49 protein-coding genes, 3 tRNA genes and 1 riboswitch (1 of these 53 only partly in view) are annotated in these 57671 nt (G+C 52.2%); of the genes, 36 read left to right on the forward strand and 16 right to left on the reverse strand.

Translation table 11 applies throughout. The features are described from left to right. On the reverse strand, positions 1-368 hold the 5' portion of the coding sequence (locus tag PGX44_RS01535; RefSeq protein WP_498853981.1) for a M20 metallopeptidase family protein. It extends 823 nt beyond the left edge of the window; the window shows 368 of its 1191 coding nt (coding positions 1-368); it begins with the start codon at positions 366-368; its stop codon lies beyond the left edge, outside the window. 188 nt (positions 369-556) lie between these two features. On the opposite strand from PGX44_RS01535, the gene PGX44_RS01540 reads away from it, so the two are divergent. Then, the gene (locus PGX44_RS01540) at positions 557-1006 is read left to right on the forward strand and encodes a flavodoxin family protein (RefSeq protein WP_498853982.1); all 450 of its coding nucleotides are present in this window, start codon (positions 557-559) and stop codon (positions 1004-1006) included. Positions 1007-1445: 439 nt separating this feature from the next. Further along, the gene (locus PGX44_RS01545) at positions 1446-2786 is read left to right on the forward strand and encodes an MFS transporter (RefSeq protein ID WP_498853983.1); all 1341 of its coding nucleotides are present in this window, start codon (positions 1446-1448) and stop codon (positions 2784-2786) included. Between the two features lie 70 nt (positions 2787-2856). On the opposite strand, the gene PGX44_RS01550 is transcribed toward PGX44_RS01545, so the two are convergent. Genes PGX44_RS01550 through PGX44_RS01560 form a run of 3 tightly spaced genes read right to left on the reverse strand, consistent with a single transcriptional unit; the run spans position 2857 to position 7211 of the window. Beyond that, on the reverse strand, positions 2857-5958 hold the full coding sequence (locus tag PGX44_RS01550; RefSeq protein WP_498853984.1) for an efflux RND transporter permease subunit: 3102 nt from the start codon (positions 5956-5958) through the stop codon (positions 2857-2859). 6 nt (positions 5959-5964) lie between these two features. Then, on the reverse strand, positions 5965-6996 hold the full coding sequence (locus PGX44_RS01555; protein ID WP_498853985.1) for an efflux RND transporter periplasmic adaptor subunit: 1032 nt from the start codon (positions 6994-6996) through the stop codon (positions 5965-5967). A gap of 44 nt (positions 6997-7040) precedes the next feature. Next, positions 7041-7211, reverse strand: coding sequence for a hypothetical protein (locus PGX44_RS01560; protein WP_498853986.1), 171 nt, complete (start codon positions 7209-7211; stop codon positions 7041-7043). Between the two features lie 314 nt (positions 7212-7525). Here PGX44_RS01560 and PGX44_RS01565 point away from each other — a divergent pair, with 314 nt between their 5' ends. The 8 genes from PGX44_RS01565 (at position 7526) to PGX44_RS01600 (ending at position 17668) form a co-directional block, all read left to right on the forward strand. Next, on the forward strand, positions 7526-9097 hold the full coding sequence (locus PGX44_RS01565) for a ClC family H(+)/Cl(-) exchange transporter (protein WP_498853987.1): 1572 nt from the start codon (positions 7526-7528) through the stop codon (positions 9095-9097). A 203-nt stretch (positions 9098-9300) separates the two neighbouring features. Next, positions 9301-9879, forward strand: a complete 579-nt coding sequence (locus PGX44_RS01570) for a peptidoglycan-binding protein (RefSeq protein WP_289001852.1) — start codon at positions 9301-9303, stop codon at positions 9877-9879. 181 nt (positions 9880-10060) lie between these two features. Beyond that, positions 10061-11434, forward strand: coding sequence for a bifunctional UDP-N-acetylglucosamine diphosphorylase/glucosamine-1-phosphate N-acetyltransferase GlmU (gene glmU / locus PGX44_RS01575; protein ID WP_498853988.1), 1374 nt, complete (start codon positions 10061-10063; stop codon positions 11432-11434). Between the two features lie 63 nt (positions 11435-11497). Then, the gene (locus PGX44_RS01580; RefSeq protein ID WP_186502931.1) at positions 11498-12463 is read left to right on the forward strand and encodes a ribose-phosphate diphosphokinase; all 966 of its coding nucleotides are present in this window, start codon (positions 11498-11500) and stop codon (positions 12461-12463) included. Between the two features lie 17 nt (positions 12464-12480). After that, entirely contained in the window at positions 12481-13053 is a 573-nt protein-coding gene (pth, locus tag PGX44_RS01585) for an aminoacyl-tRNA hydrolase (protein WP_498854095.1), read from the forward strand. Between the two features lie 198 nt (positions 13054-13251). Continuing rightward, the gene (locus tag PGX44_RS01590) at positions 13252-14208 is read left to right on the forward strand and encodes an MBL fold metallo-hydrolase (protein ID WP_498853989.1); all 957 of its coding nucleotides are present in this window, start codon (positions 13252-13254) and stop codon (positions 14206-14208) included. A gap of 388 nt (positions 14209-14596) precedes the next feature. Continuing rightward, positions 14597-15796: a methionine gamma-lyase gene (gene megL / locus PGX44_RS01595; RefSeq protein WP_498853990.1), complete on the forward strand. Its 1200-nt coding sequence runs from the start codon at positions 14597-14599 to the stop codon at positions 15794-15796. 435 nt (positions 15797-16231) lie between these two features. Further along, positions 16232-17668 (forward strand): Na+/H+ antiporter NhaC family protein, encoded by a 1437-nt coding sequence (locus tag PGX44_RS01600; protein WP_498853991.1) that lies wholly within the window; start codon positions 16232-16234, stop codon positions 17666-17668. Between the two features lie 120 nt (positions 17669-17788). Here PGX44_RS01600 and PGX44_RS01605 read toward each other — a convergent pair whose 3' ends face one another. Together PGX44_RS01605 and PGX44_RS01610 are read right to left on the reverse strand one after the other, a co-directional pair. Beyond that, positions 17789-18730, reverse strand: coding sequence for a LysR family transcriptional regulator (locus tag PGX44_RS01605; protein WP_498853992.1), 942 nt, complete (start codon positions 18728-18730; stop codon positions 17789-17791). A gap of 345 nt (positions 18731-19075) precedes the next feature. Then, complete coding sequence (locus PGX44_RS01610) at positions 19076-19603, reverse strand: cob(I)yrinic acid a,c-diamide adenosyltransferase (RefSeq protein ID WP_498853993.1); 528 nt, start codon at positions 19601-19603, stop codon at positions 19076-19078. Positions 19604-20131: 528 nt separating this feature from the next. On the opposite strand from PGX44_RS01610, the gene PGX44_RS01615 reads away from it, so the two are divergent. The 7 genes from PGX44_RS01615 to trpA are packed head-to-tail and all read left to right on the forward strand — an operon-like array spanning position 20132 to position 26569. Continuing rightward, positions 20132-21601: an anthranilate synthase component I family protein gene (locus PGX44_RS01615; protein ID WP_498853994.1), complete on the forward strand. Its 1470-nt coding sequence runs from the start codon at positions 20132-20134 to the stop codon at positions 21599-21601. Next, complete coding sequence (locus tag PGX44_RS01620; protein ID WP_498853995.1) at positions 21598-22167, forward strand: anthranilate synthase component II; 570 nt, start codon at positions 21598-21600, stop codon at positions 22165-22167. The genes PGX44_RS01615 and PGX44_RS01620 overlap by 4 nt, the downstream gene beginning before the upstream one ends. Before the next feature lie 40 nt (positions 22168-22207). Further along, on the forward strand, positions 22208-23221 hold the full coding sequence (gene trpD / locus PGX44_RS01625; protein WP_498853996.1) for an anthranilate phosphoribosyltransferase: 1014 nt from the start codon (positions 22208-22210) through the stop codon (positions 23219-23221). 4 nt (positions 23222-23225) lie between these two features. Beyond that, positions 23226-24011, forward strand: coding sequence for an indole-3-glycerol phosphate synthase TrpC (trpC, locus tag PGX44_RS01630; RefSeq protein WP_498853997.1), 786 nt, complete (start codon positions 23226-23228; stop codon positions 24009-24011). Then, entirely contained in the window at positions 24008-24613 is a 606-nt protein-coding gene (locus tag PGX44_RS01635; RefSeq protein WP_498853998.1) for a phosphoribosylanthranilate isomerase, read from the forward strand. The genes trpC and PGX44_RS01635 overlap by 4 nt, the downstream gene beginning before the upstream one ends. Continuing rightward, on the forward strand, positions 24610-25794 hold the full coding sequence (gene trpB / locus PGX44_RS01640) for a tryptophan synthase subunit beta (protein WP_186502943.1): 1185 nt from the start codon (positions 24610-24612) through the stop codon (positions 25792-25794). Before PGX44_RS01635 ends, trpB begins: the two co-directional genes overlap by 4 nt. Next, positions 25787-26569 (forward strand): tryptophan synthase subunit alpha, encoded by a 783-nt coding sequence (gene trpA, locus PGX44_RS01645; RefSeq protein WP_498853999.1) that lies wholly within the window; start codon positions 25787-25789, stop codon positions 26567-26569. The genes trpB and trpA overlap by 8 nt, the downstream gene beginning before the upstream one ends. 379 nt (positions 26570-26948) lie before the next feature. Here the strand turns inward: trpA and PGX44_RS01650 are convergent, their stop codons facing one another. The 4 genes from PGX44_RS01650 to PGX44_RS01665 form a co-directional block, all read right to left on the reverse strand. Next, positions 26949-27119: a hypothetical protein gene (locus PGX44_RS01650; protein ID WP_498854000.1), complete on the reverse strand. Its 171-nt coding sequence runs from the start codon at positions 27117-27119 to the stop codon at positions 26949-26951. Positions 27120-27278: 159 nt separating this feature from the next. After that, positions 27279-28130: an AmmeMemoRadiSam system radical SAM enzyme gene (amrS, locus tag PGX44_RS01655; RefSeq protein ID WP_498854001.1), complete on the reverse strand. Its 852-nt coding sequence runs from the start codon at positions 28128-28130 to the stop codon at positions 27279-27281. Positions 28131-28142: 12 nt separating this feature from the next. Then, on the reverse strand, positions 28143-29504 hold the full coding sequence (amrA, locus tag PGX44_RS01660; RefSeq protein ID WP_498854002.1) for an AmmeMemoRadiSam system protein A: 1362 nt from the start codon (positions 29502-29504) through the stop codon (positions 28143-28145). A gap of 144 nt (positions 29505-29648) precedes the next feature. After that, positions 29649-31511, reverse strand: coding sequence for a phosphoethanolamine transferase (locus PGX44_RS01665; protein WP_498854003.1), 1863 nt, complete (start codon positions 31509-31511; stop codon positions 29649-29651). 370 nt (positions 31512-31881) lie between these two features. Here PGX44_RS01665 and PGX44_RS01670 point away from each other — a divergent pair. The 8 genes from PGX44_RS01670 to cytX all read left to right on the forward strand — a co-directional run bounded on the left by PGX44_RS01670 (position 31882) and on the right by cytX (position 36999). Continuing rightward, positions 31882-31958 (forward strand) — tRNA-Asp (locus tag PGX44_RS01670). Between the two features lie 7 nt (positions 31959-31965). Beyond that, positions 31966-32041 (forward strand) — tRNA-Phe (locus PGX44_RS01675). Positions 32042-32055: 14 nt separating this feature from the next. After that, a tRNA-Leu gene (locus PGX44_RS01680) sits at positions 32056-32141 on the forward strand. A gap of 161 nt (positions 32142-32302) precedes the next feature. Continuing rightward, positions 32303-34057 carry an N-6 DNA methylase gene (locus PGX44_RS01685; RefSeq protein ID WP_498854004.1) on the forward strand — a complete coding sequence of 585 codons (1755 nt, stop codon included), beginning with the start codon at positions 32303-32305 and terminating at the stop codon, positions 34055-34057. Between the two features lie 16 nt (positions 34058-34073). Beyond that, complete coding sequence (locus PGX44_RS01690; RefSeq protein WP_498854005.1) at positions 34074-34277, forward strand: hypothetical protein; 204 nt, start codon at positions 34074-34076, stop codon at positions 34275-34277. 224 nt (positions 34278-34501) lie between these two features. Continuing rightward, positions 34502-35335: a PfkB family carbohydrate kinase gene (locus PGX44_RS01695; protein ID WP_498854006.1), complete on the forward strand. Its 834-nt coding sequence runs from the start codon at positions 34502-34504 to the stop codon at positions 35333-35335. 61 nt (positions 35336-35396) lie between these two features. Next, positions 35397-35768: a DUF488 domain-containing protein gene (locus PGX44_RS01700; RefSeq protein WP_186502957.1), complete on the forward strand. Its 372-nt coding sequence runs from the start codon at positions 35397-35399 to the stop codon at positions 35766-35768. A 52-nt stretch (positions 35769-35820) separates the two neighbouring features. Beyond that, positions 35821-36999, forward strand: coding sequence for a putative hydroxymethylpyrimidine transporter CytX (gene cytX / locus PGX44_RS01705; RefSeq protein ID WP_498854007.1), 1179 nt, complete (start codon positions 35821-35823; stop codon positions 36997-36999). 92 nt (positions 37000-37091) lie between these two features. On the opposite strand, the gene PGX44_RS01710 is transcribed toward cytX, so the two are convergent. From PGX44_RS01710 to PGX44_RS01720, 3 genes are all read right to left on the reverse strand, one after another. Then, positions 37092-37523 carry an Hsp20/alpha crystallin family protein gene (locus tag PGX44_RS01710; RefSeq protein WP_186502959.1) on the reverse strand — a complete coding sequence of 144 codons (432 nt, stop codon included), beginning with the start codon at positions 37521-37523 and terminating at the stop codon, positions 37092-37094. 257 nt (positions 37524-37780) lie between these two features. Next, complete coding sequence (locus PGX44_RS01715; protein ID WP_498854008.1) at positions 37781-38695, reverse strand: NAD-dependent epimerase/dehydratase family protein; 915 nt, start codon at positions 38693-38695, stop codon at positions 37781-37783. Then, positions 38692-40176, reverse strand: coding sequence for an ArnT family glycosyltransferase (locus PGX44_RS01720; protein WP_498854009.1), 1485 nt, complete (start codon positions 40174-40176; stop codon positions 38692-38694). The genes PGX44_RS01715 and PGX44_RS01720 overlap by 4 nt, the downstream gene beginning before the upstream one ends. Positions 40177-40324: 148 nt before the next feature. On the opposite strand from PGX44_RS01720, the gene PGX44_RS01725 reads away from it, so the two are divergent. The 8 genes from PGX44_RS01725 (at position 40325) to PGX44_RS01760 (ending at position 47022) form a co-directional block, all read left to right on the forward strand. Then, positions 40325-41806 carry a sensor histidine kinase gene (locus tag PGX44_RS01725; RefSeq protein ID WP_498854010.1) on the forward strand — a complete coding sequence of 494 codons (1482 nt, stop codon included), beginning with the start codon at positions 40325-40327 and terminating at the stop codon, positions 41804-41806. Continuing rightward, positions 41799-42491 (forward strand): response regulator transcription factor, encoded by a 693-nt coding sequence (locus tag PGX44_RS01730; protein WP_186502961.1) that lies wholly within the window; start codon positions 41799-41801, stop codon positions 42489-42491. The genes PGX44_RS01725 and PGX44_RS01730 overlap by 8 nt, the downstream gene beginning before the upstream one ends. A gap of 55 nt (positions 42492-42546) precedes the next feature. After that, positions 42547-43587, forward strand: a complete 1041-nt coding sequence (locus tag PGX44_RS01735; protein ID WP_498854011.1) for a 3-deoxy-7-phosphoheptulonate synthase — start codon at positions 42547-42549, stop codon at positions 43585-43587. Positions 43588-43608: 21 nt separating this feature from the next. Further along, the gene (locus PGX44_RS01740; protein WP_186502963.1) at positions 43609-44022 is read left to right on the forward strand and encodes an ACT domain-containing protein; all 414 of its coding nucleotides are present in this window, start codon (positions 43609-43611) and stop codon (positions 44020-44022) included. Positions 44023-44037: 15 nt separating this feature from the next. Then, complete coding sequence (locus PGX44_RS01745) at positions 44038-44661, forward strand: flavodoxin (protein ID WP_498854012.1); 624 nt, start codon at positions 44038-44040, stop codon at positions 44659-44661. After that, complete coding sequence (locus PGX44_RS01750) at positions 44658-44927, forward strand: DUF1294 domain-containing protein (RefSeq protein WP_498854013.1); 270 nt, start codon at positions 44658-44660, stop codon at positions 44925-44927. Before PGX44_RS01745 ends, PGX44_RS01750 begins: the two co-directional genes overlap by 4 nt. 367 nt (positions 44928-45294) lie before the next feature. After that, on the forward strand, positions 45295-45534 hold the full coding sequence (locus PGX44_RS01755; RefSeq protein WP_186502969.1) for a DUF3311 domain-containing protein: 240 nt from the start codon (positions 45295-45297) through the stop codon (positions 45532-45534). Positions 45535-45558: 24 nt separating this feature from the next. Beyond that, positions 45559-47022: a sodium:solute symporter family protein gene (locus tag PGX44_RS01760; RefSeq protein WP_498854014.1), complete on the forward strand. Its 1464-nt coding sequence runs from the start codon at positions 45559-45561 to the stop codon at positions 47020-47022. Positions 47023-47204: 182 nt separating this feature from the next. Here the strand turns inward: PGX44_RS01760 and PGX44_RS01765 are convergent, their stop codons facing one another. Next, positions 47205-48452 (reverse strand): M20 metallopeptidase family protein, encoded by a 1248-nt coding sequence (locus PGX44_RS01765; protein ID WP_498854015.1) that lies wholly within the window; start codon positions 48450-48452, stop codon positions 47205-47207. Positions 48453-48680: 228 nt separating this feature from the next. Next, positions 48681-48836, forward strand: a riboswitch (M-box (ykoK) riboswitch). A 226-nt stretch (positions 48837-49062) separates the two neighbouring features. On the opposite strand from PGX44_RS01765, the gene mgtA reads away from it, so the two are divergent. Next, positions 49063-51813, forward strand: a complete 2751-nt coding sequence (gene mgtA, locus PGX44_RS01770; RefSeq protein WP_498854016.1) for a magnesium-translocating P-type ATPase — start codon at positions 49063-49065, stop codon at positions 51811-51813. Between the two features lie 193 nt (positions 51814-52006). Here mgtA and PGX44_RS01775 read toward each other — a convergent pair whose 3' ends face one another. Next, positions 52007-52912, reverse strand: a complete 906-nt coding sequence (locus PGX44_RS01775; protein WP_498854017.1) for a LysR family transcriptional regulator — start codon at positions 52910-52912, stop codon at positions 52007-52009. A gap of 565 nt (positions 52913-53477) precedes the next feature. Here PGX44_RS01775 and PGX44_RS01780 point away from each other — a divergent pair. After that, positions 53478-54938, forward strand: a complete 1461-nt coding sequence (locus PGX44_RS01780) for an alanine/glycine:cation symporter family protein (protein WP_498854018.1) — start codon at positions 53478-53480, stop codon at positions 54936-54938. Positions 54939-54985: 47 nt separating this feature from the next. Next, a complete protein-coding gene (locus PGX44_RS01785; protein ID WP_498854019.1) occupies positions 54986-56146 on the forward strand; it encodes a pyridoxal phosphate-dependent aminotransferase in 1161 nt (386 codons plus the stop codon). 104 nt (positions 56147-56250) lie between these two features. Here the strand turns inward: PGX44_RS01785 and PGX44_RS01790 are convergent, their stop codons facing one another. Further along, positions 56251-57594 carry a nucleobase:cation symporter-2 family protein gene (locus PGX44_RS01790; protein WP_498854020.1) on the reverse strand — a complete coding sequence of 448 codons (1344 nt, stop codon included), beginning with the start codon at positions 57592-57594 and terminating at the stop codon, positions 56251-56253. Between the last annotated feature and the right edge of the window lie 77 nt (positions 57595-57671).

Consider the following 57671-nt stretch of genomic DNA (forward strand, 5'->3'; position numbering starts at 1 on the left):
ATGCGGGCGACGCCGAGGAGATTGGCTGCATGGCCGTCGTGGCCGCAGGCGTGCATGACACCCGGCGTTTGCGAGCTGTACGGGCACTGGTATTGTTCCGTCAGGGGCAGGGCATCAATATCGGCGCGCAGGAGCAAAACCGGACCGGGCAGGGCACCGCGGATGAGGCCCGTTACGCCTGTTTCGGCAATGGTGCGCACGTCTTCAATACCGGCTTTATGCAGTTCTTCTACAATGCGCTGGCACGTGTGATATTCTTTGCCGCTTAATTCGGGATGGGCGTGGAAGTGTTCACGCATAGTCATCATATAGGGTAATTCCTGTTGGACAGCTTTTTCTATGGAAAAATCAGGCTGATACGGTTTCATGAGCAGGCCTCCTTAGGGTCACGTTAGGTTAGATATACGTTAAGCATAGACGGATAAAAGATACATGTCAACTAGAATACATGATGAGAAAATTTTTCAATACTGTTGCATTCGCAACAGACTAAATGATACAATAACAGTATAGTTTAGGTAGAAAAAAAGAGAATCCTATGAAAGGAGCGATTCATATGAAATCTATCGTCATTTATTCCTCGCAAACCGGACGTACCCGTAAGATTGCCGAAGCCATTGCAGCCGGATTGCCGCAAGGTACACCGTGCCTGCCTCTGAATGAAATGCCGGCGAATATAAAAGACTATGACTACGTGTTCTTTGGCCTTTGGGAAGACCGGCGCGGCCCGGATCCGGAAGCGCAGGCTGTCTTGAAGACGCTGGAAAATGAGCACATCGTCATCTTTGCAACGGTTCATGACGATGTATTCTCTGATAATGTATCGAAAACCTTGCGCAATATGATTGAATCCTTGCCGCCGCAGACGCGGGTCGATGGGACGTATGTCACCTGCACCGATGGCAGCCACGCCAAGGAACCGATCCGGGATAATGAAGATCTCCGTCTGAGCGATGCCCAGGATTTCGCTGAAAATACGCTCCGCCGCATTGAAGTCGTTGCTTGAATGCCTTCAAGATGTACGCTTCCCCAAAATATATCCTGCCATATGAGATAAAGACTCTGGACTATCAGTGCCCGGAGTCTTTTTTGCGTAAAAAACACAGCATAGATTCATTTTACTCATACAAAAGAAATGAAAAAGGTTAGAAATTCTGCTTTTTATGACGAATGGGAAAAAAATAAGCAGAAAAGGTCCTGGTTTCTTTACGTATTCCAGCGTATTTGCAGGATTCCATATGTCTATGTTGAATTATTCACCTAATATATAATTTGTCAAAAGGATATTCATTTTTATTTTAATTTCGATAATGGTATGATGTTTTCGTAAGATACGTATCGAAAATACACATACTCAATACGGCGTGCCGCGTGGCTGCGCGCTGGCAGGGAATGCCGCTTCAGGCAGCACTGCGAGGACAAACTATATATTGGAGGAATAAAAGATGGGTAATCTAAAAAAGAAAACAGGTTTCCGATGGTTTGTACTAGGATTAATCTTTTTTATCTATATGATCGCCGGCGCCGACCGGTCCAATATCGGCATGGTGGTACCGTATATCAAAGAAAGCTTTCAAATGAGTAATACGGACATTGGCGCTATGGCGGCTTTCTTCTATGTGGCCTATGCCATTGTCCAGATTCCGTCAGGCCATTTATATGGTAAACGGGGCGTGCGTCACATTTTTTCCGGCGCTGTCATCCTGACGTCTATTGCCACATTTATCATGGGTCTTTCCAACTCGGCAGCCCATCTGAAAGCTGCCCGGGCTATCCTGGGTTTTGCTGAAGGGCCGATCAATATTGGGTCCCTGACGACGATTAACCGCTGGTTTCCGACGAAGGAAAAGGGCATCGCAACAGGTGTCTTCATGGCTTCCATCAAATTTGCCCCGGCCTTTGTACCGCCTGTCTGTGCTTGGATCATCATGATGTATGGCTGGCGGGAAGTATTTTACATTTTCGCTATTCCCGGTACGTTCTTTGCAATCCTTTGGTGGTTCCTGGTCAAGGATAATCCGAAAGACAGCCGTTTTGTCAACGAAGCTGAACTGGAGTATATCAATCAGGCCGATGCAGGTACACCGGCCGTCAAAGACAAGAACGTGCCCGTCCGGAGAAATACACATACGACCCTGGATAAATTGATCCGTACGCGTATTGTCACACCTTTGGCGACGAATATGCAGGTGCTGCGCTCGTGGAACGTCTGGGCTTGCGCCCTTGGGTACTTCCTCCTCGTCGGTATTACATATACGATTATGACCTGGATTCCTACATACCTCGTTCACGTTAAGCATTTTTCCATCATCAAAGTCGGGCTTGTCGCCTCTGCTCCCTGGGTTGGCGCCGTCATTGGCAACCTCCTTGGCGGTATGGCGTCGGATAAGCTCTTTGGCAGCCGGCGTAAACCGACTATGCTCGTTACGACAGCCAGCACGGTCGTCCTCATGTATGCCCTTTTGTATGCGCCGAGCGACCCGACTGCGTTAGGACTCTTGCTCCTTACGGCAGGTATTTTCCTTAACTTCGGCTATTCCATGTTCCTGGCCTATCCCATGGGCATTACAACGAAGGAAAAATGTCCCTTTGCAGCGTCCATCGTCAACACAGCCGGCTCCTTAGGCGGTGCATTTGCTCCCTTTATCGTCGGTGTTATTCTGGATACGTTCAGCTGGGATTCCGTATTTATTTTCCTGGCAGGTATTTCTCTGGCAGCCTTCTTCCTCGTCGTGTCTATGATTGAACCGATTGCGAAAGAAACAATGACAGAAGAAGCAAAATAACATATATTAAAGATATATATATATAGGAAAAGGCACTGATACCGGATTTTGGTATACAGTGCCTTTTTTCTCAGTGAAATACGTGGACCAGCTTTTGGTACACTATATGGGCTACTTTGTGGTTTTCAAAGAAGAGGAAAATAATGGGGATAATGAGCAGCGTAAAGACTGTCGATGTGAGGAGACCGCCAATGACGACGACAGCCATGCTGGAACGTGTTTCCGAACCGGCCGAGAGGGAGAGGGCTGTAGGCAGCATGCCTACAACCATGGTGAGGGTCGTCATGAAAATCGGCCGCAAGCGGACGCGGCCTGCTTCGATAATGGCTTCCCGCGGTGGCAGGCCCCGTTCCATGAGGGTCAGGGTGTAATCCAAAAGGAGGGTGCCGTTCTTGGCGACGAGGCCGTCCATGACCAGGATACCGATGAGGGAATAGAGGTTCAGGGACTGGTTCGTCAGGAAGAGGAGGAAGAGGGAGCCAATGAGGCCCAGGGGCAGGGAAAACATGCGGATAAAAGGTGTCTTTACCGATTCGTACAGGATGGCCAGGATCATATATATAAGAATCAGAGAGAGAACCAGGGCTAAGCCTAAATCGCGGAAGGTGTCGCTCATCTGATCGGCCTGGCCGGTGAAGCGGTACGTAATGCCGTTTAGGTCCAGCTTGTCCAGGCGCTGGCTCAGATCCTTCATGGCTTCGTTCAGAGGCCGGTTATCGAGGGTACTGCCCAGGGTAATGCTCCGTTCCTTATCGGTCCGGCGGATCGTGACTGGTCCCGTTTCGGCTTTGACTGTCGCTACGTCGGACAGGTAGATGATATGTCCGTTGGCGCTCAAAGGAATCGTTTCCAGATCGGAAATGCGGTAGCCATCAGAGCCTTTGAGGCGTACGTAGATGTCCGTATCGTTGTTGTCGTTCTTGACGTCGTTTGCCAGGACGCCGGCCTTTTGGCCGCTAATGGCGTTGGCGAAGGTGTTGTTCAGGTCGCCAATGGACGTGCCGTAGTGCTTGAGTTTTTCCCGGTCTACGACGAGGCGGTATTCGGGCATGCCTTCTTCGTAGGAGCTGCTGATGTCGCGCAGGCCGGCGACGTCGTTTTTCATGATTTCTTCGATTTCATGGGATTTGGCGACGAGGTCGTCGTTGTTCTTGCCGCGCAGCTCTAAGCGCAGGTTGCCGGAGCCGCGGCCAAAGCCGCCGGAAACGCCGGAGACAGAGGCCTGGTTTTCCTGGACGCGGATCGTGCCGTCCCAAATGTGATCGGCGGCAAAGGCGCGGACCTGGTTGGTAATCTGCCAAATCGAGCGGGACCGGTCGAGGCGGTTTTTGAGCGTCACCTGAATGCTCGCTTCGTTGCTTTGGCGGCCGCCGACCATGGCCGTGCTGTACGTAACTTCCGGAATCGTAGCCAAATACGTTTCCAGCTGCTTGGTCACGGCGTCGGTCCGTTTCAGGTTGGCGTTGGTCGGCAGCTGGACGGTAATACGAAAGCCCGATTCATCGGTCTGGGGCATGAATTCCGAGCCGACGAGACCGGCCGGTACGAGGGCGACGGCGGCGATGAAGACGGCAAGAACTGCGAGGACTACCTTTTTGCTGTGGTCCAGGGTCCACGTCAGGATGTGCACGTAGTGCGTGCGGGCCCAGTCTTCGAGACGGTCCATTTTTTTCCAGAGGGGCCGCTGGGACTGGACGGCCAGGCCCTTTTTGAAGAAACGTGACGCCAGCATAGGCGTCAGCGTAAAGGAGACGAAGAGGGAAAAGAGCGTCGCAAAGACGATGGTCAGGCCGAACTGCTTGAAGTACTGGCCGACCATGCCGGTCATGAAGGCAATGGGCATGAAGACGACGACGTCGCAGAGCGTAATGGCAATGGCGGCCATGCCGATTTCCATACGTCCGTTCAGGGCGGCGTCGTGCGGTGACTCGCCTTGCATGAGATGGCGGTGAATATTTTCCAGGACGACGATGGAGTCGTCGACGAGGATACCTACGCACAGGGCCATGCCCATGAGGGACATCATGTTGAACGTAAAGCCTGCCAGGTACATGACGAAGAACGTCGAAATGAGGGACGTCGGAATGGCGATCATAACGGCTAAGGTCGAGCGCCAGCCGCGCAGGAAGAAGAAGAGGACCAGGCCCGTCGTAAAGAGGCCTTCAATGAGGGTCTGCAGCGTGTTGTGCAGGGAGTTGCGGATATACGAAGCCGATTCGTTGGTTACCGTAAAGGTATAGTCCGGGTTGTCTGCCCGCAGAGCGTCGAGCTTTTGCATGACGTTATCGACGGTGGAGACGACGTTGGCGTCGCTGTTTTTGTAGATGGCCATGATGACGGCGTCGCTGCCGTTGATGCGGGCGTAGCGCGTGACGCGCTGGTCCTTGCGGCGGATCGTCGCGACGGCTGTGAGGGGAATCTTGGCGCCTTTGATATTGGTGACCTGGATTTTTTCCAGCTCGTCCTCACTGAGGAACTGGGCCTTGACACGCACGTCTGTCGTCGTCGAATCCGTATAGACAGAGCCTGACGGCATGAGGACGTTTTCGGCCTTGATGGCGCTGACGATTTCGGCCAGGGTCATATCGTAGTGGACGAGTTTATTTTTATCGACTTCGACGGCAATTTCCTTGTCGCGGCCGCCGTTGAGTTCGATTTCCGAAACGCCGTCGGCCTGCTGGATGACGTTTTCAAAGTCATTTTCTGTTTTGGAATAAATGTCGTCTAAGGATTTATTCGATTGGACGGCGACGAACATGATAGGCGTCGCGTTAATATCACGCTTGATGACGACAGGCTCGTCGATACCGTCAGGGAGCTTACCGCGGATGGCGTTGACCTTTTTCGTCGCGTCGATGGCGGCGGCGTCAGCGTTGGCCGAGAAATCCAGCTCCAGTGTAATGCGGGCCTGGCCGTAGGAAGCCGTGGAATTCATGTGCTTTACGTTGGAGACGGACGAAAGGGTGTCTTCGATGGGCTTTACGACCTGCTGCTCTACGGAATCGGCGTTGGCACCGGGATAGCTGACGGTTACGGTGACGTACGGCGTGTTGAGGGACGGCAGGAGCTCTACGCCAATGCGGTAGAAGCTGAAGAGGCCTAAGACGACGAAGAAGGCTACGACCATGCAGATGCCAATGGGGTGATCGATAGAATATTTAGTGAGATTCACGGCGCATCACGTCTCCTTTTCTATGGTCACGTGGGAGCCGTCCTTCAGGCGGGCCGTGTTGGTGACGGCAATGCGGTCACCGACGGAGAGGCCGTCTAAGATTTCGACGTAGGCGTCGTTGCGCAGGCCTGTCTTTACCTGGCGGATTTGGATTGTATTGTCCGGCAGGATGACATAGGCGCTGCTCACGCCGTTCAGTTCGAGGAGAGCGTCTTTGGGGACGTAGAGTGTTTGCGCCCGCTGCAGGACGTCGACGCCTGATTGAGCGAACATGCCGCCCCTCAGGGCTCCGTCGGGCTGGGTCAGGGTGATGCGGACCATGTAGGTTTTGGTAGTCGGATCCATCGCCGGGCTGACGTAGGTAATGACACCGGCGTAGGTCTGGGCCAGGGATTCGATAGAAACGGTTACGTCCATGCCCATGTGGATCGCGGCGACGTCCGTTTCCGACAGGGGACAGTCGATGTAGATGCCGCTCGTATCGGTCACGGTGAGGACCTTCGTATTGGCCGGCACCATGGCGCCTACTTCAGCATTACGATAACTGATGACACCGGCCCGGGGAGCGCGGATGGTCAGGTCGCCCAGCTGCTGGGAAAGGCTGTCTACGACGTAGCCGGCTTTGGCCTGGGCGGCCTGCTTGGCGGCAATGGTGGCCGGTACGTCACCGAGGTTTTGTGATTCCAGATTTTGCAATGTTGATTGTGCAACAATGAGCGCTTGGTATACCGTATCGAGATCCTTCTGGGAAATGGCCCCTTCCGATTTCAGGATGACATAGCGGTTGTAGTTCATCTTGGCCGTTTCGTAATCAATGCGGGCCTTTTGCAGATCTGAAGAAAATTGGGCTTCGGCCGCTGTTGATTCGGCTTGGGCCTGCTGGAGCGCTGCCTGGTCCTGCTGCAGCGTCAGGCTCGTATCGGTCGGATCCTGCGTCAACAGGACTTGGCCCGGTTCGACGTAGTCACCGAGCTGTACGTCGACGGAGGCGATTTTTCCGGCATATTTTGTGGATAAATCGACTTGCGCAATAGGCACAGTCTCTCCAGACATAGAGACGTGGCGGTACATATCCTTGCGCGCTACCGTATAGGCCTGGACGGCCGCATCGGTCGTGGCCTGGGCGCCTTTTTTGCCGTATTCGAATGGCTCAGGGCGTAGATGCCGATACAGGCCAGGAGCAGGATACAGGCAAAGGCCAGCATTTTGCCACGCCGGCTGTGCAGTAAGGCAAGCCATTTAGTTTCTTTCATAGGAATCCTCCAGAGGTGATGGGCAGATGCATGACGGTTCTGTTTTCTTGCAGCTACACCGGTTATTTGAAAACGTATATAGTGTATATAATATATATACTATTATATAGCTTTGGAAAAGACAGATAAAGCCGCCTGTTCATGCAGTCTATTATAGCACGGTACAAGCCAGGCTGTATGTAAATTTTTTTCGTGTGGCTAGTGAATATATTTATCTTTTGGGCTGGCTCTTTTTTGTTGCCGTGGCAAAAGATTTTTTCCAATGGCCTCCTGTTCTATGATATACTGTAGACATTGTACAGGGAGGTTATAGCATGCAGGTAAAACTGGATATTATACCGGTTATCCGGAATCTGAACCATTGGCCCCGCTTTCGTCTCCGCCTCTTTGCGGAAGGCGCCTGGGTCGGTCTATTAAGCGGTATTATTATCAGCTTTTTTCGCTGGACCCTCGATGCGGGGACACAGCTCAGGGAATATATATATACAATCTTAGTGAATGCAGGGCCTGTAGAAAATGGCCTGTGGTTTTTATTGCTTCTCGCCGTGGCGGCCCTTTTGGCGTGGCTGAAAAAAATAGAACCGGAAGCCTCAGGGAGCGGCATTCCCCAGGTCAAGGGGATTATCCTGGGTGTCATCCGCCTGCGCTGGCTGCGCATTATCTGGGTCAAGCTCGTCGGCGGCATTCTCGGCATCGGCTTCGGCCTTTCCTTAGGCCGTGAAGGCCCGTCGATTCAGCTTGGCGCCATGACGGCACAGGGTATGAGCCGTGCCTTGGGCCGGACGCGCATGGAAGAACGCTATTTGATTACGGCCGGTGCCAGTGCCGGCCTGGCAGCGGCCTTTAATGCGCCCTTGGCCGGGGCGATTTTTGCCTTGGAAGAGCTGCACCGTAATTTTTCCAGCGTCGTCCTGGCACCGGCCATGGCAGCAGCCCTCGTTTCGACTATGACCTGCCGTCTCGTCTTTGGCCGGGAACCGATCTTTCATTTTGGCGGCCTGCCGCCCTTTCCCTTGCGTTACATGTGGCTGGCTGTCGTCCTGGGCGTAGTCATCGGCGTAGGTGGTTGCATTTTTAACAAGGGTCTCATCAATGTGCGCCATTTTTACAACCTGCCTGTATTTCGCAATGATTTTATGCGCATCGGCTTTGCCCTGGTCGTCGCCGGCATTTTGGGCTATGTGTTCCCTCAGGTTTTGGGCGGCGGCAACGATTTGATCAACAGTTTATATAAGTTACCCTTATCTTTAACGTTATTTCTCACGCTTCTCGTAGGGAAATTCCTCTTTACGCTCATCAGCTATGGCTGCGGCACGCCGGGCGGCTTCTTCCTGCCCATGCTGGTCTTAGGCGCCTTGTGCGGTGGCAGCGTCGGCATCGTCCTGGTCCAGACCGGCGTTATTCCGGACTATTATTTATCGAATATCGTTGTCATTTCAATGGCCGCCTTTTTTGCCGCTTCTGTCCACGCGCCCGTTACGGGGACGATCCTGATCATGGAAATGACCGGGTCGTATGAACACTTGCTGGTCCTTTGTACGGCCTCTATGATTGCCCTCGTTACGGCCCAATTGCTGGGCGGACAGCCTATTTATGATACACTGCTTAAACTGTCTCTTGCCAAAAGACATGGACCGCTTCCTTCGTCGCAGCGGCGCAACGTATTGGAATTTACCGTCGGCAGTGGCAGCCCTGTAGATGGGAAATATATCGGCCGGATCGAATGGCCGGACCACGTAGCATTAGTTGATATTAAGCGCGGTACGGAAGACATTGTACCCGATTATCACACCCGCTTGTGCGCCGGTGATTACATTTATGTATTGACCGATTCAATAGAATCGGCGGAAGCGACGCGAAACCTCGTAGAAAAGGAAAATGCATAATAATTATTGAAAATAGTACCAGGTACTAAAAAACTGCAATACAAGTGTTGAAAATACACGGATTACCCATTCCAATATCAATGAGAATAGAGAATAAAGTAGCAAAAATATACTCATAAAGATACATTTTTTTGACTTCCGAAATGATTTTTGCTATAATCTTGTCGATGTGTTTTTTTTGATATTAGCGAAGAGGTGGTTTTTTGAATAAACGAATCGTGATTTTACTGACCGTATTGTTTGTATTAGTATTTTCATCGATTGCATCCGCAAAGGTTGAAATGGGAATGACCGGCTCTGCTGTTCAGCGTGTACAATATATGCTCATTGCTACAGGATATTTATCAGATGGAGCCGATGGTGTGTTTGGCAGTGGTACACAAACTGCTGTGCGACGCTTTCAAGCAGATCATGGCTTAGATGCTGACGGTGTTGTCGGTTCGCAGACCATGCAGGCCCTTTCGAATGCCAGCGGCCAGCCGGCACCGGCTGAAGACAGCGGTTACCAGCGCAGCCTTGTTATGGAAGCAACGGCTTACACGGCCGATGATCCGGGTAACAGTGGGTATACTGCCGGTGGTCATCGCCTGACCCGTGGTTTGGTATCGGTTGATCCGAATGTCATTCCTTTGGGCACCCGTTTATATATTGAAGGGTACGGCGAAGCCGTAGCGGATGATACAGGTGGCGCCATTGTAGGCGACCGCATCGACCTGGGTATGGATGACCGGAGTGAAGCCTTGAATTTTGGCAGACGCAGTGTCGTCGTCCATATTTTGTAAGCAACATATAGCATGTGTGGGGAGAGGCAGAGGCCTCTCCTTTTTTCTATCCCTTTGCGGCATATTTAGCTTTCTCAATTTGCCGTAACTTTTTGTAAAATTACTATGTATTTTGCAAGTTATTTGTGTTATTCTTAAGAGACGTGATAAAGTTATTTCATACCAGGGAGGCAAATGCTGAATGGAAGACACGATTGCACTTATATTGGCAGCAGGCAAAGGAACGCGGATGAAGTCCAAGCTTCCGAAGGTTCTGCATAAAGTCGGCGGTGTGCCGATGGTAGAACAGGTCCTGCGTACCGTAAAAGCTGCAGGAACACAGCGGCAGATTGTCGTTGTCGGTTTCGGCGGGGAAGATGTACAGGCATATCTGGGCAATGAAGCAGAAACAGTATTGCAGGCAGAACAGCTGGGAACGGGGCATGCCGTATTGCAGGCTGAACCGCTGCTGGCCGGCGCGACAGGCACACTGCTCGTAACCTGTGGCGATACGCCTCTTGTAACGAAAGAAACCTTTGACGGCTTATTTGCCTGTCATGCAGAAAGTGGCGCAGCGGCGACGATTTTGACGGCCCATATGCCGGACCCGACAGGCTATGGCCGCATTATCCGCAATGAAGCTGGCCAGGTCGTGAAGATTGTCGAACAGAAGGATGGCACGCCGGAAGAATTGGCTGTCGACGAAGTCAATGCCGGTATTTATTGCTTTGATTTATCCCTGTTATGGCCCATGCTGCATCAGATCAGCAATGACAATGCGCAGGGCGAATATTATTTGACGGATATTATCGGCATGCTCGTCGCTGCCGGGAAGGTGGTCAGCGCCTTTGCTGTCCCCGCATATCAGGAAACACTGGGCGTAAATTCGCGCCTGCAGCTGGCTGAAGCCGAAAAGGTACTGCGCCAGCGCAAACTGGTAGAATTGATGGCCGCTGGAGTCTCTATCATCGATCCTGCCAACACCTATGTCGATACGACGGTCGTCATCGGCCGCGATACGGTACTCTATCCGGGGACGATCCTCGAAGGGCAGACGGTCATTGGCGAAAATTGCCAGATTGGGCCGTACGTCCGCATGACCAATGTCCGCATGGGCAATGACGACCATTTGCAGTTTACCTATGCCCATGATTGTGAAATCAAGGATGGCTGCGAGGTCGGCCCGTTCGTCCATTTCCGTCCCGGTACGGTCATTGGCAACCACGTAAAAGTCGGTAACTACATGGAAGTGAAAAACTCCCACGTTGGCGACGGCACAAAATTGCCGCATCTCAGTTATATTGGTGACAGCGACGTCGGCTGCGGCGTCAATATCGGCTGCGGTACGATTACCGTCAACTACGACGGCAAGATCAAGCACCGCACGGTTATTGGCGATCATGCCTTTGTCGGCTGCAACAGCAATCTCGTAGCGCCGGTAGCCATTGGCGAGTATGCCTATGTCGGTGCCGGTTCTACCATTACGAAAGATGTACCCGCCAAGGCCCTGGCTGTCGGTCGCGCCAAACAGCGCAATATCGAAGGCTGGGTCAAAGACGATACATATAAGAAATAACCAGTAAATTTTATTGTTTTTCCATTACTGTTGTTATATCAATATTCAATTAGGAGGCTCACAATGAGTTACGAAGACGGGAAAAAGCTGAAAATTTTTACAGGCAATGCCAACCCTGAGCTGGCGAAAGAAATTGCTGATTACCTTGGCCTGGAATTGGGCAAAGGCTTTGTCGGCAAGTTCAACAACGGTGAAATCCAGGTTATGATCGACGAAAGCGTTCGAGGCAAAGATGTATTTGTAATTCAGCCGACCTGTCAGCCTGCCAATGACACGCTGATGGAATTGCTGATTATGGCCGATGCGCTGAAACGCGCGTCTGCACGCCACATTACAGCAGTCGTACCGTACTATGGCTATGCCCGCCAGGACCGCAAGACACGCGGCCGTGAACCGATTACTTCTAAATTAGTAGCTGACCTGATGACGACAGCCGGTATTACCCGCGTCGTTACGATGGACCTGCACGCCGGCCAGATTCAGGGCTTCTTCGACATCCCTGTCGATCACCTCGGCTCGGCTGCCATCATTGCTAAATATATTAACCAGAAACAGGCCGCCAACGACATGGGCGACATCGTCGTCGTTTCGCCTGACCTTGGTGGCGTAACGCGTGCCCGCGATCTGGCTGACCGCGTCAATGCACCGATTGCCATCATCGAAAAACGCCGTCCCCGTCCGGGCGTAGCGGAAGTCATGAACGTCATTGGCGATATTAAAGGCAAGACCTGTATCCTCGTCGACGATATTGTCGATACAGCCGGCTCCCTCTGCGGCGGTGCCAAGGCCCTCAAAGAAATGGGCGCTGAACGCGTCTATGCAGCCTGTGCCCACGCTGTATTGACCGATCCCGCTGTAGAACGCATCAAAAATTCCGTCATCAGCGAGCTGATCATTACCAATACGATTCCCTTGCCGGAAGAAAAGAAGATCGACAAGATCCGCGTCCTTTCCGTTGCACCGCTCCTGGGTGAAGCCATCATGCGTATTTTCCATGATGTGTCCGTCAGCCGTCTCTTCGACAAATAATAGGGACCGTCGTGCATATGATAGTAGGCCTGGGCAATCCGGGCCGGGAATACGAAAAATCAAAACATAATACGGGCTTTCTCGTCGTCGACGAACTGGCAGAACGGTACAACGTAACGGTCTGGCAGAAACGCATGGACGCCCTTGTGGCCCAGACTGTCATCGATGGGGAAACGGTGCTCCTCGTCAAACCGCAGACGTTTATGAACAACAGCGGCCAGTCTGTAGGCCCGCTCATGCGCTGGTACAAGCTGGACCAGCAAAACGTCTATGTCATTTACGACGATATGGATCTGCCCGTAGGCCGTCTGCGTATCCGTACGAACGGCAGTGCCGGTGGCCATAACGGCATCAAGAGCCTCCTGGCTAATGGCTGCGACCAATTCATCCGCTTCCGCGTAGGGATTGGCCGGCCCTTGCCGCACCGCGACGTCATAGATCACGTTTTAACGCCTTTTCCGCCGGAGCTGGTACCCGACTATGAAAAGGGGATTAAAGACGCGGCAGACGCCATTGTAGGCTGTTTAAAGCTAGGTGTAGATGTGGGGATGAACCGTTTCAATCCGCATAAGAAAAAACGTAGCGAGTAAATACTACAATATAGAATATGATATAAATATATGTTATAAAAAACCTCTCTGCCGGACAGCTCCGGCGGGGAGGTTTTTTGCCGTACCTGGACGCTGGCTGCATCTGCGTGTATACTAGTTACGTGCAGTTTCTGTCTGCACAGGTAGGTATTGGAAGGAGCGCGTACTGTGATTGAAAAAATGTGGGACTCTCCCCTTATGTATCGAATAGAAGTACCCTTGCCGGATAACCCCTTGCGGTACTTGAATTCCTATGTCGTGTGCGGCAGCGACCGCTGGCTCGTCATCGACACGGGTTTTAACCGGGAAGAATGCCGGGAAGCTCTCTTTTCCGGTCTTTCCCAGCTGCAGGTCGACCTGGCGCGGACTGATTTGTTTTTGACCCATTTGCACGCCGATCATACAGGCCTCGTCGGCGATTTCGTAGGCAAGGGCTGCCAGGTCTACATGAACGGCGACGACCATCAATACCTCGTCGATTCGGCCTTAGACGGACGGACGTGGAAGTATACAGAACAGCTTTTCATGAAAGAAGGCATGCCGCCGGAGGATATTGAAAAGCAGTTCTCCAATCAGGCCCGCAAGTTTTCGCCAGACCCGAGCTTTTCCATCCACCCCGTAGGCGACGGCGATATCGTCACGTTGGCCGGTGTGGATTTCCAGGTTATCCATACGCCGGGCCACACGAAAGGCCTGTCCTGTCTCTGGCTGCCTAAGGAAGGTCTGCTCGTTTCGAGCGACCACGTCCTCTTTGATATTACGCCGAATATCCAGCGCTGGCAGAACCTGCCGGACGCCTTGGCGTGCTACCTGCACAGCCTCGACAAGGTACGCGATTTGCCGGCCCGTTTGGTCCTGCCGGGCCACCGCAAGGCGAGCAGTGCCTTAAAAGAACGGGTAGATGCCATAAAGGCCCATCACGCTAACCGCTTGCAGGAGCTTTGGCAGGCTGCCAAGGATCACCCCGGCGCGACGGCCTTTGAACTGGCACCGCACCTGACGTGGTCCATGCGGGGCAAGAAATGGCCGGAATTCCCGCCGACGCAGAAATGGTTTGCCATGGGGGAAACCTTATCGCACGTGGAATATCTGCTCCATCACGGCCGCTTGGAACAGGAAGAAAAGAACGGACTCTACATCTATTACGCCATTTAGAAACGAACAGGAAACAGCTTCTTCGCACGCCGGAGGGGCTGTTTTTTTTATGACTGAAATAATTGTTTTCCTGCAATACTATGCAAGGAAGACGGCAGGGTGCCCCTGCGGAGTGCATCGGGGCCGGCTCTGCTGCAGGCCGGATGTGCCAAAGTCAGGTCTGTGTATGCGATACCTCGCAACAGAAACGATATCTGCCAGTTTCATATTTTTATATAGTTATATACTATGTAAAATGAGAGAAAAAATGTATTATACAACGGGAATAGCCTGTGATACACTGTAGGCAATGAAGGGATACAGCGTATCCTAGGGAAAACAACTACTTTTTATGTCATGCATTATATATCTAATTTCTATATGATGCGCAGAAATGGAGGAGAGTAATATGGAAAAGGAATTACTGAAACAGATGGGATTTGCTACTAAGGCCATTCACGGTGGTGCTATGAAAAACGAATTTGGCGCCTTGACGAATCCGATCTATCAGTCGTCCACCTTTATTTTTGATTCGGCCGAACAGGGCGGCAACCGCTTTGCCTTGAAGGAACCGGGGTATATTTATTCGCGCTTGGGTAACCCGTCGGATACGCAGGTAGAAGAAAAGGTAGCCCTCCTCGAAGGCGCTGAAGCTGCTTGCTCCGCTGCGTCCGGTATGGGCGCTATCGCTTCTGCTTTGTGGACGCTGCTTCACGCAGGCGATCATGTCGTAGCCAGCGATACCTTATATGGCTGCACCTTTGCCCTCTTGAACCACGGTCTGAGCCGTTATGGCGTAGACGTATCCTTCGTCGATATTACGGACCTGGACGCCGTGAAACAGGCTATCAAACCGAATACACGCGTCGTCTATTTGGAAACGCCGGCCAACCCGACGCTGAAGATTTCCGATATTGAAGGCATCAGCAAGATTGCCCATGCCAATGGCGATATCAAGGTCGTCGTCGATAACACGTTCTGCTCGCCCTACATCCAGCAGCCCTTGTCCCTCGGTGCCGACATCGTCGTCCATTCGGCTACGAAATACCTCAACGGCCATGGTGACGTCATTGCCGGCTTCGTCGCAGGCTCGCAGGAATATATTAACAACGTCCGCCTCTTTGGCATTAAGGATATGACCGGTTCCGTCCTCAGCCCGTTTGATGCCTTCCTCATCGCCCGCGGCATGAAGACACTGGCTCTGCGCATGGAAAAACATTCGGCTAATGCTATGCAGGTAGCCGAATTCCTTGAAGGTCATCCGGCTGTAGAAAAAGTGTACTATCCCGGCCTGAAGAGCTTCCCTCAGTATGAACTGGCAAAGAAACAAATGCGCCTGCCTGGCGGCATGATTTCCTTTGAACTGAAGGGCGGCAAAGAAGAAGGCGCCGTCGTCATGAATAACGTCAAGCTGTGCAGCCTTGCCGTATCCCTGGGCGATGCCGAGACGCTGATCGAACACGCTGCCTCCATGACTCACTCCACGTATACGCCGGAAGAACTGAAAGCTGCCGGCATCAGTGAAGGTCTCGTTCGCCTGTCTGTCGGTCTCGAAAACGCAGAAGATATCATTGCCGACCTCAAACAGGCTCTGGACCTGATTCAATAAGCCTCCATATATACCATCGCCAATACAAACACAAAGGCCGCTCCTCCGGGAGCGGCCTTTGTGTATTCTGAGAGGAAAGAAAATACAAACCATTTGCCAGCCGCAATTTCGCTATGTAGTATATTCATAGTTATAAACTATGAATATACAGAGAAAACATGTATTATACAGTCATTATACAATATAGTAAAATAAACATATAAGTTGACGTATCGAAAAAATATAAAGTATAAACGGCGTGTTACTAAGTAATAACCGTTATAAAGAAGAGAAAAAAGCAAGGCATACCTTTAAAAATGAATATATGCTATAATAAAAGACTATTTTTCTGTCGAGAAAATATGAGGAAATGAGACACGGCGCCAATTGAAATTCCTTATATTGTGTACTCTAAATCAACAGTTTTTTTGTATTGTACGAAAGGAGAAAGAGAGAATGGACGAAGAAAAAGGAGTGAAACAGGAACCTGCCGCCAATACGCCCCAGGCAAGTCAGGTAGTAAAACCGAACGGACTGGCTTTGGTTCCGTTCCTGGTATTTGTCATAGTCTATTTGGGCAGCGGCATTATTTTAGATATGAGCGGTATGGAAATGGCCTTTTACCAGTTCCCGGCTCCTTTGGCGGCAGCCATTGGCGCCATAGCGGCCTTTATCCTCATTCGGGGATCTTTTGAAGAAAAGTTTGAAACCTTTGTACGCGGCTGTGGTGATTCCAATATCATCATCATGTGCGTCATTTACCTCTTAGCCGGCGGCTTTGCCGCTACGTGTAAGGCCATGGGCGGCATCGACTCGACGGTCAATCTGGGTCTTACGTATATTCCGCCTGAATATTTGGCAGCCGGCGTATTCGTCATTTCCGGCTTCATCGCTACGGCTACGGGCACCTCTGTAGGCAGTGCCGCAGCGGTTGGCCCCATTGCCATTGCCGTCGCCGAAAAGGCCGGTATTTCGATGCCCCTCATGATGGGCTGTGTCATGGGCGGTATCATGCTGGGCGATAATTTGTCCATCATTTCCGATACGACCATTGCTTCTACGCGCACGCAGGGCTGCGCTATGAAGGACAAGTTCCGCCTGAATTTCTGGCTGACCCTGGTCCCGGCTGTTTTGACGGTCGTCCTGTTGATTTTCTTTGGCGGTTCGGAAACGGCAGTCAGCACAGGGGAACATCCCTTTACACTGGTTAAGGTATTGCCCTACATCGTCGTCCTCGTCACGGCCGTAGCCGGCGCCAATGTCTTCCTCGTCCTCTTCGGCGGTATCCTCCTGGCCGGTGGTATCGGCATCGTCTATGGCGACTTGTCCATCCTGACCTTTGCCCAGGCTGTGTACCAGGGCTTCCTGGGGATGACGGATATTTTCTTCCTCTCCCTCATTACAGGCGGCCTGGCTGCCATGGTCAATAAGGCCGGCGGCATTTCCTTCCTCCTGGTCAATATCCAGAAGTTTATCAAAGGAAAGAATTCGGCCGAGCTGGGGATTTCTGCACTGGTTTCTATTACGGACCTGGCAACGGCTAATAACACGGTTTCGATCATCATCAACGGCGAAGTGGCCAAGCGCATTTGCTACACCTTCCACGTCGATCCCCGCCGCAGCGCAGCGCTTCTGAGTACCTTTTCGTCTATCTTCCAGGGCCTCATCCCCTATGGGGCACAGATGCTGATTTTGACCAGCTTTGCCAGCGGCCGCGTTTCGCCGCTCCAGGTATTGCCCTATTGCTGGTTTATCTATCTCTTAGGTATTTCGGCCATCGTTTCCGTCTTCATTCCCTTCTCAGACGGTTTTATCCGCAAAGATCCTTGGGATTACGATATGAAGCGGCCCAAGAGCCAGGCCATGGATGGCGATAGTATTCCCGAAATTTAGCATTACGTATAGAGAAAATCCCCTGCCCTGGTGGCGGGGGATTCGTTTTTTTTAGGCCGGACAAAAAGCAGGCCCGTCAGGACGCTCTGTCCCGGCGGGCCTTTTTGCATGAAAGAGGGATCACACATGGCCTGCATTGAGGCGATGTGCTGTCAAGGTCTTTTGCACTTGTTCGATATAATTGCGCGCTTCCGGCGAAAGGGAGGCGTTATCCGACTTGATCCAGCCGACACACATAATGTCCAAGGGATTTTTTAAAGGAATGGCAGTAAACTGGTCGTTCAGGGAATGGAAGAGAATGCCTGTACCGACGGTATAGGCGTCTGTTTCCTTGATGATGCTGAATAAGGTCGACCGGTCGGTTACGTGGATCATGCGCTGCGGTTTAATGTCGGGCATGACGATTTCTTCGGAAAACTGGTACGTATCCTCGCCTTGGGTATACTGGACATACGGGTATGGGTTTAATTGTTCCAAAGATAAGGTCTTATATTTGGCCAAGGGATGATCTGCCTTCAAAAAGACTGCCGGAGGATAGGAAAAGAGCTCCGTAAAGGACAGGCCGTTGCGGCGCAGCGTCCGGGTCATAAACTTGCGGGTCATATTGGAGATGAAAATAAGGCCGATTTCACTGCGGCGCATCATGACGTCCTTCAATACCTGGGACGTCCGTTCTTCCCGGAGGGTTACGTCATACGTCGAGCCCGGTACCATTTCTGCTAAGTACGACGTCAGGGCGTCGACGGCAAACATGTAGTGCTGTGAAGAAATGGAAAGGCGTACCTTGTTGGCATCCTGCTCGGCATCATCCAAATGAAAATGGTCGCGAAGCGAAGCGGCATCTTCGATAATGTGGGTAGCGTGGTTGAGAAATTCCAGGCCGTCCGGCGTAAAGGAAATGCCGTGGCGGTTCCGTTCGAGGAGGGTGATGTGAAATTCCTTTTCTACTTCCCGGATGGCGGTACTCAGGCTCGGCTGGGAAATAAACAGGGCCTGTGCCGTAGCAGAAATCGAGGTGTGCTTCGATAATTCGACAATGTAACGAAGCTGTTGTAACGTCATAATAAAATCCCTTTCTTATATATATATACAGACTATGCGGATGTATTAGTTATACTTTATATCGATAAGTGTTTGACTTATGTTGCTTCTATTTTAACAGAGAAATAATAAAAAATAAAGAGTATAAATAACAAAAGTAAATTTACCCGCATGATTTGTTATATAAAGAAAGATGTGCCAACTTATTATATCTATAGAATGCATGTATACAAGACTGGAGACACAAAAAAACCTCCCTGTGAGAGGAGGTTTTTTCATCCCTTGTCCCGGCCGGAGCAAAGGGCCGGCACGCGTGTTGGTACGGCCCTAACGTGGCGTTTAGGGCTGCCTGCAGAGGTCTCTATGCTATTCTTCAATGCCTACGCGGGCGGCAATTCCCTTGTCGAAGGGGTGCTTGCGCTTACAGATTTCTGATACGTAATCGGCCTGGTCCAAGAGGGCCTGCGAGGGATTGCGGCCGGTCATGACGACTTCCAGCTTTTTGGGCTTGTTTTGGAGAAACCGGAGGACTTCCTTTTCATCCAAAAGGCCGAGGGAACAGGTACCGAGTATTTCGTCGAGGACGAGCAGGTCTGGCGCATCGCGGCGGACGCGGTCCTGTATTTCCTGAAAGAGACGGCCCTGCATGGCCTTGGCAGCAGCCAGTTCATCCGGGGTCATTTGGAAGGTGAATTTTTCACAGCCCTTGCCGCGCAGCACGGCGATGGTCGGGATGCGCGATAACGAAACGAGCTCGCCTGTCTTCCGTTCTTTCAGGAATTGGGCGAAGAGTACGCGGCCGCCGTGGCCGGCGCAGCGGATGGCCAGGCCCAGGGCTGCCGTCGTTTTGCCCTTGCCGTCACCACAGTAAATATGAATGAGTCCAGTATCCATAGGAGAACCTCCTTTGTCTTTTGCCTCTAGTATAGCATGCCTGAAGCCGTCGTGCACGGAGGGAAAAAGAGGGACCAGTCACACATTTATTGATAACTAAACCTGTAAAAAACAAGTAAAAAAAGGAAATGTTGTGCCCGTTTTACGTTTTACCGGAAAAATCATGCCTTGACAAAGCCTGCCAACCTGGTGTATCATGCACTCAACAATTACAAATCGTCCACAAACCTTTGAGGCGGAGATAAAAACGATGACATGTGCGTACAGAGAGCCGGGGCGCTGAGAGCCGGCCGCAAACAGCTCGTTAAATGGACCGCTGAGGGCGCAGTGAAAAGCTTCGGCTGAGTATTCTGCGACGTAGGGGCATACGTCAGTTGCCGGGAATATGTTGGTATTCCGTCGAGCGCAGGAGTCAAATCCTGAAACAAGGTGGCACCGCGGTATCGGTATAGCTGTAGCTAAGATAACCGTCCTTGACAAACTCTATTGTCATGGGCGGTTTTTTTGTTGTCCTAATAGGAGGCAGCTATGGAAAATCTTTCCTTACATGAAATAAAACAATACGCCGGCACGTATACGCTCGTACCGCTGTGCCGCACCTTATATGCCGATCTGCGTACGCCCTTGGAAGTCCTGCGGCTCGTACGGACGCTGACGAAGCACTGCTATTTGCTGGAAAGCATGGAAGATACAGACCGCTGGGGCCGTTACACCTTCATCGGGTACGATCCGGCTCTGGGCCTGAGCTGCAAGAACGGCGTCGTCCGCTTTACGGGCGAACGGGAAGAAACGATCCGGACGGATACGCCGCAGGATCTGATCCGCCAGGTCGTAGAGGCCAACCGGGCGCCCCGCCTGAAAGGGCTGCCGCCCTTCGTCGGCGGCCTGGTCGGGTACTTTGCGTACGACTTCATCCAATATGCCGAGCCGTCTTTGCAGCTCAGGGCGGAAGACGATGCCGGCTTTAACGATTTCGACCTCATGCTTTTTCACAAGGTCATCGTCTTCGATCACCTGAAGCAAAAGCTTTTCCTCATCGTCAACGTACGGCCCGATCAGGCAGACATAGCCTATGACCAGGCCCTGGCAGAGCTGGACCGCATGGAAGCCCTGCTCCACGAAGGGCAGCCGGCCCGGCCGGAGCCGTTACAGCTGGACGGTGACTTTGAGGCTCTCTTTTCCAAAAACGACTACTGCCGCATGGTAGAAAAAGGGAAGACACACATTGTCGAAGGCGATATTTTCCAGGTTGTCCTGTCAAACCGCATGTCCGTCAAGGCCACAGGCAGCCTGCTCGATACGTACCGCGTCCTTAGGACCTTAAATCCGTCGCCGTACATGTTTTATTTCTCCGGCGATGATATCGAAATGGCCGGTGCGTCACCGGAAACGCTGACCCGCCTGGAAGACGGCAGCTTATTTACCTTTCCCCTGGCAGGCTCGCGGCCCCGGGGCAAGACGCGGGCTGAGGACCAGGCCCTGGAAGCGGATTTGCTCCACAATACGAAGGAGCTGGCTGAGCACAATATGCTCGTCGATCTGGGCCGTAACGACTTGGGCCGCATTAGCCGCATCGGCTCGGTCCACGTGGAAGAATATTTGAACGTCCTGCGTTTTTCTCATATTATGCACCTCGGCTCTACCGTACGCGGCCAGATACGGGAAGATAAAAGTGCCGTCGACGCCATTCTTTCCGTCTTGCCGGCAGGGACGCTCTCAGGCGCACCGAAAATCCGGGCCTGCCAGATCATCGACGAGCTGGAAGGCCATAAGCGGGGCATTTACGGCGGCGCCATTGGCTACATCGATTTTACGGGCAATATGGATTGCTGCATCGGCATCCGCCTGGCGTATAAGAAAAAAGACCGCCTCTATGTGTGCTCCGGCGCCGGCATCGTAGCCGACAGTATACCGGAGCAGGAATACCAGGAATGTATTAACAAGGCTAAGGCCGTTATCCTGGCCATCAGGCAGGCTGAAGGAGGGATAGACGCATGACCATACTCATCGATAATTACGACAGTTTTACATACAATTTGTACCAGCTTTTGGGACTCTTTGATGACGTACAGACCATCCGCAACGATGCCGTCACCTTAGAGGAACTGGAAGCGCTGCAGCCGGACCGCATCGTCCTTTCACCGGGCCCGGGACGGCCGGCAGACGCAGGGATTTGCGAAGCCGTGATCCGTCACTTTTCCGGCCGCGTGCCGATTCTCGGTGTCTGCCTGGGCCATCAGGCCATTTGCGAGGTCGCCGGCGGCACCATTACGTACGCCAGGGAATTGATGCATGGCAAGCAGTCCGTCGTGCAGCTGGCCGAAGGGGAACCCCTTTTCCGGGGGCTCGGCCGCGAAACCGATGTGGGGCGCTATCATTCCTTAGCCGTCGATACGGCACACTTTCCGGAAAGCCTGCACGTCCTGGCACGGACGCAGGACGGCGAAGTCATGGCTGTCCGCTACGGCCAGGCGCCTGTATACGGCCTGCAGTTTCATCCCGAATCGATCCTGACACCACAGGGTCCGGTAATGATCGAAAATTTCATGCACATGACCTGTTAAGAAGAAATAGTAGTGTAATAGTAGCAGAGGAGGCTATACCATGATTAGAGAAGCAACGGCAAAACTCATGAATCATCAGGATTTGACGCAGGAAGAAACCTGCACGGTTATAGACGAAATGATGGATGGGAAGACGACGCCTGTACAAACGGCGGCCTTCCTGACGGCTCTTCAGTGCAAGAAGGCGACGATAACGGAAATCCTGGCCTGTGCCACATCCATGCGCAACCATGCGACGCCCTTAGATGCCGGCCAGGGACTCCTGGAAATCGTTGGCACCGGCGGCGATCACTCTAATTCCTTTAATATTTCGACGACGAGCAGCTTCGTCTGCGCTGCCGGCGGCTGCCGCGTAGCCAAGCATGGCAACCGGGCTGCGTCGTCACGGAGCGGCGCTGCGGATGTACTGGAAGCCTTGGGCGTACACCTGGGTGCAGGACCGGAAGAATGCTTGCGGCATATGAACCACGCCGGCTTTTGTTTCCTCTTTGCCCAGACCTATCACAAGGCCATGAAGCACGTCGGCCCTGTACGCAAGGAAATGGGCCAGGCGACGGTCTTTAACCTCTTAGGGCCGCTGACCAATCCGGCCAGGGCCGATCACCAGGTGTTAGGCGTATACGCTGCCGATCTGGTCGAACCTATGGCCCACGTCCTGCACGGGTTGGGTGTACAGCGCGGTCTCTCCGTATATGGTACAGACGGCTTTGATGAAATTTCGGCATCCGCGCCGACGCTGGTCTGTGAATTTAAGGGCGATACGTTTACGACGTATACGATTACGCCGGAACAATTCGGCCTCACGCGCGGCACTAAGGAAGAACTCGTCGGTGGTACGCCAAGGGAAAATGCAGCCATTACGCGCGGCATTTTAAGCGGCCGGATCCGTGGTACCAAGCGTAACGCCGTCTTGCTGAACGCCGGCGCCGGCTTGTACGTTGCCGGCCGGACGGCGACGCTGGCTGATGGCGTTGCCTTAGCGGCAGCCCTTATCGATAGCGGCAAGGCACTGGCCTCCCTGGACCAATACGTTGCCCTGAGTCAGGGGGCCTGAGGCCATGATTCTGACAGAGATTACCCGGTCTGTGACGGCCAGGCTGGCAGAGGATCAACGGCACGTATCCCTGGCCGATATGAAAGCGGCAGCCCTGGCCCGGCCGGCACCGGAGGAGTTTCCCTTTGAACGGGCCTTGGCTGGCCGGTCTATGTCCTTTATCTGCGAGGTCAAAAAGGCATCGCCGTCGAAGGGCGTCATTGTCACAGATTTCCCGTATGTGGACATTGCCAGGGAGTATGAAGCGGCCGGTGCGGCAGCCATTTCCTGCCTGACCGAACGCGATTACTTTCAAGGCCACGTCCGCTATTTGAAGGACATTTCCCGGGCCGTTACGGTGCCGGTCCTGCGGAAGGATTTTATCGTCTCTCCCTACCAGATTTATGAAGCCCGCGCCTGTGGCGCCGCGGCCATCCTGCTCATCTGTGCCATCCTGACGGATGAACAGCTGGCAGCGTACTTCACGTTGGCCGATTCCCTGGGCCTTTCCGTTCTCGTAGAAGCCCACGACGCTGACGAAGTACGGCGGGCCCGCCAGTGCGGCGCCCGGGTCATTGGCGTCAATAACCGGAATCTGAAGGACTTTACAGTGTCATTAGACACGAGCTGCCGCCTGCGGGAACTCGTGCCGCCAGAGGTGCTCTTCGTCGCCGAAAGCGGCATCTGCACGCGGGATCATGTAGCCCGCCTGGAAGCCCACGGCGTCGACGCCGTCCTGATCGGCGAAACGCTCATGCGGGCAGCCGATAAAGGGCAGATGCTGGCGACACTGGCAGGTGACCAGCCATGACCAAGGTTAAGCTGTGCGGCCTGCGCCGGCCCTGCGATATGGCCTGGGCCAATGAGTTCCGCCCGGATTACGTAGGCTTCGTCTTTGCCGGCAAAAAACGCCGCGTCAGTCCGGAAGAAGCGTTGCGGCTGCGGCTCCTCTTGGATCCGCTCATTCCGGCTATCGGCGTCTTTCAAAATGAAGACCCAGGCCTCATTCGCCGCCTCGTCGCAACGGGCGTTATTCAAGCTATACAGCTTCATGGTGGCGAAGATGACGCCTATGTAACGTCCCTTAAGAGGCAAGTACAGGTGCCGCTCATCCAGGCCGTGGCCATTGCTTCCGCTGCGGACGTACAGCGGGCAGCGGCCAGCCGGGCCGATTACATCCTGCTCGATCATGGGACAGGTGGCAGCGGCCAGACCTTTGACTGGCACCTGGCAAAACAGCTGACACGGCCGTACTTTCTGGCCGGCGGCCTGAACTGCCAGAATATCAAGGCAGCCCTGGCCTTAGAGCCCTTTGTTGTCGACGTAAGCAGCGGTATCGAAACGAACGGCGTGAAGGATTATGAAAAAATACGGGCATTTATGCAGTACATACATGAGGAGGATATGCTATGACAACTGGAAGATTCGGCCCCTTTGGCGGCCAATACATACCGGAAACACTGATGAACGAAATCCACCGCCTGGAAGCGGCGTATAACCACTATAAAGCGGATCCTGATTTTCAGGCAGAACTGAAGGATTTGCTCGATAATTACGCAAACCGGCCTTCACTGCTCTATTATGCCGGCAAGATGACGGAAGACCTGGGCGGCGCCAAGATCTATTTAAAGCGCGAAGACCTGAACCATACAGGTGCCCACAAGATTAATAATGCCCTGGGCCAGTGCCTCTTAGCCAAAAAGATGGGCAAGACCCGGGTTATCGCCGAAACCGGTGCCGGCCAGCACGGCGTAGCGACGGCGACGGCGGCAGCCTTCCTGGGCCTTGAATGTGAGGTATTCATGGGCGAAGAGGATACGATCCGCCAGGCTCTCAACGTATACCGTATGGAACTCCTGGGCGCGAAGGTACACGCTGTGACTTCGGGCTCGCGCGTTCTCAAGGATGCCGTCAACGAAGCCATGCGCGAATGGGTCAGCCGCGTGAGCGATACGCACTACGTCATCGGTTCGGCTATGGGGCCGCATCCCTTCCCGACTATGGTCCGTGATTTCCAGGCTGTCATCAGTGAAGAAGCGAGAAAGCAGATCCTCGAACGGGAAGGCAAGCTGCCGGCAGCGGTCTTGGCCTGTGTGGGCGGTGGTTCCAATGCCATTGGCATGTTCTATCACTTTATTCCCGATACAGGTGTCCGCCTCATTGGCAGTGAAGCAGCTGGCCGGGGCATCGACACGCTCGAACATGCAGCGACCATTGCCAAAGGCAAGGTAGGCATCTTCCACGGTATGAAATCGATCTTTTGCCAAAACGATGACGGCCAGATCGACCAGGTCTATTCCATTTCTGCCGGCCTCGATTACCCCGGCATCGGACCGGAACACGCGTACCTGCACGACATTGGCAGGGCTGAATACGTACCGGTCAAGGATGATGAAGCTGTAGCGGCCTTTGAATACCTGGCCCGTACAGAAGGCATCATTTGTGCCATTGAAAGCGCTCACGCCGTCTATACGGCCATGCAGGTAGCGCCGCAGCTCAGCAAGGACGACAGCATTATCGTCTGCCTGTCCGGACGGGGCGATAAAGACGTAGCAGCCATTGCCAGATACAGAGGGAGGGATATCCATGAGTAACATAAAAAATGCCTTTGCAGGCGGTAAAGCCTTTATCGGCTTTTTGACGGCCGGTGATCCGACCTTAGAAAAGAGCCGCGAATATATACTGACCATGGAAAAGGCCGGTGCTGATTTGGTGGAAATCGGCATTCCCTTTTCCGATCCCATTGCCGAAGGACCTGTCATTCAGGAAGCAGACCTGCGGGCCCTGGCCGGTCACACGACGGTAGAAGATGTATTCCGTCTCGTTGAAGCGGTGCGGCAGACGTCGCAAATCCCGCTGGTCTTCCTGACCTATTTGAATCCGGTCTATCATTATGGGGCAGAAGCCTTCTTCGCCCGCTGTGAAAAGGCCGGTCTTGATGGCATTATCATTCCGGACATGCCCTTGGAAGAACGGGACGAATGTGCCGGTGCTGCCAAACGGCACGGTGTCGATATTATCTCTATGATTGCGCCGACGTCCCGCGACCGGATTGCGGATATTGCCCGTGTAGGCGAAGGCTTCCTTTACGTCGTATCGTCCCTGGGTGTTACGGGCACGCGCGATACGATCAATACGGATCTCAAGGAAATCATCGATACAGTCCGCAGCGTGACGGACGTACCGGCTGCCGTAGGTTTTGGCATCAATACGCCGGAACAGGCTGAAAAAATCGCCGCTGTCGCCGACGGTGTCATCGTCGGCAGTGCCATCGTCAAGCTTATTGCCAAGTACGGCACAGAAGCGGCCGGACCTATTTATGACTACGTAAAGGCCATGAAAGAAGCCGCCCTGAGAGGCGGCAAATAAAAAAGGAAGGTCCTTCCCGTGGGGGAGAAGGGCCTTCCTTTTTTTAAGAAAAACCGGCAGACACTAGACAAATGCCTGCCGGTTACGTACTAGATTCAATTGTTTCTTTTCTGGTTCTGATATCTTTTACCTCGTTAACGTGCGATACGAACAAGAAATACATATTCGGTTACGCTTACAAATGAACCACATCAGCTTGTATATGTAAACGAAGATGTTTAGGTGATACTTTGTAAACCTGTACAGTGTAAACACGATTCTTCGTATCCATGCTTTCTGCCTTGACCTTCACCGCCGGTTAGTATCGGTTCTCGTTATTCTCACGTGCGGTATTGCTGGTTACAGTTCTATCGTCGTTGCCCCAGGTCGGAGTGGTAAGTCAGAGCACTGTACGGCTCAACGGCAAATGACAGTCCAACGAATCACTGTGAGCATTCTTTCCACCGGCTACGTGCCGTCTCGTTCCGTTTCTCCTTAATACGGATACGGTTACTATCATTTCTTCACAGCTGTCAAACTCTGCCATGCCGTCCTGATTCTCTGAACCCATTGGACTCACCCCTTTCTATTTCTTGTCTATATTATACCACAATATATTCCGTTTGTCATAGAAAAATCGTAATATTTTAATGTATAGACTTGATAAAAAGTAATATAGTAAAGGAAAAAGACTTATTAATATTACATAAATGCATAATAAAGATGCTTTTTACACATTTCCAATGTAGACGTGTTTTAAATATGCTGCCGCAATGGCCTGTAATGTTTGCAGTGTGGCTACCGGTGTAGGCGCTTCGGTCATGTGGTAGCGCGGGAAATAGCGTGTAATATGCAAGGGAATATCCGGGCGCAGTGACGAGAGCCAGGCCGCCAGGTTATCCATGTCGCCAGGGTCATCGTTCAGGCCGGGAATGATGAGGCACGTCACTTCTACGTGCTGGTGTGCCGCTGCCGTGCGGATCGTTTCCTTTACCGGTTCCAGCGTGCCCTGGCAGTAATGGCGGTACGTCGCGTCGTTCCAGGCCTTGAGGTCGATGTTCCAGGCATCGATGAAAGGCAGGAGCTCCGCTAAGGGCTCTTTTTCTATGTAGCCGTTGGTGACCATGACGTTGACCATGCCGGCAGACTGGATGAGCGGCGCCGTATGGCGGATGAATTCGTACCACGTGCAGGGTTCGTTGTAGGTCCAGGCAACCCCTATATTGCCGGCCTCCCGGAGGCTCACAGCCGTGCGGTATACGGATTCGGGCGTAATGGTTTCACAGACGGGAATGGCCTGGGAAATTTGCCAGTTCTGGCACCAAGGGCAGGCTAGATTACAGCCGGGAGATCCGAGGGAGAGAATCTGCGTGCCCGGGTGAAAATGGCGTAAGGGCTTTTTTTCAATAGGATCTAAGGCTGCCGAGGCACACTGGCCATACGTGAGCAGCGTCAGTGTGCCGTCTGCGTTGCGGCGCGTATGACATTTGCCCGTGCGGCCAGGCGGAATCAGGCAGTGATGCGGGCAGAGCAGGCAGCGGACGCTGCCTGCATCTTCCTTTTGGTAATACATTGCTTCCATGGCCAGGCCTCCTCAGGTATACCGCGTAACGGTAAAGCGGTATAGGTCAGGATGTACCTGTGGCGGAATACCCGCCTTTTCTTTGGCAATGTCGATTTGCTGTTCCACTGTGTCGACGCCTTCGAGGTCGGGCAACAGGAGGCCTGTGCGGGCGTGGCTCATGACGATGACACCGTATTTCTTCGGGTCCAGGTCGGCAGGCGACGAAACGGCCTCCGGTTCGCCCAGGATGTCGACGGAAATGGAGAGATCGTCCAGCTCTTCCGGGCGGACCGGATAAAAGCGGGGATCCCGCGTCGCCGCCGAGACGGCGTTGTGAATGATTTCGCCGGCAATGTTCATCTGCATGGGCAGGAAGGTGCCGATGCAGCCACGCAGGGCAGAGTCCTTGTGCAGGGATACGAAGGCGCCGGCCCGGTCGGTCAGCTCTTCCGGTATATCCCGCGGTACGGACATGATGGCGTGATGGGTAAAGTAATAGGAAATACTCTGCCGGGCCAGGCGCACACGGATATCCGGGATGGCACTGTCGGCGACGTGATCGGCGTCACTTTCGTTGAGGTAGAGGACGACACCGTAGCCGACGCCAAAGGGGCCTTCGTAGGAAAAGACCGGCATGGACGGATGCATGCAGCGCAGGGCACCGAAGAGAAAATACACAGAAGGCAGGCCGCACATGGCCGCTTCTTCAATGAGGCTCGCAGGCATGGCGCGGATGCCGCTCAAATCCTGACGGCGCAGGCCTTCCATGACGGTCTGGTCGAAGATCGCACCGGACGGGGAGTAGCCGTTAGGCGCTTCCGGAAGCAGGCAGTGCGACAGGTCGCCTGAGGCGATGATGCCAATGCGCCGGCCTGTGCGGGCGGCAGCCTGAATGACGAGGGAGCCTAAGGCAAACATGGTGCTATAGTCATCAAAGCACGGCGAGAGCAGGACGATGGAGCCGGTAAAGCCGGCCTGGCGCAGATAGTACAGGGGAACGAAGGCGCCCTGGTCGAGGTGCAGGGGATGGCCGTATTTTTCGCCCCATTCCGGATCGATACGGCAGAGCGAGGCCTTTCCTTCAGCTTGCCGCAGGATTTCCTCGGCCAGCTCCATATCCGTATTCATGCTCATCTTGAGCTCCGGATAGCCGAAGCGGCCTAAGTCGCCGTGCAGGACCGGTGCCGTATACAAGGCGGCAGTGTTGGAAAAAATATAATTATGCGGCGAAACGATCACCAGTGTTTCCGGACTGCGCGCCAGCAAGAGCTCCGCTGCGTCAGTGACGGATTCGACGGTGGTTTGCATCTTTTGCAGCTCTGCGCCGCCGATTTCCGGCAGCATAATGGGCGGATGGGGCAAAAGGGCAGCGCCGACACAGGTAGTATCCATAACGGTGTACCTCCTCCAAAGAGAAAATGAAACGATATATTCACTTTCTATTGTACACCATTTTTGTGAGAAAAAGCAGTAGCTTTGCCAGGCAGACACAGCAAAAAAGGACGCTGCCGGGCAACGTCCTTTTTCGTGTTCATATTAGTATTCTGTGTCTTCCATGAGGCTGGTCTTGCCGAAGCGCGTGACTAAATCCTTGCGCTGCATTTTCCAGCTCGGCGAAGCGATGCTCATGGACGGGTCGTAGTTGGGCGACTGCATGTTGAGGATGCCGCAGATGAATTCGTATTCCAGGTCGTTCGTGAAATACATGTCCTTGTGGGCCTTGACGACTTGGGCGATTTCCGGGTTGCGCGCCAAGTAGCCATCGGAGAGATAGCAGAACATGGGAATGCGCAGGACCTTGAAGCTGGCCCCGTCAGGCTGGCGGGCAATGTCCGGGTCGGAGCCGTGGTCGGAGAAGTAAATCATGGCGTCGAGGTGCAGGTTTTCTTTGGCATAGTCGTAAATCTGCTGCAAAATCCAGTCCGTGTAGAGGACCGTATTGTCGAAGTCGGCTTCCTGGTTGATCTTGCCGTCGTTAAATACCTGGAATTCCGCCGGATAGCGGTTGCGGTATTCAATATGGCTGCCCATGATGTGCAGGACGACGAAGTTCTTTTCGTTGGGATTTACCTTGCTCAGGAACTGTAAGAGCGAGCCGTCGTACGTAGCTTCCTTCAGGTCGCGGTCGACCCATTCGGAAACGTCTGCCGTGTTGGCGACGAGTGTAATAGGCGTATCGGCGACGCCGACAGAACCCTGGTTGCTGAACCAGTACGTCTTGTAGCCAGCTTTTTTGGCCATGTCAATAATAGAAATAGACTGATTAAACTGCTTGTCGTTGTAGAAATTGGCTTCCGTCAGGGCGTGTTCCAGGACGGGGACCGTGTACCAGACACAAGAGTACGCATTGGTGAAGAGCGTAAAATGAGGATCTTCCTTTGCCGCTGTAAGCCACGGCGTATTCGGTACGTGATTCGGATTGTAGGCGTTCATGAGGGTCCGCGTTTCCGATTCGCCAATGACGACGATGACCGTGTTGGGGTACTCGGCCGGATTAAGCTGTACGGCCTGGAGAGCGTTGTATTTGCTCGTGTGGTTCTTGGCATACAGGGCGGACCGTTCCATATAATCGTGCGTATCGAGGAAGGTGCGGATAGGGAAGCACTGCGGGAAAATTTCTTCCCCTAAGGCGCCGAGAGACGGCAGGATAATGAACAGGGAAAGAATGGGCAGGAGCTTTACCGAAAGCGTTGTCTTTGTCAGGGGCTTTTGCCGGACCTGGCAAAAATAAAAGATGGCCGGTATAGCCAAAATGACAAGGGTGCAGATAACGAGATTAAAGAACCCTAAGGAGTGGAGGTATTCCAATGTTTCTGCCGGGCCGGTCTGGAAAATGATGAGGGCCCCTGACGTAGTGATGCTGGAATGATACATATAGAAGTAGCCCCACTGCAGGAGAATGACGAAGAGAGACAGAAACTGAACGACCATCATGATGGCAGCGCCGATCTTCGGCCGCACGCAAAGGCGCAGGGCCATGGAGAGGCAGAAGAGAATGGCAAAGCCGTAGAGGCCGACGTAAATATCGTAGATATTATTTAAGTAGACCGTCGAACCGTTGAGTAAGGTATTGTAGCTCAGTACCGGCCCCGTGACGATCCAGGAAATGCCAATGAAGGCATTGGGCAAAATTGCTGAAAGCGAGAGATGCTTCCAATAGAGTGCCAGGGAAAGCGTCACGACGCCGACGGCCGGAATGAGACCGTAGGTCATGGCCTGAATATTGTCCTGGCCCAGACCCAGGGAAACGAGGAGCTGCCACTGGAAACACAAGGCGTAAATGACGCCGAAAATGCAAAGGAGATAAAATACGCGCCGCCAGTTGATTTGTTGTACGAGCGAAAGCGCCAAGTGGAGTGCCGTCCCGTCGGGAGCACTGTTTTTGTGAAATAACTGCATGACGTGTAACGCTGCCTTTCTAGTAATGTCAAAGGAAAGAATAGTTTTTGTAAAGCTTCTGCAAAACAGATTACATCCAGTCTATTATACATCAATCAATGGTCAATACATAGTCAATAAAGAGAAATATTCGCGGTATCAGGTCTTTTTCTGCCCGGCGGGGCTGAGAAGGCCTTTTTTCTATAACACCATGAGGCTTCTATAAAAAGAACTGCTGCCAAGGAGGCCGGGAAGAGGCATAAAATGGCCTTGGAGGAAAAAACTTCAAAAAAAATAAAAAAGTTTGCAAAAAAGACTTGCCAAACCTGAAATCACATGGTAGAATTGTTCTTGTTCGAGGCACTGAACGCCTCGGCAGGAAGTGGGAAATGGCCCCGTGGTGTAGCGGTTTAACATGTCGCCCTGTCACGGCGAAGATCGTCAGTTCAAATCTGATCGGGGTCGCCATTTTTTTGCTCAGGTAGCTCAGTCGGTAGAGCAGGGGACTGAAAATCCCCGTGTCGGCGGTTCAATTCCGTCCCTGAGCACCAAATCAATTTCATATGCGGTTGTGGCGGAATGGCAGACGCGCTACTTTGAGGGGGTAGTGAACGTAAGTTCATATGGGTTCAAGTCCCATCAACCGCACCAAAACAGAAACCGGAATCCGGATAGGGATTTCGGTTTTTTTCTAGCTTCCGGGAAATAGATAATTGAATACCTGTTGACAAGCAGCCGCGGCGGATGTATAATGCAGATGTAAGGAACGACAGATAATTGAATACCCGTTTTAAATCAAGGAGGTAACACATATGACACAGACAGAAGCACAAAGAAAAATCGATACCATTGCCAAACGCTTCAAACAGAAGAAAGAAGACCAGGTCAAGTTCGTCTTTGCCTCGTCTATCCTGATTCTGGCAGACACGGAATTTTTCAAGGAATGGATCAATCGGACAGCCGATGCACGACTCCTGGAAAAGGCATACAAGGAAAAAGGCCTCTTTACGGGAGAACAGCGGCGCTTCCTCTTTCGGGACTGCCTGAAGAGCGCCTACGCCGGCGGCGCCTTTGAACTCTACGAGCTGTACCTGGCCTTTGCCGACGATCTGGAACCACTGAAGGAAATCGTCGCAGCCTATACGGAACCTACGCGGCGCTCCAAGACCTTTAGCCCCGGCCTCAATGAACTGGCCCTGCGCATTCTGGGCCGGGCCAGTAGCGGTGCCGGGGACTTCGTCGAATATTGCTGCGGCGACGCCACGGCCCTGAGCGGCGCCTATATGCGCGGTCTGGCCCAGCACTATTACGGCCAGGACAGGGACGATTTCAAGACGGACATCATCGCCGCCTTGAAACGAAAAGCCCTGCACGCAGAAGACGCCATGACCATCACCAATGGCGACGTCCTCACCGAACCGGCCTGCCTGGGCGCCCATGACCTGATCTTTGCCAGCTTCCCCCTGGGCAGCATGCGCCATCAGCAGGACGGTATGCCTGCAGGCACGCACTATACGGGCATTCTGGACGCAACGGACGCAGAAAAAAAGTGCTTGGACACCGAATGGAAATTCGTCCATATCCTCCTCAATTCCCTCAGCGAAAAAGGCAAAGCCGTCGCCATTATGAGCGCCAGCCTGCTCGCTTCCGAAGAGGACGCGCCCATCAGACAGCGCCTCATAGAAGATGGCAAAATAGAAACGGTCATTCTCTTTGGCAATGACGTCTTCACGACGAGCCGCACAGCCGTAGCCATGGTCGTATTCAGCAATGGCAACCAGACGCCGCGCATCCTCGATACGCGTGACACGATGCTGACCAAGACCCGCAGCCAGGAAATCTCTCTCAGGGCTATTGGAGACATAGAAAGCCGTTATCAGGACATGTGGCATGCAACAAGACACTGCCAGATGCCGACAAAAATGGAACTGGCAGAACACGCGTACAGCCTCAGCTTCCCGGACTACATAGACCCCCTGCAGTCCGTACCGGCAGAAGCGAAAATGCCCTTGGGCAGTTTGGCCGACATTACACGCGGCATTAGCGTGAAACGCATCAACGTAGATAAAGACCAGGCCAATTGCTACCTCGTACGCGTACTCCATATCACAGATGGTCACGTCCGGGTCGGCCTCAGAGCCTGCGAGGACCTGAAAAAACCCTATCCCATCGCGCCCGGTGACGTCCTCCTGGCCGGCCGGGGCACCCAAATCAAAGCCGCCATTGTCGAAAAGGACTACGACCTGCCCGTCCTGGCCGACAACAATGTCCTCGTCATCCGGCCAAAATCCCCACGCCTGAACAGCACCTACCTCACAGCCCTATTGAATAGCCACCTGGGCAAGGAACTCATGCAGACATTGCAAGTCGGAGGCGACGCTGTACTGAGCATTTCCCCGGGCAAACTGCGGAAACTCGTCATCCCCGTCCCCGACCGGGACATACAAGAAAAAATGGCCGCTGAATACACTGCCGCTGATAAAGAAGTACAAGCAGCGCGGACTCAGCTATGGCAAAAACTACATGACCGGGATCAGATCATTTCTAACTATATCGAAATAGAGTGAAAAGGAGACGAATAATATGAACGAAAAGAAAAAATGCCAAATGGAAGATGCCTTATTCCTGGCAGTAGCCGCCTACATCGAAGCCAAAGAACGACCGGAAAGTCAAAGGTCCATCGATATCCGTTATATCGCCCTCAAGGACACCTTTGCCGATGTCAACGCCTATCGCAAGAAATGCTGGGAAGAACAACAAAAACGTGGAGCCGGGCAATCCGTATAGTCAGGGAGCCTGGCGATACGATAGTCAATTCCTGTACAGAAGCCCTCTGGCAGCGCCTTTGCTGCCAGAGGGCTTTTAGCGTATGCACGTAAAGCAATGATGTACACGCGGCCTTCTCCATTTTGCATAGATATATTGAAGTATTATAGGATATATACTATACTGAAAAGCAACGTCCCAGCCTTTATTTTACGAGGCCGGGTTTCTCAGAAGGAGCGGTTTATATGGACAAAAAAATATTGCTGATCAACGATATGCCAGGCTATGGCAAAGTTGCATTGCCTGCTATGGTGCCGATTTTGACGCACATGAAATATGAAGTATTCAGCCTGCCTACGGCTTTGGTTTCTAATACGCTGGATTACGGTAAATTTGCTATTTTGGAAACGACAGACTATATGAAACAAGCCATTGGCGTATGGCAGCAATTGGGCTTTTCCTTTTCGGCCATTGTGACGGGCTTTATCTTTTCCCGGACCCAGGCCGATGTCGTGGCGGCCTTGTGCAAAGAACAAAAGCAGCACGGTGTGCAGGTCTTTATGGACCCCATCATGGGCGATGAAGGCCACCTCTACAATGGCGTAGGCGAAGAGACGATTACGTACCTGCGGGACTTGGCAGGCCTGTCAGACTATATCATGCCTAACTATACGGAAGCCGCCTTTTTGGCCGGTATGCCTTGCCACCACGATAGCATCAGTGAAGACGAAGCGCGGCAGCTCATGGATGCGCTCCGCCAGGTATGCCCTAAATCGATACTCATTACGAGTGTACATACAGAAGGGTCTTATGCGGTTTTGGGCTATGATCACAGCCGCAATACGTATTTCCAGCTGCCGTATACGCATATTCCCGTCCGTTTCCCCGGTACTGGCGATATCTTTTCGGCTATTTTGGCCGGTCAGGTCCTGCAGGGACATGATTTGGAAGCCGCAGCCTTTTCGGCTATGCAGAGTGTAGGCAGCCTGATCACAGCCAATCAGGATACGACAAACTTTATTCCCGGCATTCCTGTAGAACAGTGCCTGAATCTGGTCCAGGAAATTAGTAACATCTGAGCAAAGTACTTTCCCTTTGCCCTATATATGGTACAATAGTAAAAGCTAGGAGATGAGAATAATGGTCAATACCTTGCGGATTAAACGTATCTATGAAGCACCTGCTGCAGACGATGGCATACGTATTCTCGTAGACCGTCTCTGGCCACGGGGCATGTCCAAGGAAAAGGCACATTTGCACGAGTGGGCCAAGGACATTGCGCCTTCGCCGGATTTGCGTACGTGGTTCGGCCACAAGCCTGAGCGGTATGAGGAATTCAGCCGCCTCTATATGGCAGAACTGGATATGAGTCCGGCTGCGGCAGATTTTGCCGACCGTTGCCGGGAAAATCTGGAACACGGTAATGTCACCCTCGTCTATGCTGCCAAGGACACGGCCCACAGTCATGCCTTAGTCCTGCAGCACTGGCTGGAGCCGCTGCTCGCCAAGTAATGGTTTTGCTTGCGGGCTATGGCAATATGGTTAAGGAGGAATTATTGTATTTATGAGTGAATTGAAGACTTCTGTCTTTTCGAACAGCCTGCTGTGGTTTGGCGCCGGTATTTCCATTGCCGAAATCCTGACGGGCATGCTGTTGGCACCCTTAGGCTTTGGCAAGGGCCTGCTGGCCATTCTCATTGGCCACGTCATTGGCGGCGTCGTCATGTTTGGCGCCGGCCTCATCGGTGCCCGGACAGGCCGTGGTGCTATGGGGACTGTAGAAATTTCCTTTGGCCGTCATGGCGCCAAGCTCTTTGCCGGCTTGAACGTCATCCAGCTCATTGGCTGGACTGCCGTCATGATTGCCAGCGCTGCCGCTGCTGCCGATACCCTGGCCGGTATGGGCATGTCCGTGTGGAGCGTGATTATCGGTGCTTTTATCGCCCTTTGGATTATCTTGGGCCTGAAGAACCTGGGCAAGGTGAACATCGTCGTCATTGCCGCCCTCTTTCTCTTGACTCTCGTCCTGAGCGGCGTCATCTTTATGGGCCAGAGCGTGCCCCAGGCCGCCGGCGATATGACCATCGGTGCGGCTATCGAATTGACTGTCGCCATGCCGCTTTCGTGGCTGCCGGTCATTTCTGACTACACGCGTGTTGCCGCCAAGCCTGTCAAGGCGACGGCTGCCAGCTGCCTGGCCTATTTCGTTGCCAGCTCGTGGATGTTCATTATCGGTATGGGTGCAGCCCTTTATACAGGACAGGACGATATTGCTACGATTATGCTGCAGGCTGGTATGGGCCTCATCGGCATTCTCATCGTCCTCTTATCGACGGTTACGACGACCTTCCTCGATGCCTTTTCGGCCGGCGTTAGTGGCAAGAGCCTCTTGCCGGGCCTTTCGGAAAAAGCCCTGGCACTCATTGCCTGTGTTGGCGGCGTAATCCTGGCTATTGCTGTGGATTCCAATAGTTTCCAGGATTTCCTTTATTTTATCGGTTCTGTCTTTGCGCCGATGACGGCGATTCTCCTTTCGGATTATTTCATCCTGCGGCAGGATCACAGTCATCAGACGGTGTACTGGACAAACCTCATTCTCTGGCTGGCCGGGTTTGCCCTTTACCGGGCGCTCCTGGATGTGCAGACGCCGTGGGGGATTACCTTCCAGGTTATCGTCTTTGTCATGCTGGCCAGTGCCGTGATCCACAAGCTGCTGCCTCAGAAGCACGCAGCCGGTCTCTAAAACAAGAAAACACGCGTTGCCCTCACGGGCGGCGCGTGTTTTTATATATGGAAAAGCCCGGATGCCATGGCGTCCGGGCTGAAACAAGGAGGTTATTGAATTTCAATGGTGCCGGCCTGTTCCTGCGGCTGCGGGTCTTTCTTCGGCAGGCCAATCTTCAGAACGCCATTGCGGAATGCGGCTTTGATGCCGGAGGCGTCTATATTGTGAATGACAAACTGACGCTGGAACGCCGTGTTCATGCGTTCACGGCATACGTAGTTGGTCTGTTGCTGCTGATCATCTTTTTTGTCTTCGTGCTGTGCAGAAATGGTCAGGACGTCCTGATCATACGAAACGTGAATATCTTCTTTCAAAACACCAGGCAGATCGGTCGTTACGATGTAGGCTGTGCCTGTGTCTTCAATATCGCATTTCGGCATGGTCATTTGTGCTGTACCGGAGAAGAACCCGTCATTAAAGAAATCATCAAATACGCTGGGAATAGCAAAATCATGGTGCAATACCGGAAATAAGTCTCTCATAAAAATACCCTCTTTCAACTTTTTTTGGTAATGCCTGAGATCTTTAGTATGGGTCTTAGCATTGCTTTAATTTGTTCTTTTGACCTTTCTCTGTAATCCTCTTCCTGATTACAGCTATATTATGGCCCCTGTTAGCCACCATGTCAAGTAAGTGCTAAGAAAAAAGTCAAAAAGACAAAAAAAATAAATCGGAATACCTATGAAATACGGTATTCCGATTGGTAAAGGAGCGGCCTGGCCAACAGGTACCGGGCCGGTTAGAGACTACGATAATAACGCAGAGTCTGCTGCAGGCCGTCTGTCAGATCGGTCCGGGGCTGCCACGTCAGGAGCTCCCGGGCCTTGGCACGGCTGAGACAGGAGCGGTGGATATCACCGGGCCGGCTGTCTTCGTAGCGGATGCCGGCATGGGCATGGGTCAGGCGTTGCATGAGCTGGGCCAGCTGGTTGAGGCTGCATTCGCTGCCACTGCTGATATTGATGGTTTCGTTGTCGCCATGCGTTAAGGCAGCGACGTTGGCAGCGGCGATATCGCAGACGGAAATGAAATCCCGCGTCTGCGTCCCGTCACCGAAGATTGTCAGGCCTTTATTTTGGATGAGGTTTTCGGCAAATTTGTAAATAACGCCGCCTTCGCCGCTGGCACCCTGGCGGGGACCGTAGACGTTGCTGTAGCGGAGAATGGTGTAGCTTAGGCCGTGCAGTTTTTGGAAGAGGCGGATATATTGTTCACCTGTCCATTTGCTGAGGCCGTAAAAACTGTCCGGCGCCGGTATTTCCCCTTCCGAAAGGGGCAGTCTGGCGTTGCTGCCATAAATAGCGGCTGACGACGAGAAGATGAGTTTTCGCACGCCTGTCTGGCAGGCGCATTCGAGGATGTGAATGAGGCCGAGAATATTTTCGTCGGCATCAAAGCCGGGCGATTCCAGCGAGAGCGGCACCTGCGTCTGGGCTGCTTCGTGGTAGACGGCGTCGAAGTGATGAGATGCAAAAATCTGTTTTATATAGGGATTGCGGATATCGCCTTCGACAAATTCTGCCTCTGCAGGAACAAATTCCTTTTTGCCGCAGTAGAGGTTATCGAGGACGGTTACGCTATGGCCGTCCCGGATGAGGGCTTCGGCGATATGGGAGCCGATGAAACCGGCACCGCCGGTAACGAGGATATTCATGCGCGGCCACCGTCCTTATTTTGTAAAATCGACCAGATGGCTACGTCACCGGGCAACGTCAGCTGGTCCGGTATCAGGCCATGGGTCAGATAGTAGTCAGTAATGGGTTCATTATCGCGCTTCGTATCGACGATAATGACGTTGTCCTTTTGGGCCAGAACATCTTCAATGGCAATGAGGGGCATGACGTTTTTGGCGTTCCAGTCCAGTTCGCCAGGCTTCATGTCTTCCAGCTTGTCTGCCGGCACGGCTTGGTAGATCTTTTTGCCGCTATAGAAAACAGCACCGGTACTATAATCCCGGTAATAGCAGATAATGACGTTATCTGTATTCATCTTGTCCAGGGCCTGGCCGATTTCCTTGCCGGACTGGTGCAGCATGACCGGCGGGGCGACGAAGAAGGCTAAGAGGACGTAGACGATACCGGCTGACCAGGCAGCCTTTTTAAAATGAATGTGCCAATGCCGGAACATGCCAGCCGTAAGAATGGAGAGAGAAAACAGCATGGGATACGTGTAGGTCGTGTATTTCGTGGCAATGAGAGAGAAAACAACGAACACGACGAGGGCGTAAACGGATAGGAGTACAGCACACGTATCGCTGCGCGTAAACGGCGGCGTATGGCTCTTCTTGTACTTCCACAGGGCGTAGGGCCAGGTGAAGCTCCACGGTGCAAAGCCAATGAAGAAAACCAATATATAAAAGTACCACACGTTTTTACTGGCGTGTTCCGGTACAGTGGCACGGAGAAAATTGTGGACGCCAAAGAAATTCAGGAGAAAATCATGACCATGCATGTTGTACATGGCGACGTACCACGAGCCGCCAATCACCAGGAAGAGCAGCAGGCCCGGCAGCAAATGGACGTGCAGCAGTTCCTTCAGGTTATGGCGCAGGGCGAGGAAAATGAGGGCTGTAAGGCCCGGCAAGGCCAGGCCGATGGGGCCCTTGGTGAGGACTGCCAAGGCGGCAAAGACGTAGCAAAGCCAATACCAGCGGCGGTTTTCCGTATAGCCCAGGTAGAAAAAAGCGACGACGGCACTTTGGAATAAAAAGAGCGTCGCGTCCGTAATGACGGCTTTGGAAAGAAGCCAGCCTTCGAGACTGGTCATATAGATGATGGCAGCGGCCATACCGAGGCGGCGGCCGTAGACGCGGGCAGCGAACCAGTACGTAAAGAGGACGCTCAGTGTGCCCATAATGGCGGCGGGAAAGCGGGCGGCAAATTCGTTGAAGCCGAAGACGGCAAAGGACGCGGCGAGCTCCCAGTAGTAGAAAATGGGCTTATCGTACCAGTAGTGGCCATAAATCTGAGGCGAAACCCAGTTGCCGGAAAGAACCATTTCCTTGGCTGTCAAGGCGTAATTCGATTCGGCCGAGTCCGTAATGGCCAGGAAGTTGTTAGCAGCCAGAAAGAGGACCAGGGCACACAGCGTGAGCAGCACGTAGGGATGGCGCTTAAGATATTGGATAGATTGCATGAAAATACCTTCCTTCCGAGTGATGGCAACAGTATACCATTCAGTTTTTACGGAAAGACTAATGGAGTATAAAGAAATATTAAACAGATAGGCCTTTGGTTGAAGGAAGCGCTGTTCTTGTATTAAGATAAAGGAAAGGAGGTATGTCATGACTATTAAAAGACGTTTAATCATATCCTATATACTGGTCTTTGTCGTACCGATTATGATGACGGCCTTTTTGTTCCTCTTTTCTGCCGGCGGCTTGTGGCTCTTTACGCAGAGCGGCAATCACGTGTTTGTCGAGAGCCCGACGCAGTTCAACCGGGCGACGGAAGCCGTCCATCACGTCGTCTTTCGCTCTATCCGGGCCGGCCAGACGGACCCGTCAGGGTACACGTGGGTCATTGAAATGTTTTCGCCCCAGCAGAGTTACGTCATTCTCAAAGAAGACAACCAGACCTATTATGAATACGGCAATGGCAAGCTGGCCAGCCGCATAAAGAACATTCCGGCCTATGTCCAGGACCGGGGCCTGACGGAAAGCAATCGCGATACGTACGTCCGCTCAGAAGACGGCCAATATTACTATTATGAAAAGCAGAATATTGACGGCCACGTCTACAGTCTCTATTTCCTCAGCCAGGAAATGCCTCATGGCACGGATGAAGCCGTTGAGCGCGCAACACGGGGGACGATCATTGCGATTATCCTGTCCTTCTTTATCCTCCTGGCCCTGACTATTTACCTCCTGACCCACTTTGTCCTGCGCTATATGCAGCGGGCCCTCGATTTACTGCAGCTCGGGTCGACCCACGTTCGCGAAGGCGATTTGCGGGGCCATCTCTATTATCCGCACGATGATGAAGTAAAGCCCGTAGTGGAAGCCTTCAACATGATGACGAAGGAACTGAACCAATCGCTGCAGGAACGGCAGCAGGCCGAAGAAAACCGCAAGGAACTCATTGCCAACATGTCTCACGATATCCGCACGCCTTTGACGGCAATCCGGGCGTACGTAGAAGGTCTCATGGACAATGTGGCCAATACACCGGAAAAGCAGAAACGCTATTTGAAGGTGATTCAGAAAAAGGCGGCTGATATGGACCGTATGATCAACCAGCTTTTCCTTTTTTCCAAGATTGAACTGGGCGAACGGGCCCTGCCTATGGAAGAGATGGACCTGAACCGCGTCGTAGCTGAGATTGTCTACGAAAATGAAGACGGCTGGCAGCGCGACGGCGCCGTTGTGACCCTGTCCCAGAGCGGCGGAACCTTGCCGGTTATGGGAAATGCTGAATTATGGCAACGGATTATTACCAATTTGGTGTCAAATAGTATAAAATATAAAACAGACAGTATTGTACAGATTCAAATTAACACAGCTAAGGCAGATGGGCGTATTTCTCTCGTCGTTGCCGACGACGGCCCGGGTGTGGCCCCTGATGTATTGCCGCGGCTGAAGGAACTCTTTTATCGTACAGATAAGGCGCGCAGCCGCACCGGTGACGGCAGCGGCCTGGGCCTGGCCATCGTCGCCAGGGCGGTCGAACTCATGGGCGGTACGCTTACGTTCTGCCTGGTACAGCCCCACGGTTTGTGTGCCTGCCTGGAACTGCCTGAAAAAAAGGAGGAGGAACCTCATGAATGAACGTATATTGATCGTAGAAGATGATCAGGATATCGCTTTTATTGAAAAGGACTATTTGGAAATGAATGGCTATCAGGTTCACATCGCATCTGATGGCAATGAAGGCCTGCAGGAAGGCCTGAGCGGCAAATATCAGCTGATCCTGCTCGATGTCATGCTACCGGGCATGGACGGTTTTGAAATCTGCCGGCGCCTGCGCGATAAGGTAGACGTGCCGATCATGATGGTCACGGCCAAACGGGAGGATATCGATAAGATTCGCGGCCTGGGCTTTGGTGCCGACGCGTACATTGAAAAGCCTTTTTCGCCCAGCGTCTTTGTGGCCCGCGTCAAATCCCAGCTGGCCCAGTACCAGCGCCTGAAGGGCAACGATACGCGGCGGAGCAAACGAATTACGATCGGCAATATTTCGCTCGATCCCGATACGCATCGCGTTACTGTCAGCGGTAAGGAAAAGCTGCTGCCTAATAAGGAATTTCAGGTCCTCGAATTTCTCATGCTCAATGCCGACATGGTTTTCAGCAAGGAAGCCATTTATGACAAAATCTGGGGCATGGATTCCCTGGGCAATACGGCGACCGTGCCGGTTCATATCAACCGCCTGCGTGAAGCCATTGAAAAGGATCCCAACAAACCACGTCATTTGCTGACCATTTGGGGGGTAGGCTATAAATTCAAGCCCTAGGGCCTGGGCAATATATGATATAATAGGGGAAATATATAATCATGGGGGTGGCTACATGGAACTGGAAATGGAATTTATCCGTAAATTGCCGTCACCGCAGGAGCTGCGGGAAGATCACCCGGTGCCGTCTGCTGTGTATGAGATCAAGCAGCGGCGGGACCAGGAAATACGGCGTATCCTGACGGGGGAAGATGGGCACTTTTTGCTTATCATCGGTCCCTGTTCGGCTGATAATGAAGCGGCTGTCCTCGAATATGCGCGGCGCCTGGCACGGGTACAGGAAGAGGTAAAAGACACGCTTTATATTATCCCGCGGGTCTACACGAATAAGCCCCGTACCATCGGTGTGGGCTACAAGGGCATGCTCCACCAGCCCGATCCGGAGGGACGGGAAGATATGCTGGCCGGTATTTTGGCAATCCGGGACATGCACGTACGGGTCATTGCCGAAACGGGCTTTACCTGTGCCGAAGAAATCCTTTACCCGGAAATCCACCGCTATTTGTCGGATCTCCTTTCGTATGCCGCCATCGGTGCCCGTTCGGTCGAAGACCAGCTGCACCGCATGATTGCCAGCGGCGTCGGTATTCCTGTAGGCATGAAAAATCCTACGTCCGGTGATATTTCGGTCATGCTCAATTCCATTGCTGCGGCGCAGCATGAACAGCAATTCCTTTTCCGCGGCTGGGAAGTGCGGACCAAGGGCAATCCCCTGGCTCATGCCATCCTGCGCGGTTACGTCGACCAGTTTGGCAAAAGCCTGCCCAATTACCATTACGAAGACCTGCAGCGCCTCTTTGAGGCCTATGGCCAGCGTGACCTGGCCAACCCGGCGGTCATTGTCGACGTCAATCATGCCAATTCGGGCAAGAAGTATTTGGAACAGATCCGCATTGCCAACGATGTCCTCTACAGCCGCCATATGAACGGAGATATCCGCCGCATGGTCAAGGGACTAATGATCGAAAGTTATTTGGAAGACGGCAGCCAGGATGTGAGCGGCGGCGTCTTCGGCAAGTCCATTACCGATCCCTGTCTGGGCTGGGAAAAGACGGAAGCCTTGCTCTTGGAGCTGGCTGACCGTGTCGAAATGTAGAAAATAGCAGGAGGGGTATGTATGCTGAAACAGGTTTCACTTTTTACGGCGAATACGAACGGCGCCTTGAGCCAGGTTACAAATGTACTGGCCCAGGCGGGTATTAATATTTTTACGATGATTGCCAGTGATAGTGCAGAATTTGGCATTGTCCGCCTCATCGTGGACGACGCAGAAAAGGCACAGGATAAATTGACGGCAGCCGGCTACCAATGCCGTATTGACCGCGTCCTGGCCGTAGACATGGCCTCAGATGAACCGGGGACGCTGGATCGGATTTTAAACAGCCTCCACCAGGCCAACGTCTTTATCAAGTATTGTTACATTTCCTTTGACCGTACCAGTGCGTCGCCGATTGCCGTCATCAAGACGGACGAACCGGAAACGGAGACCTTTTTGCGGGGCAAGGGCTATCACCTGCTCGACCGTTTCTAAGCAAGGAGTTATTTTATGGAAACCATCTATGCCATCTTGTTGGCAATTCTTGTGATTCTCAGTTCGATTTATTATTTTCGCGAATTTCTCATTGGCTTGCTGCACATGTCGCGCCATCGCCGGGAAGCTCTGCCAGTCCAGTCGGACCAGGTCGGTAACCCCGTCGGCACGTGCGGCAAAAAGGTCCTGACGGTCTACTTTTCCTGGGGCGGCAATACGCGCAAGACGGCCTTTCGCGTGCACGATCTGGCCGGCGGCGATATTGCCGAAATCAGAATAGCCCGGACCTATCCCGATGATTACAAAGGAACGACCAACCGGGCGCAGGAAGAAAAAATCCAGCGCCAGCGGCCGGACCTGCAGCCCTTTGCTGCCGTCCCGGCTGATTACGACATCCTGCTCTTGGGCTATCCCCTTTGGTGGGGCACAGTGCCCATGGCTGTGCGCACGTTTTTGGAAAGCCACCATTTAGACGGCAAGGTCATTTGTCCCTTTGCTACCAGTGGCGGTGGTACGATGGAAGACAGTGTAGAAGACCTGCGCCTGAGCGCCCCTGAAGCAGACGTACAGGACGGACAAATGCTGAACCGCCTTTGCCATTTGAAACCGTGGCTGAAACGGAACGGGTTACTCCTATGATAGAAATGACACTGATGCTGGGCCTGTGGGGCGTACTCAACCTGGTGACCTTTGCCATCTATGGCCTGGATAAATATAAGGCCAGACACCATAAATGGCGCGTTTCCGAAGCAACACTCCTGTTGCTGGCCGCCGTTGGCGGCAGTGCCGGCGCCTTAGTCGCCATGCAGGTATTTCGTCACAAAACGCAGCACTTGAAATTTAAACTGGGCGTACCGGCCCTGCTTGTATTGCAGCTGGCCTGCCTGTACCTTTGGGGAAAATAAAAATTAGGAACAATAGAACCGCTATATATGCGCTGTCTGCAAGAATTTGCCTTGCAGACAGCTTTTTTGATATGGAAATTAAAAACTTTTTGGAATGTAATATTGCAAATTAAAATAACAAATAACGATTATACATTAATATACGGAATAAACGTTAATAATGTTTGAAACTTAATATGATAATTTCATATGTTTACGAATTTTAAAAATATAGTAAAAATTATTGACAAAATGAGTCCAAATGATTTAGAATATATGAATAACAAAACATTGGGTAATGAGGCCCGGTTTGAGCTGTCATGGATAGTTCCGACTGGGCCTTTCACATACCCCGTGTGATGTACTTCTTAGAAAGGAAGTGAAGGAAATGCGAGTTTTACTTACAGCTATACCTTTTATCTGGTCTGTTATCTGTCTGCCCTTCGTGAATATCTCACATCCCTTTATCTTGGGCTTGCCTTTTGTAGCCTTTTGGGAACTCTTTGGGATTCTCGTTGCCGTAGCAGCGCTGCATTTTTTGTGGAAAATAGACCATCGTCCTGGCGGTATCGCCACGAAGGATCACTTATATATGGATCCGTCTGTAAAAAAGGAAGATATACGGTAAGCGTATAGAAAGGAAGTGAAGTACATGGATAATTTCGGTCCTTTAATTATTTTATTTGCCTTTATTATAGGTATTTCTATTTTGGGCGCCATCCCGGGTCTGAAAGACCGTAAGATGAGTGCTGAAAACTGGGCCGTCGGTGGCCGTAATTTTGGCCGCTGGTTGAACTGGTTCATTATGTGCGGCGAAGTATACACGGCCTTTGCTTTCCTCGGTGCCAGCGGTTGGGCCTATGCCCGTGGCGGCCCGACGTTCTACATCCTGGCTTATGGCGGTCTGGCTTATCTCGTTGGCTACCATGTATTGCCGCGGGTTTGCGCTTTAGGTCACAGACATAAACTGGTTACGCAGGCTGATATGGTCGAATACCTCTATGACAGCCGTCCTCTCGGCATTTTTCTTTCCTGTATTGGCGTGGCCTTCCTCTTGCCGTATCTGCAGCTGCAGCTGACAGCCCTGGGCCTCATCGTAGAAGTAGCTTCCTTAGGTGCTATCGGCCGTGTTACGGCTATGCTCATTGCCTTCGTCATGGTAGCTCTCTTCGTGTTCCTGAGCGGCCTCAAAGGCGTTGCTTCTACGGCTGTATTTAAAGACGTGTGCATGATTGCAGCCATGCTCGGCTTCGGTATTTATCTGCCGTACCATTATTATGGCGGTTTTACGGAAATGTTCACGACCATTGAAGCGGCAAAACCGGGGTTCCTGACCTTCCCTGGCGGTACGCAGAATCTGGACGTTACCTGGGGCATGTCGACTATCCTCTTGACGGCCTTTGGCTTCTATATGTGGCCTCATTTTTCGACGAATACCTTTAGCGCCAAAGACCCGGATGTACCGCGTCATAACGCTATTTTCTTACCCTTTGCCCAGCTGGCCTTGATTTTCCCCATGCTCGTTGGCTTTACAGCTGTTATTTACTACGCCAGCAATCCTTTGCCGCAGGCTGATATGGCCTTCCTCTTCCTCGTACGGGATACTTTCCCGACGTGGGTATTAGGGATCCTCGGCGGTGCCGGTGCCCTCGCCTGTATGATTCCGGCTGCCGATTTGCTCCTTTCGACATCCTTATTGATTTCCCGTAACATTTACGTCAAAGGCTTCCGCCACAATGACGAAAATATTTCGCCGGAACATATGAAGAATATTGCCCGCTACCTGATTCTGGTTCTGACGGCGATTGCTTTGTATCTTTCCATTTTCCATGCGAACCTCCTGGTTAACCTGCTCCTTACGGGGTATTCCGGTGTTACGCAGTTCTTCCCGACCATCGTCTTGGGCCTGTTCTGGAAGAAAGCCAGCAAGCTCGGTGCCGTATGCGGCCTCGTTGTTGGTGAAGCTCTCGTATTCCTGCTCATCCTGAGCAAGATGGATCCGTTCCCCTTGGGCGCCTTCCATGTTAATGCCGGCTTCTTTGCCCTTTGCATGAACGCTCTCGTCTTTGTTATCGTCAGCTTGCTCAGCAAATCGGGCAAGACCAAGATGATCTAAGCTTCATATGTGCTGCGACCTGCGCAGCACGATAAAATGGATTTCTGACCTGTATGGTTAGAAATCCATTTTTTTATGGTGTAGTACCTGGGCTGGAGAATATAAAATAAAGCTGTGCCAATGAAGAGCAATCCTTCTTGGCACAGCTTTTTACTTTTGTATAGCCCGTTGGCTAGTGTGCATTACATGCCGCGCAAACCTAACTGGACGGGATCTTCCGTGTTTTGTGTGAAGTCGATGTGGGGCTGGTCTTTTAAGAGCTCCAGTGTATAGCCTACACCGGCAGCGGCGCCGGCGCGCAGGCCTTCTTCGTCTATATCAAATTGCGGCGTATGATGGTTGCCGCCACAGCCCTTTTCCAGGTTCTGAATCCCCGTAAAGGTAAAGACGCCCGGGAAGAGGGACAGTGTCAGACCGAAGGTTTCCGAAGCCATCCAGGCTTCAACGGGGTAGAGATGATCTTTGCCCATGTATTTTTCGATAGCCTTTTCAGCGTAGTCTACGCACACGTCGTTGTTGCGTACTTCGAGCAGGGGCTGTTTCATGCGTACGATTTCGTAGGTGCAGCCGTAGGTGTCGCATTCGTTCTGCAGCATCTTCGTCAGATCTTCAAAGGCCTTCTTGCCAGCCTTTTCGTAGCTGAAGAAGCGGGACGAACCGCCGAAGAAGAGCTCGTTAGGAATGACATTGTATACCGAGCCGGCCTGGACGGTACCGATGGAAATGGTCAGGCATTCCGACGGATTAATCTGCCGCATGCGCCAGGCCTGGAGGTTGCCGTAAAAGGCGTGGAAGCAATCAATGGGGCTCTGGGACAAATCAGGACGCGAGCCGTGACCGCCGTGGCCTTTGATCTTGATCTGGAAGGCAAAGCCGCCGGCCATAGCAGCACCGTGGACGACACCTATTTTGCCGGCCGGAATATCCCAGCGTACGTGCGTGCCGTAGCAGTAGTCGATGTGCTGTTTGACCAGGTAGGGCATGAGGTGCTGTGTTGCATCAGAGCCTTCTTCAGCCCGTTCGAACATGACGATGACCCGGCCGGACCACTGGTCTTTGATTTCCTGTAAGACCTTGGCTTCTGTCAGGACCATAGCCATGTGGCCATCGTGGCCGCAGGCGTGCATGACACCGGGTTTTTTTGAAACGCAGGCCCGCTTTTGGCTCAGGTTGGTGTCTGCTTCCTGTATGGGCAGGGCGTCAATATCGGTTCGCAGGAGTACTGTTTTGCCCGGTCCGTTTTCGATAAACCCAAAAACGCCGCCGTGCGGTACGACTTCTGTGCGCAGGCCGTATTCTTCCAGCTTCTTCTGGATATAATCGCAGGTTTCGTCTTCCACGTTGGATAATTCCGGATTTTCGTGGAAATAGCGACGCAAAGCAACCAGTTCATCATAGTGTTTGTCTACTAATGCTTGTACATCGATCATGGTGATCAATCCTCCCCCTGGTGAGTGTGGTTATTTCTATTGACATGTATTATATTTTTCCTATAATACAAGGTAATTATAACACTTAGACGAATGAAGTAAAGGAAAAAGTAAAAATTATGTTAAAAATTTTAACTATCAGACAGGCCTGCAGCAGGTCCTTTTGTAAAAATGATGTAAAAGTGTTTGACAATCCTCTCTTTTGCGCCTATACTAAGTCCTGCAAAAGAACAACTCCGGTAGGTGAGGCTACTACAGGGATATGGACTGCTGCCGCAACAGGATGGAGACATCCCGCGCCGGTTTGAACAGGTTGTATCGACTAAGGTACAACATAACGCAGTTACACCGCCCTCTAGAGCCAAAGCTCGTACGGCGGTCATAGCAGACATACGATGTATATCTACGCCGTCCGGGCTCTGTCCGGACGGCGTTTTTTGTGCCGATCTCTCAAGGAAAGGATGGTATCAGATAATGGATAGTTCTGATGGGGGCAGTCCGTCACATAGGGTAACCGTAACCGCAGCCTGGTCTGGTACCATGCTTCGTACGGGAAACCGGCACTGACCGGAATACCTCCTTAGTGGTTTTTGATTAAGGAGAAAAAGAAATGAAAAAGAAAGTCATGGATAAGAAAGCACAAGCTGCAGCGGCTGCTACACAGGCAGCCCTCCAGGCAGAAGCAGCTCTTACCGTAACGGACCTGCTGCGGCAGCTGGGCACGTCCCCAGACGGCCTGAGCGAAGCAGAAGCAGCACAGAGCCGGGAAACGAACGGCGAAAACCAGGTCACACGGGAAAAGAAAAAGTCCATAGGCCGCCGTCTGACGGAAGCCTTCGTCAATCCCTTTACGATCATCCTCGTCTTCCTGGCGGCTGTTTCTGTCGTGACGGATATGATCATCCCGATTATGCAGCACAATATGGACGACTACAATCCGGCTACGGTCATCATTATTTCCGTGTTGGTTATCCTTTCGGGGACACTGCGCTTTGTACAGGAAACGCGCAGTGGTGATGCGGCAGCTAAGCTCCTGGAACTGATTACGACGACCTGCACGGTCATCCGCAAGGGCGAAGGGAAGAAGGAAATCCCCTTGCAGGATGTCGCCGTCGGCGATCTCGTCTTTCTTTCAGCAGGAGATATGGTACCGGCAGACGTGCGCATTATAGAAGCGAAGGATCTCTTCGTCAGCCAGGCCTCCCTGACCGGTGAAAGCGCGCCCCAGGAAAAGGTGCCGTCTGTCGCAGCCGGTCATGAAGCCGTAACGGAACTGACGAACCTGGCTTTTATGGGGACGAACGTCATCAGCGGCTCCGCTACGGCCGTAGTCCTGCGCAATGGCGACCGCACCCTCTTTGGCAGCCTGGCCAGCTCTATGGCCCAGGAAGCACCGGAAACAAACTTTACGAAGGGCGTCAACTCCGTGTCGTGGATCCTCATCCGCTTCATGCTGGCCATGGTGCCCTTCGTCTTCATCATCAATGGCCTCACCAAGGGCAACTGGATTGCTGCCTTCCTCTTCGCTATTTCCGTAGCCGTCGGCCTGACGCCGGAAATGCTGCCTATGATTGTCACGACCTGTCTGGCTAAGGGCGCCGTTTCCATGTCGGAAAAGAAGACTGTCGTCAAGAGCCTCAACTCCATTCAGAGCTTTGGTGCCATGGATGTCCTTTGCACGGATAAGACAGGTACCCTGACGCAGGACCGGGTGGCTCTCGAATACCACCTCAACGCGTTTGGCCAGCCGAGCCAGCGCGTATTGCGCTATGCCTATTTGAACAGCTATTTCCAGACGGGCTACAAAAACTTTATGGACCGTGCCGTCATCGCCCGGACGGAACGGGAAGAAACAGAAGACCCGCGCCTCGTCGATTTGTCTGAAACGTATACCAAGGTCGATGAAATCCCCTTTGATTTCTCGCGGCGCCGCCTGTCGGTCCTCGTGCGTGACCGCTCTGGCAGCACGCGCATGATCACCAAAGGGGCCGTAGAAGAAATGCTCGCTATTTGCACCTATGCCGAACAGGGCAGCGACGACGTGCCCCTTACGGACGACCTGCGCCGGCAAATCCTGTCCGTAGCAGATAAGCTTAACGACGAAGGCATGCGCGTCATCGCCTTAGCCCGCAAGAACAATCCTGCACCGGTTGGCGCCTTTGGCGTCAAGGACGAAGGGGACATGATCTTCATGGGCTACCTGGCCTTCCTCGATCCGCCTAAGGATACGGCCATTACGGCTATTGCCGCCCTGAAGGACCACGGCGTCGTCACCAAGGTCCTCACAGGGGATAACGAAAAGACGACGCGCTGCATTTGCCGCCAGGTCGGTCTTCCTGTAGACCACATCCTCTTAGGCAGTGATCTTGAAAACATGGATGACGAAACGCTCCAAAAAGAAGCCGAACGGACGACAGTCTTCGCCAAGTTATCGCCGGACCAGAAAGCCCGCGTCGTCACAGCCCTGCAGGCAGCCGGCCACACGGTGGGCTTCATGGGCGACGGCATCAACGATGCACCGGCCTTAAAGCTCGCCGATATCGGTATTTCCGTCGACAGCGCCGTCGATATTGCTAAGGAATCGGCCGACATCATCCTCCTGGAAAAGAGCCTCATGGTTCTCGAACAGGGCATTATCGAAGGCCGCAAGACCTACGCCAATATGATCAAATACATCAAGATGACGGCATCGTCTAACTTTGGTAACATGTTTTCCGTCCTTGCCGCCAGCGTTCTCCTGCCGTTTTTGCCCATGATGAGCCTGCAGCTCATTATCCTCAACCTGGTTTATGAAATTTCCTGCATTGCCATCCCCTGGGATAACGTCGATGAAGATTACCTCAAGGTACCGCGCAACTGGGATGCGTCGACTATTGGCAGCTTCATGATCTGGCTGGGACCGACGAGCTCCGTTTTCGACTGGATTACGTACCTCGTCCTTTATTTTGTTATTTGCCCGTACTTCGTATCCGATGGCCTGACGTACCATCAGATTGCCACGACGGCCATGATTACCAGCGGCCCCATGGCCGGCCTCAGTGTCCGTGATGCCTATGAAGCCATGTTCCAGGCGGGCTGGTTCGTCGAATCTATGTGGACCCAGACACTGGTCATCCACATGATCCGCACGCCGAAGATCCCCTTCCTGCAGAGCCATGCGTCGGCTACGCTGACGACGCTCACCTGCGCCGGCATTGCTGTCCTGACGGCACTGCCCTTTACACCCATTGCCCGGGATTTGGGTTTCGTCGCCCTGCCGGGACCGTATTTCTACTTCCTCGCCGTCGTCGTCATTCTCTACATGCTCTTGGCGACGAGTGTCAAGAAAGCCTACATCCGTCATTATGGCTCCCTCCTTTAGGAACGGCCTGTTTATAGAAAGGAGAACTGCTATGCTTCTTATTGATCCCATTTTCTGGATTGGCCTGGGGGCCATTGCTGCACTGGTCTGCGTCATGCAGGTCTTATGCTGGAAGGTCCTTTCCAAGGCCTGAGCTAGCGATACAAAAGAGGTACTTCGCCACTGTGGTGAAGTACCTCTTTTTCGGTGCCTTCTAAAAGAGCAGGTCTAATTGGTCTGTCGATTTTTTTTCTAATTCCTGGTGCAGGCAGGCTAAAAAATTCTGGACGCTCTGCTGTTTGTAGGCTGCCTGTCTGACGACACAATACACAAGCCGTTTGGGGATTTTAAAGCGTGTCTGGCAGATGCGGATATGGGTATTGTCAGCAATTTCTTCAGCTGCACTCAAGGGCACGATGGCCCAGCAGTTCTCTAAGGACGTAAACATTTGGAAGTTGCTCATGGTGGTCAGCTTGGCCAGAGGCTGTTCGGCCTGGCCAAAGGTTTTTTGGTGCCATTCCTGCATGGAATCGCTCCATTTGGCGGAGATTTCCCGATTGGGCAGCAGCTGGTTTTGTGAGACCGGATCTGTATAGCTGGAATTTACAGAGCAGATGATGACCATGGGCTCACTGAAGACGGGAAAAATAGAAAGGGAGCTTTCCATTTGGACGTCGCTGTGAAACATGATATCCATGAGGTTGTCTGTCAGTTTTTTATTGGCAAAGGCCGGTGCATTGTCGGCTTCTTCTATTTCTAGGCGGTACATAGGGTATTGGCGCAAGAACTGCTCGTATACAGGTGGGAAGAGGTACATGCCTACGCTGTTAACGACAGTAATGCGCAGCTCTTCCGGCTCCTTCTTTTGGCGGATTGAGAGCATATTATGCGTAACGTCGCGATACTGGCAGGCATACTGATAGAATTGTACCCCTTCCGGTGTCAATTCCAGGGTCCGCGTGCCATTGCGGCGGAAAAAGAGCTGGCAGCCCACATTTTCTTCCAGCTTTTTCAGGCGCGTACTCAAGGAAGACTGGGTAATATGCAGGGACTCGGCCGCCTTGGAGATACTCTTATGCCAGCAAATCGTCAAAAACGTTTCAATTTCTAAGTCTGTCACAGCCAGGGCCCCTTTATCACGTGGATATATTCACTAGATTACCGATAGAGAAAAGATAATAGTATATATATCTAATAAAATGGAATAAAAAATATAAAAAATAAAATGAAACAAAAAAATAATATGGCCTTTTATCCATATTATATAACATCGAATTCAACCATGCAAAATATTAAACTTATGAATATATAAAAGTAATTAACTGGTTGATTTTTAAAATTTAGCTGAAAAAATGAATAATACATTAGTATTTATGTTAATGAATATAAAATTCAATAAATATATAGATAAAGGAAAGAGGTTTTCTTTTTGTAATTGGGACAAAAAAATTTAAAACCTGTTTTAAGCATTACTTAAAAGAATTTATATATTGACTTGAATGAATATATAAAAACGTAAACTTGAATTTTACAGGTATGTAATTATTCGCTACAATAAAAGAAAGTAAACACCGGTGTAACGAAAGTTTAATATTATATGTACGTAGATAGGTTTATTTCTATTTTAAAGGACGTGTGCACGAAATCTTTTTTTGAAAATTGTATATTTGTGGAGGTGTAGTTGTATGGAGTTTTTTGGCTTAATTGCTAAGGGCATGATGGCATACGCAGACTTTGTTTGGGGTTGGCCCTTATTGATCGGTACGTCGTTTGTCGCCGTATTCCTGTCTGCCCGTCTTGGTTTCTTCCAGTTTGCCTATTTTGGTCACGTTATGAAGAATACCTTTGGCAAAATCTTTGACAAAGGTTCAGGGGAAGGTAATATCAACCCCTTTAAGGCAGCCTGTACGGCCTTGGCCTCGACCTTGGGCGTTGGCAACATTGCCGGCGTTTCTGTAGCTATTGCTACAGGTGGTCCCGGTGCTGTCTTCTGGATGTGGTTCATTGCCATGCTCGGCTTGATCGTTAAATTCTCCGAAGTAACCCTCGGCCTGGCCTATCGTGAAAAAGACCCGGTATCCGGTGTTTGGCACGGCGGTTTCCCGTGGTACGTCAAACACGGCCTGGGTAAAAACTGGCGCTGGCTCTCTGTTATCTGGGCTGTTACCATGGCGGCCGGCATGATGTTTGCTCCGTCCATTCAGGCAGCAGAAATCTCCAACGCTATCAATACGGCCTTTGCCGTCAATCCGTACATCGTCGGCATTACCGTTGCCGTCCTCATGGCAGCTGTACTCCTGGGCGGCTTGAAGAGCGTATCGAACTTCGCCAATCTCGTCGTTCCTTTCATGGCTATCATTTATATCATCGGTGGTCTCTTCGTTATCATCGTCAACATCGACATGGTTCCCCATGCCTTTGCCTTGATCTTCAAGGATGCTTTTACAGGCGCTGCTGCTGAAGGCGGCTTTGCCGGCGGCACAGTCATGCTGGCAGTCCGCTGGGGCCTGGCCCGCGGTATTTATTCGAACGAAGCCGGTACAGGGACAGCACCGCTGGTTCATTCGTCTTCGTCTGTTAACCACCCGGTAAAACAGGGTCTCTGGGGTATTTTCGAAGTATTCTTCGATACGATCGTCGTTTGCACCATGACGGCTATGGTCGTCATGACATCCGGCCTCTGGGATACGGGGGTTTCCGGTTCTGCGTTGACGACAGCCGGCTTTGCCGCTGCCTTTGGCAGTGAAACGGCAGCAGCCATCTTTATTTCTGTTATCATTTCCTTCTTCGCCTTTACGACGTGCGTCGTCAACATTTACTACGGCGGCATCTGCTTGAACGCTCTTGGTGTTGAAGGCATTTGGATCAAGATTTATTACGCTGTAGGCTGTGCCTGGGCTATCGTCGGTGCTATCGGCGCTGCTAAGACACTGTGGTCGAGTTTCGATTTCTTCTATGGCACGTGCGTCATTTGCAACCTCATCGTCATCTTCCTCTTGAGCGGCAAGGTAAAACTCCTCGTCGACGACTACAAGCAACGCTTAAAGGATGGCAAGTGGGATGCATCGGCAGCCGATTGTGTAGCCCGCCTGGGTATCTGGCGCGATGAAGTGGCGTTAAAAGCGGAAGCAGAAGAAAATAAATAATAGTATCTGTTCCGTTAATCATAATTCTTATGAAGAGGCGATTGAGAATGAAGGAATTAGCAAAAAGAATTAGCAACGTAAAGGGATCAGCTATCCGCCGCATGGTAGGCAAATCGTACGGTATGGATAATGTTATCAGTTTTGCTTTGGGGGAACCGGATTTTGTGACGCCGCCGCACATTATTGATGCAGCTATTGAAGCCTTAAAGGAAGGGAAGACTTTTTATACACCGAACGCCGGTATTCCGGCCTTGCGCGATGCCATTGCCGACTCGTACGTAAAGCGCGGCATGCCGTACACGCGGGACAATGTCATCATTACCGTTGGCGGTACAGAAGCGCTGCTCCTGTCGGCACTGACCTTGTTAGATCCAGATGATGAAGTCATCATTTCTAACCCCTATTGGGCTAATTATGCTGGCCTCGTATCGGAAATGTATGCGAAACCTGTCTTGGTAGACGTGGCTGAAAAGAACGATTTCATGTTCGATCCGGAAGACCTGGAAAAGGCCATTACGCCGAAGACCAAGGCGATTCTCATGAATTTCCCGTCTAACCCGACAGGTGCCCTGGCGACGCGGGAAAACCTGGAAGGAATTGCCAAAGTAGCTGTAGACCATGACCTGTACGTCATTACAGACGAAATGTACCACCGTCTGCTCTATTCGGACGATGCCTTTGTTTCTCTGGCAGAAATGCCGGGCATGAAGGACCGGGCCATTATCGTCGATGGCTTTTCGAAAACCTATGCCATGACGGGCTGGCGCATTGGCTACGCCGTAGGCAACAAGGACGTCATTGCCGGCATGATCAAAATGCAGGAATCGGCTGTTTCCTGTGTCTTCGAACCGGTACAGCTGGCCGCTTTGGCAGCCATTACGGGTGATCAGCAGCCGGTAGCAGACATGCTCAAGAAGTATAAGGAAAGACGGGCTCTGATCTTAAACGGCCTGAACACCATGATGGATGGAAAAATTACGTGCCGGGAACCTTTAGGTGCCTTCTACGTATTCCCTAATATTACGAAAACAGGCCTTTCGTCAGAAGAATTCTGCAACCGGCTCTTAGAAGAACAACACGTCGTAGCCGTGCCGGGCACGGGCTTTGGCAGCAACGGTGAAGGCTTTATCCGCCTGTCCTATGCGACGAGTGAAGAAAAAATCCGCGAAGGTTTATTGCGTATCCAGTCGTTTATCCGTTCTCTTTGACGGCCCACCTCCTTGCCAGAGAGACGAACGCGTTTAAGTATATGCCTTAACCACACAAAAAGGACGTTTCCCCTTTTGAGGAAACGTCCTTTTTGTGTGCCGTATCAGGCATTATTTGTGTCTTCTGTTTTTTCCTTTTTGCTCAGGCCGTTGAAGATGAGGTTCAGGACAACGGCGGTAATACTGCCCAGGGTAATGCCGCTGTGCAGGACAATCTGGGACCACGACGGAAAGGCGTGGAAGAAATTCGGTACGGTCAGGGTAATCATGCTGACGCCGATGCTGATGGCGACGAGCATGAGGTTGTAATTGCCTTCGAAGTTTACCTTAGAAAGGGCCCGGACACCACTGGCGATGATCATGCCGAACATGGCAATGCCGGCGCCGCCGAGAACGGAGTTAGGAATGCAGGCAACGATGGCGGCCATTTTAGGCAACAGGCCCAGGCAGATGAGAATCAGGCCCGAAGCGGTGACGACGAAACGGCTCTTAATGCGCGTTAAGGCGATGAGGCCTACGTTCTGGGCAAAGGCCGTGTAGGGAAAGCTGTTGAAAATGCCACCAATGCAGGTAGACAGGCCGTCTGCGCGGAGGCAGCGGGCCAGTTCCTTGCGGCCAATGGGCTTATCGACGATTTCGCCGATTGCAATGCAGTCGCCCGTCGTTTCTACCATGGTGACGAACATGACGATGACCATGGAGAGGACCGAGCCGATATCAAAGACAGGCAAGCCGAAGGAAAAAGGCGTGACGATGTCAAACCAGTTGGCCCGTGTGACTTCGGCAAAATGAGCCTGGCCGAGGATGGTCGCTACAATCGTGCCGCCAATGAGGCCGATGAGTACGGCAATATTGCTGATAAAGCCTTTGCCGCAGCGGTAGAGCACGAGGACGATGGCCAAGGTGATGAAGGCCAGGAAGAGGTTCATCGGTCCGGCAAAGTCCGGAGACTGAGGACTGCCGCCACCACCAATCCAGACGACGGAAACCGGCAAGAGGGTAATACCGATGATGGTAATGATCGTGCCTGTAACGACAGGCGGGAAGAGGCGGATAAAGCGGCTGAAGAAGGGCGCCACGAGGAACGTCACCAGGCCGGCGGCAATAATCGCGCCGTACATAGCCGGCAGGCCGTGCTGGACACCGATGAGGCACATCGGTGTGACGGCGGCGAAGGTAACGCCCTGGATCATAGGAATACGGGCACCGACTTTCCAGAAACCGAGGGTTTGAATAAGTGTGGCAATACCACAGGTGAATAAGTCGGCGTTGATCAGGTGAATCAGCCGTTCAGCCGGCAAATTGAGGGCCTGGGCCAAAATAATCGGTACGGCAACGGCACCGGAATACATGGCCAGGACGTGCTGTAAGCCATAGGCGAAGAGCTTGCTGACAGGCAATATTTCGTCTACAGGATGCACAGAAGGAGTTGGTGTGAGAGAGTCCATGGTTTCACCTCAGGATTGGGAATGAAGGAAAGTGATAAGATTCTTGAAACATTGTTAAATTATAGCATATTTCCGGG

Source organism: Caecibacter sp. AF58-12pH5A (assembly GCF_027681725.1).
Lineage (GTDB): Bacteria > Bacillota > Negativicutes > Veillonellales > Megasphaeraceae > Megasphaera > Megasphaera hominis.

Bases quoted from the DNA above. Each gene is read 5' to 3' on its own strand.
- PGX44_RS01540 (WP_498853982.1), top strand. From the start codon at position 557: ATGAAATCTATCGTCATTTATTCCTCGCAAACCGGACGTACCCGTAAG.
- PGX44_RS01545 (WP_498853983.1), top strand. From the start codon at position 1,446: ATGGGTAATCTAAAAAAGAAAACAGGTTTCCGATGGTTTGTACTAGGA.
- PGX44_RS01560 (WP_498853986.1), bottom strand. From the start codon at position 7,211: ATGAAAGAAACTAAATGGCTTGCCTTACTGCACAGCCGGCGTGGCAAA.
- PGX44_RS01565 (WP_498853987.1), top strand. From the start codon at position 7,526: ATGCAGGTAAAACTGGATATTATACCGGTTATCCGGAATCTGAACCAT.
- glmU (WP_498853988.1), top strand. From the start codon at position 10,061: ATGGAAGACACGATTGCACTTATATTGGCAGCAGGCAAAGGAACGCGG.
- PGX44_RS01580 (WP_186502931.1), top strand. From the start codon at position 11,498: ATGAGTTACGAAGACGGGAAAAAGCTGAAAATTTTTACAGGCAATGCC.
- pth (WP_498854095.1), top strand. From the start codon at position 12,481: ATGATAGTAGGCCTGGGCAATCCGGGCCGGGAATACGAAAAATCAAAA.
- PGX44_RS01590 (WP_498853989.1), top strand. From the start codon at position 13,252: ATGTATCGAATAGAAGTACCCTTGCCGGATAACCCCTTGCGGTACTTG.
- megL (WP_498853990.1), top strand. From the start codon at position 14,597: ATGGAAAAGGAATTACTGAAACAGATGGGATTTGCTACTAAGGCCATT.
- PGX44_RS01600 (WP_498853991.1), top strand. From the start codon at position 16,232: ATGGACGAAGAAAAAGGAGTGAAACAGGAACCTGCCGCCAATACGCCC.
- PGX44_RS01605 (WP_498853992.1), bottom strand. From the start codon at position 18,730: ATGACGTTACAACAGCTTCGTTACATTGTCGAATTATCGAAGCACACC.
- PGX44_RS01610 (WP_498853993.1), bottom strand. From the start codon at position 19,603: ATGGATACTGGACTCATTCATATTTACTGTGGTGACGGCAAGGGCAAA.
- PGX44_RS01615 (WP_498853994.1), top strand. From the start codon at position 20,132: ATGGAAAATCTTTCCTTACATGAAATAAAACAATACGCCGGCACGTAT.
- PGX44_RS01620 (WP_498853995.1), top strand. From the start codon at position 21,598: ATGACCATACTCATCGATAATTACGACAGTTTTACATACAATTTGTAC.
- trpD (WP_498853996.1), top strand. From the start codon at position 22,208: ATGATTAGAGAAGCAACGGCAAAACTCATGAATCATCAGGATTTGACG.
- trpC (WP_498853997.1), top strand. From the start codon at position 23,226: ATGATTCTGACAGAGATTACCCGGTCTGTGACGGCCAGGCTGGCAGAG.
- PGX44_RS01635 (WP_498853998.1), top strand. From the start codon at position 24,008: ATGACCAAGGTTAAGCTGTGCGGCCTGCGCCGGCCCTGCGATATGGCC.
- trpB (WP_186502943.1), top strand. From the start codon at position 24,610: ATGACAACTGGAAGATTCGGCCCCTTTGGCGGCCAATACATACCGGAA.
- trpA (WP_498853999.1), top strand. From the start codon at position 25,787: ATGAGTAACATAAAAAATGCCTTTGCAGGCGGTAAAGCCTTTATCGGC.
- PGX44_RS01650 (WP_498854000.1), bottom strand. From the start codon at position 27,119: ATGGGTTCAGAGAATCAGGACGGCATGGCAGAGTTTGACAGCTGTGAA.
- amrS (WP_498854001.1), bottom strand. From the start codon at position 28,130: ATGGAAGCAATGTATTACCAAAAGGAAGATGCAGGCAGCGTCCGCTGC.
- amrA (WP_498854002.1), bottom strand. From the start codon at position 29,504: ATGGATACTACCTGTGTCGGCGCTGCCCTTTTGCCCCATCCGCCCATT.
- PGX44_RS01665 (WP_498854003.1), bottom strand. From the start codon at position 31,511: ATGCAGTTATTTCACAAAAACAGTGCTCCCGACGGGACGGCACTCCAC.
- PGX44_RS01685 (WP_498854004.1), top strand. From the start codon at position 32,303: ATGACACAGACAGAAGCACAAAGAAAAATCGATACCATTGCCAAACGC.
- PGX44_RS01690 (WP_498854005.1), top strand. From the start codon at position 34,074: ATGAACGAAAAGAAAAAATGCCAAATGGAAGATGCCTTATTCCTGGCA.
- PGX44_RS01695 (WP_498854006.1), top strand. From the start codon at position 34,502: ATGGACAAAAAAATATTGCTGATCAACGATATGCCAGGCTATGGCAAA.
- PGX44_RS01700 (WP_186502957.1), top strand. From the start codon at position 35,397: ATGGTCAATACCTTGCGGATTAAACGTATCTATGAAGCACCTGCTGCA.
- cytX (WP_498854007.1), top strand. From the start codon at position 35,821: ATGAGTGAATTGAAGACTTCTGTCTTTTCGAACAGCCTGCTGTGGTTT.
- PGX44_RS01710 (WP_186502959.1), bottom strand. From the start codon at position 37,523: ATGAGAGACTTATTTCCGGTATTGCACCATGATTTTGCTATTCCCAGC.
- PGX44_RS01715 (WP_498854008.1), bottom strand. From the start codon at position 38,695: ATGAATATCCTCGTTACCGGCGGTGCCGGTTTCATCGGCTCCCATATC.
- PGX44_RS01720 (WP_498854009.1), bottom strand. From the start codon at position 40,176: ATGCAATCTATCCAATATCTTAAGCGCCATCCCTACGTGCTGCTCACG.
- PGX44_RS01725 (WP_498854010.1), top strand. From the start codon at position 40,325: ATGACTATTAAAAGACGTTTAATCATATCCTATATACTGGTCTTTGTC.
- PGX44_RS01730 (WP_186502961.1), top strand. From the start codon at position 41,799: ATGAATGAACGTATATTGATCGTAGAAGATGATCAGGATATCGCTTTT.
- PGX44_RS01735 (WP_498854011.1), top strand. From the start codon at position 42,547: ATGGAACTGGAAATGGAATTTATCCGTAAATTGCCGTCACCGCAGGAG.
- PGX44_RS01740 (WP_186502963.1), top strand. From the start codon at position 43,609: ATGCTGAAACAGGTTTCACTTTTTACGGCGAATACGAACGGCGCCTTG.
- PGX44_RS01745 (WP_498854012.1), top strand. From the start codon at position 44,038: ATGGAAACCATCTATGCCATCTTGTTGGCAATTCTTGTGATTCTCAGT.
- PGX44_RS01750 (WP_498854013.1), top strand. From the start codon at position 44,658: ATGATAGAAATGACACTGATGCTGGGCCTGTGGGGCGTACTCAACCTG.
- PGX44_RS01755 (WP_186502969.1), top strand. From the start codon at position 45,295: ATGCGAGTTTTACTTACAGCTATACCTTTTATCTGGTCTGTTATCTGT.
- PGX44_RS01760 (WP_498854014.1), top strand. From the start codon at position 45,559: ATGGATAATTTCGGTCCTTTAATTATTTTATTTGCCTTTATTATAGGT.
- PGX44_RS01765 (WP_498854015.1), bottom strand. From the start codon at position 48,452: ATGATCGATGTACAAGCATTAGTAGACAAACACTATGATGAACTGGTT.
- mgtA (WP_498854016.1), top strand. From the start codon at position 49,063: ATGAAAAAGAAAGTCATGGATAAGAAAGCACAAGCTGCAGCGGCTGCT.
- PGX44_RS01780 (WP_498854018.1), top strand. From the start codon at position 53,478: ATGGAGTTTTTTGGCTTAATTGCTAAGGGCATGATGGCATACGCAGAC.
- PGX44_RS01785 (WP_498854019.1), top strand. From the start codon at position 54,986: ATGAAGGAATTAGCAAAAAGAATTAGCAACGTAAAGGGATCAGCTATC.
- PGX44_RS01790 (WP_498854020.1), bottom strand. From the start codon at position 57,594: ATGGACTCTCTCACACCAACTCCTTCTGTGCATCCTGTAGACGAAATA.